54 protein-coding genes and 1 pseudogene (1 of these 55 only partly in view) are annotated in these 57,090 nt (G+C 64.4%); 25 read left to right on the top strand and 30 right to left on the bottom strand.

Translation table 11 applies throughout. The features are described 5' to 3' along the window. The 4 genes from L610_RS19755 to L610_RS19740 all read left to right on the top strand — a co-directional run. Window positions 1-464: the 3' portion of an ABC transporter ATP-binding protein gene (locus L610_RS19755; protein ID WP_024846478.1), read on the top strand. Its footprint begins 283 nt before the window's first position; only the last 464 of its 747 coding nucleotides appear in the window; its start codon lies off the left edge, out of view; the stop codon is at window positions 462-464. A gap of 44 nt (window positions 465-508) precedes the next feature. Next, window positions 509-1,708: an ABC transporter substrate-binding protein gene (locus tag L610_RS19750; RefSeq protein ID WP_144707042.1), complete on the top strand. Its 1,200-nt coding sequence runs from the start codon at window positions 509-511 to the stop codon at window positions 1,706-1,708. A gap of 71 nt (window positions 1,709-1,779) precedes the next feature. Continuing rightward, window positions 1,780-2,667 (top strand): branched-chain amino acid ABC transporter permease, encoded by an 888-nt coding sequence (locus L610_RS19745; protein ID WP_024846480.1) that lies wholly within the window; start codon window positions 1,780-1,782, stop codon window positions 2,665-2,667. Beyond that, a complete protein-coding gene (locus L610_RS19740; protein WP_144707040.1) occupies window positions 2,667-3,647 on the top strand; it encodes a branched-chain amino acid ABC transporter permease in 981 nt (326 codons plus the stop codon). Before L610_RS19745 ends, L610_RS19740 begins: the two co-directional genes overlap by 1 nt. Before the next feature lie 339 nt (window positions 3,648-3,986). Here the strand turns inward: L610_RS19740 and L610_RS19735 are convergent, their stop codons facing one another. Beyond that, window positions 3,987-5,381 (bottom strand): MATE family efflux transporter, encoded by a 1,395-nt coding sequence (locus tag L610_RS19735; protein WP_051473057.1) that lies wholly within the window; start codon window positions 5,379-5,381, stop codon window positions 3,987-3,989. Between the two features lie 136 nt (window positions 5,382-5,517). On the opposite strand from L610_RS19735, the gene argB reads away from it, so the two are divergent. Further along, window positions 5,518-6,414: an acetylglutamate kinase gene (gene argB / locus L610_RS19730; RefSeq protein WP_144707038.1), complete on the top strand. Its 897-nt coding sequence runs from the start codon at window positions 5,518-5,520 to the stop codon at window positions 6,412-6,414. Between the two features lie 28 nt (window positions 6,415-6,442). After that, a complete protein-coding gene (locus tag L610_RS19725) occupies window positions 6,443-7,330 on the top strand; it encodes an SDR family NAD(P)-dependent oxidoreductase (protein WP_024846484.1) in 888 nt (295 codons plus the stop codon). An 18-nt stretch (window positions 7,331-7,348) separates the two neighbouring features. Here the strand turns inward: L610_RS19725 and L610_RS19720 are convergent, their stop codons facing one another. Together L610_RS19720 and L610_RS19715 are read right to left on the bottom strand one after the other, a co-directional pair. Next, window positions 7,349-8,254 carry a DMT family transporter gene (locus L610_RS19720; RefSeq protein WP_024846485.1) on the bottom strand — a complete coding sequence of 302 codons (906 nt, stop codon included), beginning with the start codon at window positions 8,252-8,254 and terminating at the stop codon, window positions 7,349-7,351. A gap of 61 nt (window positions 8,255-8,315) precedes the next feature. Further along, a complete protein-coding gene (locus L610_RS19715; RefSeq protein WP_024846486.1) occupies window positions 8,316-9,095 on the bottom strand; it encodes a GGDEF domain-containing protein in 780 nt (259 codons plus the stop codon). Between the two features lie 154 nt (window positions 9,096-9,249). Between L610_RS19715 and L610_RS19710 the strand changes: the two genes are divergently transcribed. After that, complete coding sequence (locus tag L610_RS19710) at window positions 9,250-9,954, top strand: pyrimidine 5'-nucleotidase (protein ID WP_024846487.1); 705 nt, start codon at window positions 9,250-9,252, stop codon at window positions 9,952-9,954. Between the two features lie 464 nt (window positions 9,955-10,418). Here L610_RS19710 and rpsP read toward each other — a convergent pair whose 3' ends face one another. The 9 genes from rpsP to ccmA all read right to left on the bottom strand — a co-directional run bounded on the left by rpsP (window position 10,419) and on the right by ccmA (window position 17,581). Beyond that, window positions 10,419-10,916: a 30S ribosomal protein S16 gene (gene rpsP, locus L610_RS19705; RefSeq protein ID WP_144707036.1), complete on the bottom strand. Its 498-nt coding sequence runs from the start codon at window positions 10,914-10,916 to the stop codon at window positions 10,419-10,421. 45 nt (window positions 10,917-10,961) lie between these two features. After that, on the bottom strand, window positions 10,962-11,279 hold the full coding sequence (locus L610_RS19700; protein ID WP_024846488.1) for a chorismate mutase: 318 nt from the start codon (window positions 11,277-11,279) through the stop codon (window positions 10,962-10,964). 7 nt (window positions 11,280-11,286) lie between these two features. Beyond that, entirely contained in the window at window positions 11,287-12,861 is a 1,575-nt protein-coding gene (gene ffh / locus L610_RS19695; protein ID WP_024846489.1) for a signal recognition particle protein, read from the bottom strand. Between the two features lie 293 nt (window positions 12,862-13,154). Then, window positions 13,155-13,670 carry a DUF1236 domain-containing protein gene (locus L610_RS19690; protein WP_144707034.1) on the bottom strand — a complete coding sequence of 172 codons (516 nt, stop codon included), beginning with the start codon at window positions 13,668-13,670 and terminating at the stop codon, window positions 13,155-13,157. A gap of 139 nt (window positions 13,671-13,809) precedes the next feature. Continuing rightward, a complete protein-coding gene (locus tag L610_RS19685) occupies window positions 13,810-14,391 on the bottom strand; it encodes a DsbE family thiol:disulfide interchange protein (RefSeq protein WP_024846491.1) in 582 nt (193 codons plus the stop codon). After that, entirely contained in the window at window positions 14,388-14,552 is a 165-nt protein-coding gene (gene ccmD, locus L610_RS19680) for a heme exporter protein CcmD (protein WP_024846492.1), read from the bottom strand. The genes L610_RS19685 and ccmD overlap by 4 nt, the downstream gene beginning before the upstream one ends. Continuing rightward, window positions 14,549-15,304, bottom strand: a complete 756-nt coding sequence (locus tag L610_RS19675) for a heme ABC transporter permease (protein ID WP_024846493.1) — start codon at window positions 15,302-15,304, stop codon at window positions 14,549-14,551. Before L610_RS19675 ends, ccmD begins: the two co-directional genes overlap by 4 nt. An 80-nt stretch (window positions 15,305-15,384) precedes the next feature. Further along, window positions 15,385-16,050 (bottom strand): heme exporter protein CcmB, encoded by a 666-nt coding sequence (gene ccmB, locus L610_RS19670; RefSeq protein WP_024846494.1) that lies wholly within the window; start codon window positions 16,048-16,050, stop codon window positions 15,385-15,387. A gap of 919 nt (window positions 16,051-16,969) precedes the next feature. After that, window positions 16,970-17,581 carry a heme ABC exporter ATP-binding protein CcmA gene (gene ccmA, locus L610_RS19665; RefSeq protein ID WP_024846495.1) on the bottom strand — a complete coding sequence of 204 codons (612 nt, stop codon included), beginning with the start codon at window positions 17,579-17,581 and terminating at the stop codon, window positions 16,970-16,972. Window positions 17,582-17,851: 270 nt separating this feature from the next. Here ccmA and acnA point away from each other — a divergent pair, with 270 nt between their 5' ends. Then, complete coding sequence (gene acnA, locus L610_RS19660) at window positions 17,852-20,542, top strand: aconitate hydratase AcnA (RefSeq protein WP_024846496.1); 2,691 nt, start codon at window positions 17,852-17,854, stop codon at window positions 20,540-20,542. Between the two features lie 591 nt (window positions 20,543-21,133). On the opposite strand, the gene L610_RS19655 is transcribed toward acnA, so the two are convergent. Both L610_RS19655 and L610_RS19650 read right to left on the bottom strand, forming a co-directional pair. Continuing rightward, window positions 21,134-21,994 (bottom strand): NlpC/P60 family protein, encoded by an 861-nt coding sequence (locus tag L610_RS19655; RefSeq protein WP_024846497.1) that lies wholly within the window; start codon window positions 21,992-21,994, stop codon window positions 21,134-21,136. Further along, a complete protein-coding gene (locus tag L610_RS19650) occupies window positions 21,991-22,341 on the bottom strand; it encodes a MarR family transcriptional regulator (RefSeq protein ID WP_024846498.1) in 351 nt (116 codons plus the stop codon). Before L610_RS19650 ends, L610_RS19655 begins: the two co-directional genes overlap by 4 nt. A 129-nt stretch (window positions 22,342-22,470) precedes the next feature. On the opposite strand from L610_RS19650, the gene L610_RS19645 reads away from it, so the two are divergent. From L610_RS19645 to L610_RS19625, 5 genes are all read left to right on the top strand, one after another. Then, window positions 22,471-22,728: a helix-turn-helix domain-containing protein gene (locus tag L610_RS19645; protein WP_024846499.1), complete on the top strand. Its 258-nt coding sequence runs from the start codon at window positions 22,471-22,473 to the stop codon at window positions 22,726-22,728. After that, window positions 22,725-24,431: a SulP family inorganic anion transporter gene (locus tag L610_RS19640; protein ID WP_024846500.1), complete on the top strand. Its 1,707-nt coding sequence runs from the start codon at window positions 22,725-22,727 to the stop codon at window positions 24,429-24,431. Before L610_RS19645 ends, L610_RS19640 begins: the two co-directional genes overlap by 4 nt. Before the next feature lie 94 nt (window positions 24,432-24,525). Next, window positions 24,526-25,674, top strand: a complete 1,149-nt coding sequence (locus tag L610_RS19635) for a PQQ-dependent sugar dehydrogenase (protein WP_034329085.1) — start codon at window positions 24,526-24,528, stop codon at window positions 25,672-25,674. 214 nt (window positions 25,675-25,888) lie between these two features. Next, on the top strand, window positions 25,889-28,033 hold the full coding sequence (locus tag L610_RS19630) for a transglycosylase domain-containing protein (RefSeq protein WP_024846502.1): 2,145 nt from the start codon (window positions 25,889-25,891) through the stop codon (window positions 28,031-28,033). Window positions 28,034-28,094: 61 nt separating this feature from the next. Continuing rightward, window positions 28,095-28,844: an SDR family NAD(P)-dependent oxidoreductase gene (locus L610_RS19625; protein ID WP_024846503.1), complete on the top strand. Its 750-nt coding sequence runs from the start codon at window positions 28,095-28,097 to the stop codon at window positions 28,842-28,844. Between the two features lie 9 nt (window positions 28,845-28,853). Here the strand turns inward: L610_RS19625 and L610_RS19620 are convergent, their stop codons facing one another. Continuing rightward, the gene (locus tag L610_RS19620) at window positions 28,854-29,306 is read right to left on the bottom strand and encodes a host attachment family protein (protein WP_024846504.1); all 453 of its coding nucleotides are present in this window, start codon (window positions 29,304-29,306) and stop codon (window positions 28,854-28,856) included. A gap of 195 nt (window positions 29,307-29,501) precedes the next feature. Here L610_RS19620 and cysG point away from each other — a divergent pair, with 195 nt between their 5' ends. The 6 genes from cysG to rpsU all read left to right on the top strand — a co-directional run bounded on the left by cysG (window position 29,502) and on the right by rpsU (window position 34,699). Then, window positions 29,502-30,962, top strand: a complete 1,461-nt coding sequence (gene cysG, locus L610_RS19615; protein WP_186441629.1) for a siroheme synthase CysG — start codon at window positions 29,502-29,504, stop codon at window positions 30,960-30,962. Continuing rightward, window positions 30,959-31,267, top strand: coding sequence for a DUF2849 domain-containing protein (locus tag L610_RS19610; RefSeq protein ID WP_024846506.1), 309 nt, complete (start codon window positions 30,959-30,961; stop codon window positions 31,265-31,267). Before cysG ends, L610_RS19610 begins: the two co-directional genes overlap by 4 nt. 29 nt (window positions 31,268-31,296) lie before the next feature. Next, complete coding sequence (locus tag L610_RS19605) at window positions 31,297-32,967, top strand: nitrite/sulfite reductase (RefSeq protein ID WP_144707032.1); 1,671 nt, start codon at window positions 31,297-31,299, stop codon at window positions 32,965-32,967. Then, window positions 32,942-33,697: a phosphoadenylyl-sulfate reductase gene (locus L610_RS19600; RefSeq protein ID WP_024846508.1), complete on the top strand. Its 756-nt coding sequence runs from the start codon at window positions 32,942-32,944 to the stop codon at window positions 33,695-33,697. Before L610_RS19605 ends, L610_RS19600 begins: the two co-directional genes overlap by 26 nt. Then, a complete protein-coding gene (locus tag L610_RS19595; RefSeq protein WP_024846509.1) occupies window positions 33,694-34,227 on the top strand; it encodes a DUF934 domain-containing protein in 534 nt (177 codons plus the stop codon). The genes L610_RS19600 and L610_RS19595 overlap by 4 nt, the downstream gene beginning before the upstream one ends. A gap of 205 nt (window positions 34,228-34,432) precedes the next feature. Beyond that, window positions 34,433-34,699 carry a 30S ribosomal protein S21 gene (gene rpsU / locus L610_RS19590; RefSeq protein WP_024846510.1) on the top strand — a complete coding sequence of 89 codons (267 nt, stop codon included), beginning with the start codon at window positions 34,433-34,435 and terminating at the stop codon, window positions 34,697-34,699. A 61-nt stretch (window positions 34,700-34,760) separates the two neighbouring features. On the opposite strand, the gene L610_RS19585 is transcribed toward rpsU, so the two are convergent. The 5 genes from L610_RS19585 to L610_RS19565 all read right to left on the bottom strand — a co-directional run bounded on the left by L610_RS19585 (window position 34,761) and on the right by L610_RS19565 (window position 39,478). Further along, the gene (locus L610_RS19585; RefSeq protein ID WP_034329087.1) at window positions 34,761-34,961 is read right to left on the bottom strand and encodes a hypothetical protein; all 201 of its coding nucleotides are present in this window, start codon (window positions 34,959-34,961) and stop codon (window positions 34,761-34,763) included. A 212-nt stretch (window positions 34,962-35,173) separates the two neighbouring features. After that, window positions 35,174-35,632 carry a Rieske (2Fe-2S) protein gene (locus L610_RS19580; protein WP_024846512.1) on the bottom strand — a complete coding sequence of 153 codons (459 nt, stop codon included), beginning with the start codon at window positions 35,630-35,632 and terminating at the stop codon, window positions 35,174-35,176. Further along, window positions 35,629-36,732 (bottom strand): amidohydrolase family protein, encoded by a 1,104-nt coding sequence (locus L610_RS19575; RefSeq protein WP_024846513.1) that lies wholly within the window; start codon window positions 36,730-36,732, stop codon window positions 35,629-35,631. The genes L610_RS19580 and L610_RS19575 overlap by 4 nt, the downstream gene beginning before the upstream one ends. A 2-nt stretch (window positions 36,733-36,734) precedes the next feature. Then, a complete protein-coding gene (locus L610_RS19570) occupies window positions 36,735-37,790 on the bottom strand; it encodes an amidohydrolase family protein (protein WP_024846514.1) in 1,056 nt (351 codons plus the stop codon). A gap of 62 nt (window positions 37,791-37,852) precedes the next feature. Continuing rightward, window positions 37,853-39,478, bottom strand: coding sequence for a GMC family oxidoreductase (locus L610_RS19565; RefSeq protein WP_024846515.1), 1,626 nt, complete (start codon window positions 39,476-39,478; stop codon window positions 37,853-37,855). Window positions 39,479-39,732: 254 nt separating this feature from the next. On the opposite strand from L610_RS19565, the gene L610_RS19560 reads away from it, so the two are divergent. Beyond that, window positions 39,733-41,316 carry an ABC transporter substrate-binding protein gene (locus L610_RS19560; RefSeq protein ID WP_144707030.1) on the top strand — a complete coding sequence of 528 codons (1,584 nt, stop codon included), beginning with the start codon at window positions 39,733-39,735 and terminating at the stop codon, window positions 41,314-41,316. Between the two features lie 594 nt (window positions 41,317-41,910). Here L610_RS19560 and L610_RS19555 read toward each other — a convergent pair. From L610_RS19555 to L610_RS19535, 5 genes are all read right to left on the bottom strand, one after another. Beyond that, on the bottom strand, window positions 41,911-42,822 hold the full coding sequence (locus L610_RS19555; protein WP_024846517.1) for an ABC transporter permease: 912 nt from the start codon (window positions 42,820-42,822) through the stop codon (window positions 41,911-41,913). Continuing rightward, a complete protein-coding gene (locus L610_RS19550) occupies window positions 42,819-43,775 on the bottom strand; it encodes an ABC transporter permease (protein ID WP_348601357.1) in 957 nt (318 codons plus the stop codon). Before L610_RS19550 ends, L610_RS19555 begins: the two co-directional genes overlap by 4 nt. A 121-nt stretch (window positions 43,776-43,896) precedes the next feature. After that, window positions 43,897-45,465: an ABC transporter substrate-binding protein gene (locus L610_RS19545; RefSeq protein ID WP_144707028.1), complete on the bottom strand. Its 1,569-nt coding sequence runs from the start codon at window positions 45,463-45,465 to the stop codon at window positions 43,897-43,899. 47 nt (window positions 45,466-45,512) lie between these two features. After that, window positions 45,513-46,574: an ABC transporter ATP-binding protein gene (locus L610_RS19540; RefSeq protein ID WP_024846520.1), complete on the bottom strand. Its 1,062-nt coding sequence runs from the start codon at window positions 46,572-46,574 to the stop codon at window positions 45,513-45,515. Next, the gene (locus L610_RS19535; protein ID WP_024846521.1) at window positions 46,571-47,587 is read right to left on the bottom strand and encodes an ABC transporter ATP-binding protein; all 1,017 of its coding nucleotides are present in this window, start codon (window positions 47,585-47,587) and stop codon (window positions 46,571-46,573) included. Before L610_RS19535 ends, L610_RS19540 begins: the two co-directional genes overlap by 4 nt. Window positions 47,588-47,987: 400 nt before the next feature. Between L610_RS19535 and L610_RS19530 the strand changes: the two genes are divergently transcribed. Next, window positions 47,988-48,974 (top strand): Gfo/Idh/MocA family protein, encoded by a 987-nt coding sequence (locus L610_RS19530; protein WP_144707078.1) that lies wholly within the window; start codon window positions 47,988-47,990, stop codon window positions 48,972-48,974. A 38-nt stretch (window positions 48,975-49,012) separates the two neighbouring features. Here L610_RS19530 and L610_RS19525 read toward each other — a convergent pair whose 3' ends face one another. After that, complete coding sequence (locus L610_RS19525; RefSeq protein ID WP_144707026.1) at window positions 49,013-50,905, bottom strand: bifunctional sugar phosphate isomerase/epimerase/4-hydroxyphenylpyruvate dioxygenase family protein; 1,893 nt, start codon at window positions 50,903-50,905, stop codon at window positions 49,013-49,015. Between the two features lie 125 nt (window positions 50,906-51,030). Between L610_RS19525 and L610_RS19520 the strand changes: the two genes are divergently transcribed. Next, a complete protein-coding gene (locus L610_RS19520) occupies window positions 51,031-51,954 on the top strand; it encodes a LysR family transcriptional regulator (protein WP_144707024.1) in 924 nt (307 codons plus the stop codon). A 46-nt stretch (window positions 51,955-52,000) separates the two neighbouring features. Here the strand turns inward: L610_RS19520 and L610_RS19515 are convergent, their stop codons facing one another. Continuing rightward, window positions 52,001-52,936 (bottom strand): LysR family transcriptional regulator, encoded by a 936-nt coding sequence (locus L610_RS19515; protein ID WP_144707022.1) that lies wholly within the window; start codon window positions 52,934-52,936, stop codon window positions 52,001-52,003. Window positions 52,937-53,044: 108 nt separating this feature from the next. On the opposite strand from L610_RS19515, the gene L610_RS19510 reads away from it, so the two are divergent. Then, on the top strand, window positions 53,045-54,427 hold the full coding sequence (locus L610_RS19510; protein ID WP_210246030.1) for an aminomethyltransferase family protein: 1,383 nt from the start codon (window positions 53,045-53,047) through the stop codon (window positions 54,425-54,427). 55 nt (window positions 54,428-54,482) lie between these two features. Here L610_RS19510 and L610_RS19505 read toward each other — a convergent pair whose 3' ends face one another. The 3 genes from L610_RS19505 to L610_RS19495 form a co-directional block, all read right to left on the bottom strand. Next, window positions 54,483-54,947 (bottom strand): hypothetical protein, encoded by a 465-nt coding sequence (locus tag L610_RS19505; RefSeq protein WP_144707020.1) that lies wholly within the window; start codon window positions 54,945-54,947, stop codon window positions 54,483-54,485. 26 nt (window positions 54,948-54,973) lie between these two features. After that, on the bottom strand, window positions 54,974-55,318 hold the full coding sequence (locus tag L610_RS19500) for a hypothetical protein (RefSeq protein WP_144707018.1): 345 nt from the start codon (window positions 55,316-55,318) through the stop codon (window positions 54,974-54,976). A gap of 64 nt (window positions 55,319-55,382) precedes the next feature. Further along, window positions 55,383-55,919, bottom strand: coding sequence for a hypothetical protein (locus tag L610_RS19495; RefSeq protein ID WP_144707016.1), 537 nt, complete (start codon window positions 55,917-55,919; stop codon window positions 55,383-55,385). Between the two features lie 109 nt (window positions 55,920-56,028). Between L610_RS19495 and L610_RS20940 the strand changes: the two are divergent. Further along, a pseudogene (locus L610_RS20940) lies at window positions 56,029-56,517 on the top strand (porin); the annotation flags it as partial. A gap of 13 nt (window positions 56,518-56,530) precedes the next feature. Then, the coding region (locus L610_RS20935; protein ID WP_371713077.1) for a porin at window positions 56,531-57,090 on the top strand (560 nt) is incomplete at its 3' end.

Genomic DNA, 57,090 nt, shown 5'->3' with positions numbered 1-57,090 from the left:
GTATCGCCTTCTGCCCGGAGGAACGCGGCATCTTCTCCTCGCTCTCGGTCGAGGAGAACCTGATGCTGCCGCCGCAGGTGAAGCCAGGCGGCATGACGGTTGAGCAAATCTTCGAGCTGTTCCCGAACCTCAAGGAACGCCTGTCGAGCCAGGGAACCAAGCTTTCGGGCGGCGAGCAGCAGATGCTGGCGATCGGGCGCATCCTGCGCACCGGCGCCAAGATGCTGCTGCTCGACGAGCCTACCGAAGGGCTCGCGCCCGTCATCATCCAGCAGATCGGCCGCACCATCGCGCGGCTGAAGAACGAGGGCTTCACCATCGTCCTCGTCGAACAGAATTTCCGCTTCGCCTCGACGGTTGCCGACCGTCACTACGTGGTGGAGCAGGGTCGCGTCATCGACGAAATCGCCAATAACGAGCTCGAGGCCAATCTCGAAAAACTGCACGCCTATCTCGGCGTGTAGGGGGAGCAATGGCGCAAAATGCGCCGCAATCGGAGGAGACTGACATGAGGAAGACTGGAATTCTGCTGGCATCCCTCGCTGCCTCGCTTATGGCGTCGAGCGCGCTGGCGCAGGACATCTCCGTCAAGATCGGCGTGCTGAACGACCGCTCGGGCGTCTATGCCGACCTCGCCGGCGAAGGATCCGTGATCGCCGCGCAGATGGCGGTCGACGATTTCGGCGCCGCGGACAAGGGCATCAAGGTTGAGATCGTCTCGGCAGACCACCAGAACAAGCCGGACGTTGCCTCCACCATCTCGCGCCAGTGGGTCGACCAGGAAGGCGTGACGGCGATCGTCGACGTACCGACTTCCTCGGCAGCGCTCGCGGTCAACGAAGTGCTGCGTGAAGCCAACGCCGTCTTCATCAATTCGGGTGCGGCGSCATCCGACCTCACCGGCCCTGCCTGCTCGCCGCACACCGTCCACTGGACCTACGACACCTGGGCTCTCGCCCACGGCACCGGCTCGGCGATGGTGGAGAACGGCGGTGACAGCTGGTTCTTCCTGACGGCCGACTACGCCTTCGGCCATGCGCTCGAACGCGACACCACCGCGGTGGTGGAAGCCTCCGGCGGCTCAGTGGTCGGCTCGGTGCGCCACCCGTTCCCCGGCACGGACTTCTCCTCGTTCCTGCTGCAGGCGCAGTCGTCCGGCGCCAAGGTGATCGGCCTCGCGAACGCCGGCGGCGACACCATCAACTCGATCAAGCAGGCGGCCGAGTTCGGGATCACCCAGGGCGGCCAGGCGCTGGCCGGCCTGCTGATCTTCCTCACCGACGTGCACGCGCTCGGCCTTGAGACGGCGCAGGGCCTGGTGCTGACCGAGAGCTTCTACTGGGATCTCAACGACAGCACCCGCGAATGGTCCGCACGCTTCCAGGAGAAGGACGGCGACAAGCCGACAATGGTGCAGGCCGGCGTCTATGCCGGCGTGCTGCACTACCTGAAGGCGGTCGAGGCGGCAAAGTCGGCTGATGCGGACACCGTCATCGCCAAGATGAAGGAATTGCCGACGGACGATCCGCTGTTCGGCAAGGGCGAGATCCGCGCAGACGGCCGCAAGGTGCACGACATGTACCTGTTCAAGGTCAAGGCGCCGGGCGACTCCAAGGGAGAGTGGGACTATTACGAGAAGCTCGCCACCATCCCGGCCGACAAGGCATTCCGCCCGCTCGCTGACGGCGGCTGCCCGCTCGTCCAGTAAGAGCCTGAGACCGCGCGCGCCGCGCCATCGTGGTGCGCGCCCTCTCCCGCATCAACCGGCAGGACGAATCTATGTTCGAACTACTTGGTATCCCGCCACAGGCGCTCTTCGGGCAGCTGCTGCTCGGTCTGATCAACGGGTCTTTCTATGCGATCCTGTCGCTGGGGCTGGCAGTGATCTTCGGCCTGCTCAACATCATCAACTTCACGCACGGCGCGCAGTATATGCTGGGTGCCTTCGTTGCCTGGATGCTGCTGACCTATCTTGGCATCGGCTACTGGTGGGCGCTCCTCATCGTGCCGGTCGTCGTTGGCATCACCGGCATCATCATCGAGCGGCTGCTGATCTCGCGGCTCTACCACCTCGACCATCTCTACGGGCTGCTGCTCACCTTCGGCCTGGCGCTGATCATCCAGGGCGTGCTGCGCAACCAGTACGGCATCTCCGGCCTGCCCTATGCGATCCCGCCCCAGCTTGCCGGCGGACAGAACCTCGGCTTCATGTTCCTGCCGAACTATCGCGGCTGGGTCGTGGTCGCCTCGCTCGTCGTCTGCCTTGGGACATGGTTCGTGATCGAGAAGACGCGGCTCGGCGCCTATCTGCGCGCCGCCACCGAGAACCCGACGCTGGTTGGCGCCTTCGGCATCAACGTGCCGCGCATGATCACGCTGACCTACGGCTTCGGCGTCGCGCTCGCTGCCTTCGCCGGCGTCCTCGCCGCACCGATCTACTCGGTGAACCCCAATATGGGCGCCGACCTCATCATCGTCGTGTTCGCCGTCGTCGTGATCGGCGGCATGGGCTCCATCCTCGGCGCGATCGTGACGGGCTTCGGCCTCGGTCTGATCGAGGGCCTGACGAAGGTCTTCTATCCGGAGGCATCGTCAGTGGCGATCTTCGTCATCATGGCGGTGGTCCTGCTCGTCAAACCCGCCGGCCTGTTCGGGAGGACTGCCTGATGACCGCGGCTATCGAAACGCAATCCGGCATTGCCGCGCAGCAGGCGCGCGCCGGCATGCCAGCCCACCATGCGGCGATCTTCATCGGTCTGCTCGCAGCCGGCCTCGTCGCGCCGTTCCTGCTCTACCCCGTCTTCGTGATGAAGGTGCTGTGCTTCGCCTTGTTTGCCTGCGCCTTCAACCTGCTGCTCGGCTATGGCGGCCTGCTCTCTTTCGGCCACGCGGCCTATTTCGGCGGCGCGGCCTACGTTTCGGCCCACGCGGCCAAGGTCTGGGGTTTTCCGCCGGAGCTGGCAATCCTCTCCGGCGTCGTGGCGTCGGCGATCCTCGGCACGGTGTTCGGCGCGTTGGCGATCCGCCGGCAGGGCATCTACTTCGCCATGGTGACGCTCGCCTTCGCGCAGATGGTGTTCTTCTTCTCGCTGCAGGCACCATTCACCGGCGGCGAAGACGGCATCCAGGCTGTGCCGCGCGGCAACCTGTTCGGCGTCCTCAGCCTGCGATCCGACTTCAGCCTTTACTTCGTGGTGCTGGCGATCTTCCTCGGCGGGCTGCTGCTCATCTACCGCATCATCCACTCTCCATTCGGACAGGTGCTGAAGGCGATTCGCGAGAACGAGCCGCGCGCGATCTCACTCGGCTACCGCACCAACCGCTACAAGCTCGCCGTCTTCGTGCTGTCGGCGACGCTGGCGGGGCTCGCGGGCGCCACCAAGGCGATCGTGTTCCAGCTGGCGTCGCTCACCGACGTGCACTGGTCGATGTCGGGCGAGGTGGTGCTAATGACGCTCATCGGCGGCATGGGCACCGTGTTCGGGCCGATCGTCGGCGCCGCGGTGATCGTGACGATGCAGAACTACCTCGCCACCATGGGTGCATGGGTGACGGTGATCCAGGGCTGCATCTTCGTCATCTGCGTGCTGCTGTTCCGCGAGGGCGTTGTCGGCGTGCTGGCAAGGTGGCTGAAGAAGCCGCTGTGATGGGCGCCTGTGGGCTTCAGGCGCGAGGGGACGTTGCGTCTGGCGTGTCGCTCGCTGGTGTAACGGAGGAGTTCCGGCATGGATCGTCGGCTCAAGGCCGACGATGACGAAGTTGGAAAGTAAGCGCGAGATTGCCGCCGTTGCGCAGCCGAGGCGTCACCAGGTTTTCCCGGCATTTCCTCCTCGTCATCCGCGGGCCTCACCCGCGGATCCATGCCTGAATGTGTCCCGTGTGCCCGCGGCGCCGAACCGGACGCGCCGGGAATGAACATCAGTCAGTGGCTATCTATTTCTCCCGTACCCCTTCCCCCCCTCAGCGGCGCGCAGGGGAGCATCACATCAAGCCCCGAGCAGCCGCTCCCGCCTCACCCACCGTCCGATCAGCAGGGCGCCGACGACGGCAAGGCCGGTGGCGAGGCCGATCCAGATACCGACACCGGCAAAGCCGCCCCAGAAGGCAAGGCCCGCGCCGAGCGGCAGGCCGACCGCCCAGTAGCCGATGGCGGCGTAGAGCATCGGCACGCGCGTGTCGCGCAGGCCGCGCAGCATGCCGCTGCCGACCGCCTGCGCGCCGTCGGCCAGCTGGAACACCGCCGCAACCGACAGGAAGGTTATCGCCTTGGCGACCACGGGGGCATTGGCCGGATCGGAAATGTCGATGAAGCCCATGATGAGGAGCCGCGGCACGGTGATCATGGCAATCGCCGTCATCGCCATGAAGGCAAGGCCCATGGCAAGAGCGGTCCAGCCGGCGCGGCCAAGGCTTTCGCGGTCGCCGGCGCCATGGAAACGGCCGACACGCACGGTTGCCGCCTGCCCAAGCCCCATCGGCACCATGAAGGTGATGGCGCCGATCTGCAGCGCGATGGCATGGGCGGCTAGCGAGGTTGTGTCGATCAGGCCCATCAACAGGCCGGAAGCACCGAACACCGCGACCTCGAAAACGAGGATACCGGCGATTGGCAGGCCGATCCTGAGCATTTCCCAGAAACGCGGCCAGTCGGGGCGCCAGAAGCGGCCGAACAGGCGGTAGCGGCGAAAGACGCGATGGCGCGTGACCACGATTGCCATGCCGGCAAACATCAGCGTGGCGGACAGCGTCGTGCTGATGCCGGCGCCGAACAGGCCGAGCGCCGGGAAGCCGAACTTGCCGAACATCAGGCAGTAGTTGGACAGCGCATTGAAGCCCACGGCGGCAAAGACGATGACGAGCGCCCAGCCGGGCCGCTCGAGCGCCGAGATGAAGGAGCGCAGCACGATGAAGCCGTAGAAGGGCAGGATCGACCACTGCATCGAACGCATGTAGACGCCGGCGCCTGCCGCAAGCTCCGGCTCCTGCCCCATCGCGAGCAGGATTTCCTCCGTGTGCCAGAGGAACAGCCACAGCGGCACGACGACCATGCAGGCGATCCAGAACCCCTGACGCACCGTGCGGCGCACGTCGCGCACGGAATGGCGGTTGCGGCCGATCTCGAAGGCGACCATCGGCGAGACCGCGAGGATCAGGCCAAGCCCGAACATCATCGGCGCGAAATAGAGGTTCGAGCCGAGCGTGCCGGAGGCAAGCGCTTCGGGCCCGAGGCGGCCCATCATCATCACGTCGGTGGTGTTCATCGCCGTCTGGCCGAGATTGGTCAGCACCATCGGCCAGGCGAGCGCGAGCATCGCCCTTGCCTCGGCGAGCCATGAGGAGCCGGTGCGCACCGGCGCGGAATCAGCGGGAAGACTGGTCATCCGTGGTCATTACCGTTTTGCCACGGCGAATCCAGCACCACGGCGGCATGCTTCCTTGGCGCAAGCAATTGCGGGGGGATTTATTTGGGGCTAAGACCCCAGTCCAGCAATTGCCCGCCAAACGCCCGAGGTTCTGATGACGACCGATCAGCTTGCCACCGCCGAAGAGCAGGCCCGCCTTCTTTCGGCGGCGCTGCCCTACATGCAGCGTTACGAGAACAAGACTGTCGTGGTGAAATATGGCGGTCATGCGATGGGCAATGTTGAGCTCGGCCGCGCCTTTGCGCGCGACATCGCCTTACTAAAGCAGTCCGGCGTCAACCCGATCGTCGTGCATGGCGGCGGCCCGCAGATCGGCGCCATGCTGAACAAGATGGGCATCGAATCGAAGTTCGAGGGCGGGCTGCGCGTCACCGACCAGAAGACGGTCGAGATCGTCGAGATGGTGCTGGCCGGCTCGATCAACAAGGAGATCGTCGCGCTCATCAACGCCGAGGGCGAATGGGCGATCGGCCTGTGCGGCAAGGACGGCAACATGGTCTTCGCCGAGAAGGCGCAGAAGACCGTGAAGGATCCCGACAGCAACATCGAGCGGGTGCTTGATCTCGGCTTCGTCGGCGAGCCGGKCGAGGKCGACCGCMCGCTGCTCGACCTGCTGGCCCGCTCCGAGATGATCCCGGTGATCGCGCCGGTGGCACCGGGCCGCGACGGCCACACCTACAACATCAATGCCGACACCTTTGCCGGCGCCATCGCAGGCGCGCTCAACGCCTCGCGTCTCCTCTTCCTCACCGACGTTCCGGGCGTCCTCGACAAGGACAAGAAGCTGATCGACGAGCTGACGGTGGCGGAAGCGCGCGCGCTGATCGCCGACGGCACGATTTCGGGCGGCATGATCCCGAAGGTCGAGACCTGCATCGAGGCCATCGAGCGCGGGGTCGAAGGCGTCGTCATCCTCAACGGCAAGACGCCGCACTCCGTCCTGCTCGAGCTGTTCACGGAGCACGGCGCCGGAACGCTGATCGTTCCGTAAGCAAGGACAACATTCCAAGGAGCATGGCATGATCGATCTGACTGGGCGGGTGGCAATCGTCACGGGCGCTGGCTCGGGCCTCGGACGCGAACATGCCCTGCTCCTGGGACGACGCGGCGCGAAGGTCGTCGTCAACGACATGAACGCCGAACCGGCGCAGAAGGTGGTCGACGAGATCATTGCGGCAGGGGGCGAGGCGTTTCCCTTCGCCGCATCAGTGACCGACTTCGACGCCGTGCAGGCGATGGTCGCCGAGACGCTGCAGCGCTGGTGCCAGATCGACATCCTCGTCAACAATGCCGGAATCATCCGCGACAAGAGCTTCGCCAAGATGGATCTCGCCGACTTCCGGCTGGTCCTCGACGTGCACGTGATGGGCGCCGCCAACTGCTGCAAGGCGGTGTGGGACCACATGCGCGAGCGCAAGTATGGCCGCATCGTCATGACGACGTCGTCCTCAGGCCTCTACGGTAATTTCGGCCAGGCGAACTACGCCGCCGCCAAGATGGGGCTGGTGGGCCTGATGCTTACGCTGGCGCTCGAAGGCGCCAAGTACAACATCCGCGTCAACTGCCTTGCGCCCACCGCCGCGACGCGGATGGTCGGCGACCTGTTCCCGCCGGAGCAGCTGGCAATGCTCGAGCCGCACCGGGTGAGCCCCGCGGTACTGGCGCTGGTGCGCGAGGACGCGCCGACGCGCGTGGTGCTTGCTGCCGGCGGCGGCAGCTTCGAGACCGCCCATGTGACGCTCACCGAAGGCGTTTTCCTCGAGGACGGCCCGGACGTCGCCGAACGGCTGGTCGAGCGCTGGGAAGAGGTCATGGACCGCGACAACGAGTTCGAGCCGGACACCGGCTTCCGACAGCTCGAGCACGAACTCGCCAAGGCCGAGGCGGCAAGGCTGGCGAAGAATTGATCCTCGCCAAGCGCCGCCCTAGCGGGTGAGCACCAGCACGACGATTCCGAGCACGATCAGGATGCAGCCGACCGTCTCGTAGCGGTTGATCTTCTCCTTGAAGAAAAACACCGAGGCCGCGAAGGTGAACAGCATCTCGATCTGCGCCAGCGCCTTGACGATCGAGGACTGCTGCAGCGTCATCGCCATGAACCAGCCGAACGAGGCCGTCGAGCCGACAAAGCCGGTGAACAGCGACACCTTCCAGGCGCGCGCGATGCGGCCGATCTCGGCACGGTCCTTCCACATCATCCAGCCGGCCATGACGATCGTCTGCAGGCAGATCGTCCACACCAGCGTGACGGCCGCCTGCATCGCGAAGTTCGGGCCGCCAAGTGCCAGAGAGGCGGCGCGGTAGGCAACGGCCGAAATGCCGAACAGGGTGCCGGAAGCAAGGCCGATCAGCGAATTGCGAGCGAACACCGAGGCGACGAGATTGCGCCAGCTCATTTCCATGTGCGCGACCGAGATCAGCATCACGCCGAAGACGCTGATGGCGATGGCGGACAAAACGCCCGCCGTGATCGTCTCGCCGAAGAAGATCAGCCCGAACAGCGCTGCCTGCGCGGGCTCGGTGCGCGAATAGGCAGTGCCGACCGCAAAGTTGCGGTAGGAGAACAGGTGAATGAGCAGGAAGGTCGCCGCGATCTGGCCGAATGCGCCGACGCCCACCCAGAACAGGAAGGTGCCGTTGGCCGATGGAACATCATAGCCGCCGACCGTCGCGAGCAGCCAGAGATAGAGGCAGGCAAACGGAACACCGAAGCCGAAGCGCACAAAGGTCGCCCCGGTCGTGCCCATGACGGCCTTGAGGTGCTTCTGCGCGGCCGAACGCAGGTTCTGCAGGAAGGCCGCGGCGATGGTGATGGGTATCCAGAGTTCCATGTCGCCCCCAGTCGGTGAAGCGACTTAGGCGCTTTAAGGCTCTCCTGACAAGCCTCGTCGCTCAGGCAGCCTCGCGGACGATATCGAAGACGACACGATTGCGGCCCCGACGCTTGGCCTCGTAGAGGCGAATGTCCGCCTCGCGCATCATCTCTGCCAGCGCCACGTTCGGGCGGAACCGCGTCGCGCCGATGCTGACCGACAGCGGCAGGTATTTGCCCTCGCCCGGATGGAACCGCAGTTCCTCGACGGCAATGCGCATGCGCTCGGCAACCAGCATCGCATCCTCGACGCTCGCGCCCGGCAGGAAGGCGGCGAACTCCTCGCCGCCAATGCGGCCGACAATATCGTTTTCGCGCACCGAGCGGCGGATCGCGTCGGCGATCAGGAGGAGTGCGACGTCGCCCTGCTGATGGCCGTGGGTGTCGTTGATGTACTTGAAATTGTCGGCGTCGACGATGAGCAGCGCGCCGGTATCGCTGCGGCGGCGGGTGTTGCCGAATGCCTTGAAGAAGGTCTCGCGGTTGAGGAGGCCCGTCATTTCGTCGTGGCGCGCCTTTTCCGCCAGCTGCGCGTAGGCGGCGGCGAGCTCCGCATGCGTCTCGGCAAGCTGCGCATGCACAAAGGTGAGGTCCGAGATCGCCTGGCGAAGCTTGCGCTTCTGCAGCAGGAAATAGACGCTGCCGGCGAAGATCACCACGAACGGGCAAAAGATCTTGACTGGAACCGCGCTGAAATCGACCTCGCCGCCCGCGAGCGGAATCAGCCGCACGATCATGAACAGAGCGAGCATCGTCGCGATGATCGAAAAGATGGCTGCGCGGGCGAGCAGGGAAAACATCGGCGGCACTCTCGGGAACTTCCCCAGCGGAATGCCAGATTCTTGTTGCGCGCCGATTTCGCTAACAGATCAAATTTGAACGATCGGCCGCATTTCCTTGTCGCCGCCCGGCAGCGGCCTTCATTCCGGGCCACAGATGGGCTAGGCAGTGGCCATGACAAACGCACCCGATCCCGCCCGCTTCGCCCATGTCACCGACTGGGTGTTCGACCTCGACAACACGCTCTACCCGCATCACACGAACCTGTTCGCGCAGATCGACGTGAAGATGACGGCCTATGTGGCCGAGCTGTTGCAGCTGCCGCGGGACGAGGCGCGCAAGGTGCAGAAAGAGCTTTACCGCGAATACGGCACGACGATGAACGGGCTGATCACGCGCCACGGCATCGATCCGGACGATTTTCTCAACAAGGTGCACGACATCGACTATTCCTGGGTGCAGCCGGACCCGGCGCTGGGCGCGGCGATCCGCCAGCTGCCCGGGCGAAAGTTCATCTTCACCAATGGCGACCGGCGGCACGCGGAAAACACCGCGCGCCAGCTCGGCATCCTCGACGATTTCGACGACATTTTCGACATCGTCGCGGCCGGCCTCGTGCCGAAACCCGCGCGCGAGCCCTACGACAAGTTCCTCGGCATCCACCGGGTGGACGCGCCGAACGCGGTCATGTTCGAGGATCTCGCGCGCAACCTCTCGGTCCCCAAGGCGCTCGGCATGACGACGGTGCTGATCGTGCCGAACAATTTCGAGCCGACCTTCTCGGAGATCTGGGAGCAGGATCCCGAGCACGAGGACGATGTCGACTACGTGACCGACAACCTCTCCGGCTTCCTCAACACGATCCTTGCGGGGCTGTAGCGGCGGCCGGTGGCGGATCCGGCGCATGGTACTGTTATGGGGGCGCACGAGCACGCCCCCTCCTCCATGCTTCGCATGGTCCCCCTCCCCCATAAATGGGGGAGGATCCGCGGGGCAATGTCATCACGTCGTTCCGTAACGCCGGTGCGGCTTCAGCGTTCAGGCACGGATGGCCGGGTCAAGCCCGGCCATGACGAAGTGGAAATGCATCATCCATAACTTCGCCCCGCCGTTGGCATCGAGAGTCGTGTGTTCCGCAATGGGAGACGATGAGGAGGGCTCTCCTCTTCCTGTCGCCTCTCCCGTTCGTCATGGCCAGGCTTGACCCGGCCATCCATGCCGGAGACGTTGCAGGGCAGGAGCAGAGGGTTCCGCTTGCGGTCGCGCGGAACCTTTCCAGACGCGGGAGGCGCACCCAGAAGCGGAGGAGGCTGGAGCGGGCGAAGGGGCGCAGCCCCAAATCCTTACGACGGTTGGCTCTGCAGAGGAAGTGCACGTTCCGGCAAGAAATCTAAGGCCGACCCGCCGGGAAGACAAAAGGCGCGTTCGAGTCCACAGACGGGGCGTGATCGGGCGCCAGAAGGAAACCCCGCCCGAAAACAAAAANCGGCAGCCTTGGCGGCAGCCTCTTCCTCGGCCTGCTTTGCAGCAGCGATGCGCTCCTGGGCCTTCTTGCCCGGGATAGCCTTGGTCGGGTTGTTACGGGCTTCGCGAGCAACGAGGCCGGCGTCAGCCAGGAAGCGGGCGACGCGGTCGGTCGGCTGGGCGCCGGTCGACAGCCAGTGCTTGATGCGGTCTTCGTTCAGCACGACGCGCTGGCCGTCCTTCGGCAGCATCGGGTTCCACGAGCCGAGCTGCTCGAGGAAGCGGCCGTCGCGCGGGGCGCGCTGGTCGGCAACGACGATGTGGTAGTAGGGGCGCTTCTTGGAGCCAGCGCGGGCAAGACGGATTTTCAGTGCCATGTTCGTTTCTCCTAGATGTTCTGGCCTAAAGGCATTCCGTTGAATTCAGGAAAGGGATTCCTTCTCCGAGGCAATTGCCTCGTGATGGCGGATGACTTCGCGAATGATGAAGTTCAGGAACTTCTCAGCGAAATCCGGGTCGAGACGCGCGTCCTGAGCCAGCTGGCGCAGGCGCGCGATCTGCTGCGTTTCACGGGCCGGATCTGCGGGCGGCAGATCGTACTTGGCCTTGAGCACGCCCACTGCCTTGGTGCAGCGGAAACGCTCGGCGAGCATGTGGACGAGCGCCGCATCGATGTTGTCGATCGAGATGCGGTACTCGGCGAGCTGCTCGTAAGGCGACCTGGCCGTGTCTTCTGTCATTGCCCCCTCACTTCTTTTTCACGCCGCCCGGCAGGCCGGGAAGCTTCAATCCACCAGGCAGACCCGGAAGGCCGCCGCCGGGAAGTCCACCCGGAAGACCGCCGGGCAGGCTCTTCGGCAGACCTGCGCCAAGGCCAGCTGCCTCGGCCTGCTTCTGCAGGGCCTCGAGCTGCTTGGGGTCCATCTTCGAAAGGTCGGGCATGCCGCCGCCCATCAGGCCGCCAAGGCCCATCTTGGAGGCAAGGCCACCCATGGCGGCGCGCATCATGCCACCGCCCTTGCCCTTGCCGCCCATCGCCTTCATCATGTCCGCCATCTGGCGGTGCATCTTCAGAAGCTTGTTGATCTGCGCGGCATCGGTGCCGGAACCGGCGGCGATGCGCTTCTTGCGCGAGTGCTTCAGAAGGTCCGGATTGGCGCGCTCTTCCTTCGTCATCGACTGAATGATGGCGATCTGGCGCGCAAACATCTTGTCGTCGAGGCCAGCGGCGGCAATCTGGTCCTTCATCTTAGCCATGCCGGGCATCAGGCCCATGATGCCGCCCATGCCGCCCATTTTCTGCATCTGGCGCAGCTGATCGAGAAGATCGTCGAGGTCGAACTTGCCCGACTGCATCTTCTTGGCCATCGCCGCGGCCTTTTCCGCGTCGAGGGTGGCGGCCGCCTTCTCGACCAGCGAGACGATGTCGCCCATGCCGAGGATGCGGTCGGCGATACGCCGGGGATGGAATTCCTCCAGCGCGTCCATCTTCTCGCCGACGCCGATGAGCTTGACCGGCTTGCCGGTGACGGCGCGCATCGACAGGGCCGCACCGCCGCGGCCATCGCCGTCCATGCGGGTGAGCACCAGGCCGGTGACGCCGACGCGTTCGTCGAAATTGCGGGCGAGGTTGACGGCGTCCTGACCGGTCAGCGAGTCGGCGACCAGCAGGATCTCGTGCGGGTTCGAGGCGGCCTTGATCTCCGCCATCTCGATCATCAGTGGCTCGTCAATGTGGGTACGGCCGGCGGTGTCGAGGATGACGACGTCGTAGCCGCCGAGCTTCGCGGCCTGCACCGAGCGGTGCGCGATCTCGACCGGCGATTGGCCGGCGACGATCGGCAGCGTCGAAACGCCGGTCTGCTCGCCGAGCTGGCGCAGCTGCTCCTGGGCGGCCGGACGGCGGGTGTCGAGCGAGGCCATCAGGACCTTCTTGCCCTGGCGCTCGGTCAGCCGCTTGGCGATCTTGGCGGAGGTGGTGGTCTTACCCGAACCCTGCAGGCCGACCATCATGATAACGACGGGAGCCGGCGCATTAAGGTCGATCGTCTCGCCCTCGGAGCCCAGCATCTCGACCAGCTCGTCATGGACGATCTTGACGACCATCTGGCCGGGCTTGATCGACTTCAGGACCTCGGCACCGACCGCCTTGGCGCGGACGCGATCGGTGAAGGAACGCACGACCTCGAGCGCGACGTCAGCCTCGATCAGCGCGCGGCGAACCTCGCGCAGCGCCGCCGAGACGTCGGCTTCCGAGAGCGCACCACGGCCGGTAAGGCCGTTCAGAATGGATCCGAGGCGTTCCTGAAGTGATTCAAACATCCGCTTTTCCCGTTCCCTGCCGAATGATCTCGCCAGAGAGGTAATACCTCAGCGGCAGGATGCCAAACTCCAAAGCCAGTGGGCACCCGGGGGCGCATCGCGCTGCCGGGTGTTGACCTCCGGGATCACTGTCTTCTCACTGCGAAGACCGTCCTGGTCGGTGGCTCGGAGTTGTCACTCGTCGCTGAATTTCGAGGCTGTAGACAGGAAAAGCTGACCGGAGTCAAGAAAAATGGAAAACCGCCGGCTGCAAACAGCCGACGGCTCCAACATCGCCCGTCAGTTTGAGGGGCCTACCGGACGATGTAGACGATGCGCCTCGTGTCCGGCTCGACCAGCACCGGCCGGTCGTTCACGTACACGTAGCGATACTCGTAGTCGGGGATCGCGTGCAGCTCGACGTCGCCCGGAAGAACTTCGCCGACGCGGATCTCGGTTTCGACCTGCACCGGATCGTAGCGGTTGGACTCGATGTAGCTGATGACCGGCGCGCCAGGCTCGATGTTCTGGATGCTGCCGACCGGACCTTCGTTGATGTAGATGTCCGGACCAAGGTCATCGAGATATTCGGAGTTGACCCAGCCGGCGACCTGGCCGGATTCGACCTCGCACCAGCCGCTCACGCGGTCGCAGCCGAGGACGGTTGCTTCGGATTCCGCCGCAATGATGCCGACGACCTGATGCTCTGATCCGGGCCCTGCCCTGACGTCGAGGTCCGAGGCAGCGACGACGGCCTGCTGCGCAAACGCGGAACCCGCCATCGCAAACAGAGCAACTGCCGCAGCCGAGGTGAAAAGCTTGGCTTTCATCTTCTTCTCCTTTGGGCCTCCCTCGGCGCACCAAACGGACAGGAAGAGATGATGTTCCAAGCCTTTGCAGGGGCCGCGATCACATTTTCACGCCAGCCGGCAGGACAAATTCATTGAGGCGGAAGGGGGGCGCTGCGACCTAGCTCGAGGCGCCGGCGGCAAGCGCCTTCTCGATCTGCGGCATCAGCTCGCGCGTCACGACCTCGGGGGAAAACGGGCCGACATGCTTGTAGGCGATGCGCCCATCCTTGCCGACGAGGAAGGTCTCCGGCACGCCGTAGACGCCCCATTCGATCGCGGCGCGGCCGGAATCGTCGGTGCCGATCAGCGTGTAGGGATTGCCCAGCTCATTGAGGAACCGGCGGGCGTTCTCCGGCTGGTCCTTGTAGTTGAGGCCGGCAATATCAAAGCGGCCGTCGGCGGCGAGCTGCATCAGCAGCGGATGCTCCTGACGGCAGGGCGCGCACCATGAGGCCCAGACATTGACCAGCGTCACCTTGCCGGCGAACTGCGCCGGGTCGAAGCCCGGCAGGTTGATGCCGTCGAGCGCGGGCAGCGACGTCACCGGCGCCTCGCGGCCGATCAGCGCGGACGGAATGACCGAGCTGTCGCGGCCGGACAGCAGCTGGACGAGGAACACGCCGGAAAGCGCCAGGAACAGCGCCAGCGGCAGAAGGAGCAGCCAGCGGCGGCGGCCCGGATTTTCGACCTGCTCGCTCATGATGCTGCCTTCGTTGAGCGGCGGCGCACGCCCGCGGCCTCGAGCTCGGCGAGCTCACGTTTGCGAGCCCTCTGGTCAATCAGGATCCAGGCGGCGAGGAAGGCAAGGCCGATCGCCGAAACACCATAGGCCGACAGAACATAAAGAGCGTGCGCGCTCATCGGCCGGCCTCCCGAGCAGCGATCTTGCGCATCGACGAGACGCGGCGGCGCCAGATCTCGGTGCGCATGGCCATCAGATGCAGAGTGAAGAACAGCAGCGTGAAGCCGAGCGCGCAGATCAACAGCGGCCACAGCATCGACGGATGGATGGTCGGGCCGTCGAGGCGGATGACCGACGCCGGCTGGTGCAGCGTGTTCCACCACTCGACGGAAAACTTGATGATCGGAATGTTGACGAAGCCGACCAGCGTGACGATCGCGGCGGCACGGGCGCTGCGGCCCGGATCATCCAGCGCGCGGGTGAGCGCGATGATGCCGAGATACATAAGAAAGAGCACGAAGACGGAGGTCAGGCGGGCGTCCCACACCCACCAGGTGCCCCACATCGGCTTGCCCCAGATCGAGCCGGTAGCAAGCGCAAGCAGCGTGAAGACGGCGCCGATCGGCGCTGCTGACTTCACCGAAACGTCGGCGAGCGGATGGCGCCACACCAGCGTGCCCAGCGACGACAGCGCCATGATCGAGTAGCACATCATCGACAGCCACGCGAACGGCACGTGGATGTACATGATGCGCACGGTGATGCCCTGCTGGTAGTCCTCGGGCGCGGCAAAGGCGAGCCAGATGCCGACGGCCAGCACCACGGCAGACAGCACCGCCAGCCACGGCACGAGCCGGTCGGCCAGCGTGACGAACCGCGTCGGGTTGGCCAGATCCATCCACCGGCCGGAACTTGCTGCTGTCTCGGTCATGCGCGCTAGATAAACCGCGGCCGACGCTGGCGCAATTGGCGCAGATCAAACCCGCGTGAGACGTTTTCGCGCGTCAAGGCTCAGTCGACGTTGGACTTGAGCGCAAAAGCGGCGGCGACCGGCCCCAGAACGGCAAAGAACATCGTCAATGCCGAGAGGATCAGGAAGGGCGGCAGGAACGGCTCGGGGTCGTTCACCGCGCCATAGGCGGCCGAGACGCCGAAGATGAGAACCGGGATAGCGAGCGGCAGCACCAGCACGGATACGAGCAGGCCGCCGCGCGGCAGCGCCACCGCGACCGCCGCACCCACCGCGCCGATAAAGGCGATGGCGGGCGTTCCGGCAAGGAGCGTCACGGTTGTCGCACCGATGCCGAGCGGCTCCATGTTCATGAAGAGGCCGAGAAGCGGCGAGGCGACTACCAGCGGCAGCACGGCCGAGACCCAGTGGGCGAGGCATTTGACCAGCACGGTCAGCGCCAGCATGTGCCGGCTTTCGCCAAGGATCAGAAGGTCGAGCGAGCCGTCCTCGCGGTCGGCCTGGAACAGCCGGTCGAGGCCGAGCAGCGAGGCGAGCAGCGCCCCGATCCACAGGATCGCCGGGCCGATGCGCGCCAGCAGGTTAAGGTCAGGGCCGACGCCGAACGGCACCACCGCCACAACGGCAAGGAAGAACAGGACGCCGACCAGCGCCCCGCCACCGGCGCGAACGCCAAGGCGAAGATCGCGAATGAAAAGCGCTAGCATGGTCGGGCCGCAGTGACGTGAATGGAGTGACGGGCGTGCGGCAGGGCTTCTAGCACGGAACGCGGGGCGGGTGTCACGTGGGATCGGGACCCGAGTTGGGAAGCCACACCAACACCGACTGTTTCGGGTTCATGGGAGATGTGGAGCGAGCCCCCACGCGGCGAGTACTTGTTACGGAAGGGCGCGGAAGTCGCGAGAGAGGTTACCCCCACCCCTAACCCCTCCCCACAAGGGGGAGGGGGATTTTGGAGTTTGTCGTGAGACGTCAGGCGTGTCCGTGAGGAAATTTGTCCCTGCGAGATAACAGCACGCGTCGGGGAGCGACTGTCGCGCGACGCTGAAACCACGCCATACGCCGGCGATTGCCAACATTCCCCTCCCCCTTGTGGGGAGGGGTTAGGGGTGGGGGTGGAATTCGACGGTCCCAATTCGGCAGAAGTCGGCTTGCCCTTCGGTTTCAGCTCAGTGAGGGACAGGGGCGGACAATCCCTATTTCTACCCCTTCGGCCGAAGCGGGGAAGCGGGTCGGCAATGGAAGGGAAACGTACCCCCACCCCTAACCCCTCCCCACAAGGGGGACGGGGATTTTGGAGCTTATCCTGAGACGTCAGGCGTGTCCGCGAGGAAATTTGTCCCTGCGAAGGAACCGTGCGCGTCGGGGAGCGACTAACGCACGACCCTGAAACCAAGCCAGACGCCGGCGATTGCCAACGTTCCCCTCCCCCTTGTGGGGAGGGGTTAGGGGTGGGGGTCAGCCTCGCATCCCTCACTTCGGCGCGTTGGAGGATGTGGCTCGTCCCTCTCGCCTCGCCGCGCAGGTTGGCGTCACCATTGAACTCCCCAACCACCGCTCGAAGACGGACTTCCGAACCCGCACCGCCCCTGTCAGCCAGAACATTCTGTCCGGCCCGCGCCGCCATCAGTGGCGCTCCGTCATCGGCAGGGTCATCACCCCTTCGAGGCCAAGAGGAATGTGGGTGGCGGCGACGATGATGCCGCCGTCCTCGAGATGGGCCCGCATCAGCGCCGCAAACTGGTGTTCGGACGCCTTGTCGAGGCCGGCGGTCGGCTCGTCGAGCAGCCAGACCGGCCGGTAGCTGACCAGAAGCTTGGCAATCGAGATGCGGCGCTTCTGCCCAGTCGAAAGATAGCCGTAAGGAAGGCTCGCCACCTGGGGCAGGCCGACCATGTCGAGCGCTTCGTCGATGGCAAGGTGCGGCGAACCGTTGAACTCGCGCCAGAAGCGCAAATTCTCCTCGACCGTGAGCGCCGTCTTCATCGCGTTGCCATGGCCGAGATAGTGGGTGGCGGAAGCGACGGAGGGAAACTCTTCCGGATCGCAGCCGTCGAGGCGAATCGACCCTGTCGCGGCAGGCAGCAGACCAGCGACGATTCGCAGCAAAGTCGACTTGCCGGAGCCGTTCGCGCCGGTGACGATGAGGGCCTCGCCGCTGCCCAGCTGGAAGTCGATCCCTGAAAAAACCGGCTCGCCGCCGCGCTCCCCGCAAAGGTTTTCGGCGATCAGCCGCATTGTCACCCGCTTTCGTTCCGGCACGCAGCAAAACCGCTGCGGATCAGCAAATCCACTAGAATCATTTTAAGAACTTCTCTATATGCGGGGCAACCGTGCCAGCGGTCGGCACGGAAACTAATTTGCGCCGAACCAGCGCGCGCGCCGCCTTGAACGGCCGGGTCGCATGGGAGCGGACAGCGGAAATGACCGTACCCGCACCTTTGCGCGTGTTAGCATGCCACAGGCGTCCGTTACCCGATCGGCAAACGACGTTTTTGAGGATCGCACGTGTCCAACTCACTCGACAGCTTCAATTGCCGCCGCACCCTTTCCGTGGGCGACAAGGAGTACACCTATTTCAGCCTGATCGAAGCCGAGAAGAACGGCCTGGAAGGCGTCAGCCGCCTGCCCTTCTCGATGAAGGTTCTGCTGGAGAACCTGCTTCGCAACGAAGACGGCCGCTCCGTCACCAAGGAATCGATCTCGGCCGTTGCCGCCTGGCTGGTGGACAAGGGTACCGCCGGGGTCGAGATTGCCTACCGTCCGGCTCGCGTCCTGATGCAGGACTTCACCGGCGTTCCGGCAGTGGTGGACCTGGCCGCCATGCGCGACGGCATCGCCGCTCTCGGTGGCGATCCGCAGAAGATCAACCCGCTGGTTCCGGTCGACCTCGTCATCGACCACTCGGTCATCGTCGATGACTTCGGCAACCCGCTGTCGTTCGCCCGCAACGTGGAACTCGAGTACCAGCGCAACGAAGAGCGCTACAAGTTCCTCAAGTGGGGCCAGCAGGCGTTCCGCAACTTCCGCGTCGTGCCGCCCGGCACCGGCATCTGCCACCAGGTCAACCTCGAATACCTCGCCCAGACCGTCTGGACGAAGGAAGAGGACGGCGTCACCGTCGCCTATCCGGACACCTGCGTCGGCACCGACTCGCACACCACCATGGTCAACGGCCTTGGCGTCCTTGGCTGGGGCGTCGGCGGCATCGAGGCCGAGGCTGCCATGCTCGGCCAGCCGGTCTCCATGCTCCTGCCTGAGGTCATCGGCTTCCGCCTGACCGGCAGCCTGAAGGAAGGCGTCACCGCGACCGACCTCGTACTCACCGTCACCCAGATGCTGCGCAAGAAGGGCGTCGTCGGCAAGTTCGTCGAGTTCTTCGGCCCGGGCCTGTCCAACATGACGCTCGCCGACCGCGCGACCATCGCCAACATGGGTCCGGAATACGGCGCGACCTGCGGCTTCTTCCCGGTCGACAAGGAAACCATCCGCTACCTGACCACTTCGAGCCGCGCCGCCGACCGCATCGCGCTCGTCGAAGCTTACTCGAAGGCTCAGGGCATGTGGCGCGATGCCGACACGCCGGATCCGGTCTTCACCGACACGCTCGAGCTCGACATGGGCACCGTCGTTCCGTCGATGGCCGGCCCGAAGCGTCCGGAAGGCCGCGCTCCGCTGCAGGACATTGCCAAGAACTTCGCGGTCGCGCTCGAGAACGAGTACAAGAAGACGGTCGACACGGCCAAGCGCTATGCCGTTGAGGGCGAGAACTTCGATCTCGGCCATGGCGACGTCGTGATCGCCGCGATCACCTCGTGCACCAACACCTCGAACCCGTCGGTGCTGATCGCCGCTGGCCTCCTCGCCCGCAACGCGAACCGCGTGGGCCTGAAGCAGAAGCCGTGGGTCAAGACCTCGCTTGCTCCTGGCTCGCAGGTCGTTGCCGAGTACCTGGAGAAGGCTGGCCTGCAGAAGGAGCTCGACCAGATCGGCTTCAACCTCGTCGGCTTCGGCTGCACCACCTGCATCGGCAACTCCGGTCCGCTCCCAGCCCCGATCTCGAAGACCATCAACGAGAAGGGCCTGATCGCCGGCGCCGTGCTCTCGGGCAACCGCAACTTCGAGGGTCGCGTCTCTCCGGACGTCCAGGCGAACTACCTCGCTTCGCCGCCGCTCGTCGTCGCCTACGCGCTCGCAGGCACCGTCACCAAGGACCTGACCACCGAGCCGCTCGGCGAGGGTGCTGACGGCCAGCCGGTGTACCTGAAGGACATCTGGCCGACCTCGCAGGAGATCAACGAGTTCATCGAGCAGTACGTGACCCGCGACATCTTCGCGAAGAAGTACGCCGACGTCTTCAAGGGCGACGAGAACTGGCAGAAGGTCCAGGCTCCGTCGGGCGAGACCTATGCGTGGGATCCAAAGTCGACCTACGTGCAGAACCCGCCGTACTTCGTCGGCATGCCGAAGCAGGCCGGCGCGGTTGCCCCGATCAATGGCGCACGCATCCTCGGCCTGTTCGGCGACAAGATCACGACCGACCACATTTCGCCGGCCGGTTCGATCAAGGCTGCTTCGCCGGCTGGCAAGTACCTCACCGATAACGGCGTTGCCGTTGCCGACTTCAACCAGTACGGCACGCGTCGCGGCAATCATGAGGTGATGATGCGCGGCACCTTCGCCAACATCCGCATCCGCAACCACATGCTCGGCGAAAACGGCAAGGAAGGTGGCTACACGATCCACTATCCGTCGAAGGAAGAGCTGTCGATCTACGACGCCGCCATGCGCTACAAGGCCGAGGGCGTGCCGCTCGTCATCTTCGCCGGCGTCGAGTACGGCAACGGCTCGTCGCGTGACTGGGCTGCGAAGGGCACCAACCTGCTCGGCGTCCGCGCCGTGATCGCGCAGTCCTTCGAGCGCATCCACCGCTCGAACCTCGTCGGCATGGGCGTTATCCCGTTCACCCTCGAAGAGGGCACGAGCTGGGCTTCGCTTGGCCTGAAGGGCGACGAGACTGTCGACATCGAAGGCATCGAGGACATCAAGCCGCGCCAGAAGATGGTGGCCAAGGTGACCTATGCCGACGGTACCGTCCGCGAGGTTCCGGTGCTCTGCCGCATCGATACACTCGACGAGCTCGACTACTACAAGAACGGCGGCATCCTGCAGTACGTTCTGCGCGACCTGGCTGCCTAAGCCACTCGCGGATAGCGAAAATGAAGATCCCTCCCCGGCAACGGGGAGGGATCAGTTTGTTGACAAACCCTCGACGCACCTTTCCGGAGCCCGAGATTCACGGAACGTCTCAGATTCAAAGTGAGAACGGATCGGAATCAACAAGCCTGATTTGAAGGCTCGCGGAACTTTGTCAGCAGTCTGATCCCTCCCCGGCAACGGGGAGGGATTTTTCGTTTGGGGGATGGTTGTGGTCTCAGCGGCGGTCAGCGCTCAGAGACGGCCCAGCAGCTATGTTTGCACCGCCCCGCGCGGCCGATGCGTTCAGGCCTGGATCCCCGGCTCAAGGCCGGGGATGACGAGGAGGAGGTGTCCGAAAAACCTTTGCGGCGGCGCGGCTCTGCGGCAGTCGTGTTTGAACGAGTACGTACCAGGTTCATCATCGTCGGCCTTGAGCAGAGGATGACGAGGAGGAAATGTCCGGGCGGCGCCGCCGGCGGCGCGGCTCGGCGACGGTCGTGTTTGCCCGAATACGTACCAGCTTCGTCATCGTCGGCCTCGAGCCGACGATCCATGCCGGAACTTCCCCGGCAAACCAGCGGAGCAAACAGATTACGGCCGGCGAAAGCCCGTCGGCTTGCCATAAATGTAGGCGATGCGGTCGACTGCCTGGCGGAGCGGTTCGCGGGCGACCGACATGGTGTGGCCGTTGGCGTGGATGATGTTTTCCTCGTCGACCAAGATGGCGACGTGGCCCTTCCAGAAGACGAGGTCGCCGCGGCGAAGGCCGCTGAGGTCGTCGCAGATCTCGATGGGCTCGCCGATCGAGCTAGCCTGCATGTCGGTGTCGCGCAGGACGGTGCGGCCCACCATGCGCATCGACAGCTGGACGAGGCCGGAGCAGTCAATGCCGAAGGCGCTGGTGCCGCCCCAGAGATAGGGTGTGCGTTCGAGCATCGCGGCGACCGCGACGAAGTCGCTGGATACGTGGTCGATCGGGCGCAGATGCGAGGCAACCAGGGCCTCGCCGGAGGCAAGCACGCAGTATCCGAGGCCGCGGGTCTCGGCGGTGCCGGCGACGTGAAAGCGGCTGCCGAGCGAATAGCAACCGGTCGCGGGCTTCTTCATGTCCGGCTCGCGGTAGGAGAAGGTTCGCGGGACGGCGACGACATGGGTCGGCTCGGCGGAAATCTCGGCAAGGCCGGCGCTGGAGGCATAGCCGACATAACCGTCGCGCTCCGACTGCAGCCAGGCGAAGCCTTCGGTCTCCTCGAAGACGCGGACGCGATCGCCGAGGAGGAGCTGGGTGTCCTGGCCGGCATCCGGCCGCGGCGCGTTGCGGATGTCGAGGACGGGTATCGCCACCTGCATCGGGCGGCCCTCCACGAAGCGGCTGGCCTCGACCTGCCCCTTCAGGCGCGCGTCGGCAAGGTCGGGCCGGAAAGCGTTCAGTCGTCGGTCGAGAGAGGTCAAAGTGGAAGCTCCGCAGCCTTGTCGATGATGACATCGCCGATGCGCTCGACATAGAGCGCACCTTCCACCGTACGTCGAATCAGCACGTTGCGCCTGTCCTTTTCATCGCGATGACGCGAGACAAGCTTCATTGCACCCATCGTGTCCAGAGCCCGGGTGATGACCGGCTTCGATACGTTGAGCTTTTCGGCGAGCGAGCGCACCGTGTGCGGCGGCGGATCGAGATAGATGGTGAGCAGGATCGCCATCTGGCGCATCGTCAGGTCGTGAAAATCTCCCCTCACCTCCGCCAGCATCACCTGCTGCCAGAGCCGCAGCGACTGGCTGGGGCGCATCACGATAGCCATGACCATTACGTAGCGGCAATTCGTTTCGCTTCCGTTTCCGAGGGAGCAGCTATGGGGACATGTCCCTTTACATGTGAAGCGCGCATACTTATGTATGAAACATCATAAATGAGTTGCAGGACATTTGTTTTGATCACTTCCACCCAGATGCGCGCCGCGAGGGCCCTTGCCCAGATCGACCAGAAGACCCTGGCCGAGATGGCAGGCGTGTCCCTGCCGACGATCCAGCGGATGGAAGCGAGCGACGGGGTGGTCCGGGCAAATGTCGACACGCTGATGAAGGTGATCGAGGCGCTCGACCGCGCCGGCATCCAGCTCATCGGCGAGAACCAGACGAGCGACGCCGGAGGACGCGGCGTCCGGTTGAAGGAGCCTTCGATAAAATGACGCAAGACAGTCGCGCAGGACAAATGACGCCAGCCGCGAGTTTCCGCGATTTGTTTACTCCCAAGCTGGTCACGGTGCTGCGCGAGGGCTACGGCCTTTCCGCCCTCCGCGACGACGCGCTGGCGGGTCTGACCGTCGCCATCGTCGCCCTGCCCCTGTCGATGGCGATCGCCATCGCCTCCGGCGTCTCGCCCGACCGGGGCCTTTACACCGCCATCGTCGGCGGCTTCCTCGTCTCGCTGCTGGGCGGCAGCCGCTTCCAGATTGGCGGCCCTGCCGGCGCCTTCATCGTGCTGGTGGCCTCGTGCGTGCATCGCCAGGGTCTCGACGGCATGCTGCTCGCGACTTTCATGGCCGGCTTCTTCCTGCTGGCGATCGGGTATCTCAGGCTCGGCACCTACATCAAGTTCATCCCCTATCCGGTGACGATCGGCTTTACCGCCGGCATTGGCATCATCATTCTGTCGAGCCAGCTGCGCGACCTGTTCGGCCTGACGCTGGACGGCCCGGAGCCCGCGGAATTCCTGCCGAAGCTCGAAGCGCTGGTGGGCGCGGCCAATACGGTGACGCCCGCCGCGGTCGGCATCGCGATCGCGACGATCGGCATCATCCTTGGCCTGAAGAAGTGGAAGCCGACCTGGCCGGGCCTGCTGATCGCCGTTGCGGTCACGGCGGCGGCAGTGCCGCTCCTCGGCCTTGGCGTCGAGACGATCGGCACGCGCTTCGGCGGCATTCCTCGCACCCTGCCGGCGCCGCATATCCCGGCGATCTCGCTCGAAAAGATCCAGGCCGTGCTGCCCGACGCGATCGCCTTTGCCCTGCTCGGCGCGATCGAATCGCTGCTGTCGGCGGTCGTGGCCGACGGCATGAGCGGGCGGCGCCATCGCTCGAACTGCGAACTGGTGGCGCAGGGCGTCGCCAATATCGGCTCGGCGCTGTTCGGCGGCGTGCCGGTCACCGGCACCATCGCCCGCACGGCAACCAATGTGCGTGCCGGCGCGCGCGGCCCTATCTCGGGCATGCTGCACTCGGCGTTCCTGCTCTGCTTCATGCTGGTGGCGGCACCGCTTGCCGCGCACATTCCGCTGGCGGCCCTTGCCGGCGTGCTGGTCGTCGTCTCGCTCAACATGATCGAGCGCGAGGCGATCAAGGCGCTGGTGCAGTCCTCCTGGGGCGATGCGGTGGTGCTCGCCGTGACCTTCCTGCTGGTGGTCTTCCGCGACCTCACCGAAGGCATCGTCGTCGGCTTCGTGCTCGGCGCGCTGCTCTTCATCCACCGCATGTCGACCGCCGTCTCGGTCGAGGAGGACAAGCCGGACAGCACCAACGGCCGCAGGAAGCCTTACGACCCGCATGAAGCGGACGACCCGAACACGGTCATCTACCGCATCTCGGGCGCGTTCTTCTTCGGCACCGCGTCGATGGTGAGCTCCGTGCTCGACCGCATCGCCGACCAGCGCAGGAACTTCATCCTCGACTTCAGCGGCGCGCCGCTGATCGACTCGACGGCGGCGAACGTGGTCGAGGGCGCGGTGCGCAAGGCGCATAAGAAGGACGTGCGCGTCATCATCACCGGCGCGTCGGCGAACGTCCGCCGGCTGCTGATCGCCAATGGCGTGCGCCAGCCGCTGGTCGAGTTCTACCCGTCGATCGACGAGGCGCTCGAGGAGATCGGGGGCAAGGCTGAAGTCGAGGCCGCCTGAGGGACGAACGTCCTGGCGGACACAAATTTGTGAGCGCCGGATCGATAGCACGCTTCCTTCCTTTCGCTACTATCCAACAAGGGAAGGAAGCGGAATGGTTCGATCAATCCTCAAGGCAAGCGTGGCCGCAGTCGCGGCGCTGGTTGGAGCCGGCGGCGCGGCATTCGCACAGGAAAACCAGTTTGACACGGAAAAGGGCGCGATCCTCGTCACGGTGGTGACGGAAGGGCTCGACCATCCGTGGGCGATCGCGTTCCTCCCCGATGGCGACATGCTGGTCACCGAGCGGCCGGGTAATCTGCGGGTCGTGAAGGCGGACGGGTCGAAGTCCGAGCCGATCAGCGGCACGCCGCAAGTTGACGCGCGCGGCCAGGGCGGCCTGCTGGACGTTGCGCTCGATCCCGATTTCGGCAGCAACCGGCTGGTCTATCTGAGCTTTGCGGAAGCAGGCGAAGGCGGCAACAGCACCGCGGTCGCGCGCGGGCGGCTCAGCGAAGACCGCACCGCGCTCGAGAACGTCGAGGTCATTTTCTCGCAGCAGCCGAAGGTGGAGAGCACCGCGCATTTCGGCTCGCGGCTGGTGTTCGACAATGAAGGACACCTGTACGTGACGATGGGCGAGCGCAGCGACCGGCAGTTTCGCGACCACGCGCAAGACCTGACGACGCACCTAGGCACCATCGCGCGCATCAATCCCGACGGCAGCGTGCCTGACGACAACCCGTTCGTCGGACGCAGCGACGCGCTGCCGGAGATCTACGCCTACGGCATCCGCAATTCGCAGGCGGCAGCGCTGCATCCGGAAACCGGCGTGCTGTGGGAGATCGAGCACGGGCCGCGCGGCGGCGACGAGCTCAACATCATCCGACCGGGCGCGAACTATGGCTGGCCGGTCGTCACCTTCGGCCGCGAATATTACGGGCCGCGGATTGGCGAGGGCACCTCGGCGCCCGGCATGGAAGATCCAATCTACCAATGGACGCCGGTGATCGCGCCATCGGGCATGATCTTCTACGGCGGCGACGCCTTCCCGAAATGGCAGGGCAATCTGTTCGTCGGCGGCCTCGCCTCGACAGCGCTGGTGCGGCTCGAACTCGACGGCGAGAAGGTCACGCACGAGGAGCGGCTGCTGGAGGATCTCGATTTCCGCATCCGCGACGTGGCGGAGGGACCGGATGGAGCGATCTACGTGGCGACGGACGAGGACAACGGGATGATCCTGCGGATTGCCCCGGCGGAATGACAGCCGCCCAAACGCAATGAACCCCGCCTTACCCAAGGGATCGGCGAGGTTCGTTGCCTGAGAACTACCTTCTACATCATCTTCATTTTTTCAGTCAACAGTCTGTCAACAAATATCGAACAATGTATGCAAGGACAGGCTTAACTGCCCATTAAAATGCCCGGATTAGGTTCCAGTGCGACCGACTCTAGGGTCGTTTTGGATACCGGGGCGGATGGCCAACCGTAAGAAACCTGCACGAATCGAACCGAGCTTCGACGCTTTCGGGGCGGATGAACCGAAAAGCGGCTTCTTCGTGAGCGAGGAAGACCGGGTCGTGCCGACGCAGCCCAGGTCAAAATCCGGCAGTTCAAAGGCTTCTTCCCGCCGCGAACCGGCGGGAACGGCGCGCAAGGGCGGACGCGGCCGCAAGAAACGGCGCGGCTTCTTCGGTTTCCTGAAGACCGCCGCCTACTGGTCGATGGTGCTGTGCCTTTGGGCCGGCATCGCGGGCGTCGGCCTCGTCGCCTATATCGGCGCGAAGATGCCGGCCGCGACCACCTGGTCGATCCCGGACCGACCGCCGAACGTACGAATCATCGATATGAACGGCCAGCTGGTCGCCAATCGCGGCATGACCGGCGGCGAGGAAATCGGCCTGCACGAAATGTCGCCGTTCATCCCGCAAGCGGTGATCGCCATCGAGGATCGCCGGTTCTACTCGCATTTCGGCGTCGACCCCATCGGCCTTGCCCGCGCGTTCGTGTCCAACATCGTTGACCGCAGGCTTGGCCAGGGCGGATCGACGCTGACCCAACAGCTGGCGAAGAACCTGTTCCTGAAACCTGAGCGCACCATCGAGCGCAAGGTGCAGGAAGTGCTGATGGCCTTCTGGCTGGAGCGCACCTACACCAAGGACCAGATCCTCGAAATGTATCTCAACCGGGTCTATTTCGGCTCGGGTTCCTATGGCGTCGAGGCTGCCTCGCGGCGCTATTTCAGCAAATCCGCGCGTGACGTCTCGCTCTCCGAAGCCGCTCTCCTTGCTGGCCTGCTCAAGGCGCCGTCGCGCCTGTCGCCCGCGCGCGACCCGCAAGCGGCGGAAAAGCGCGCCAAGCTGGTGCTCGCCGCAATGCGCGAGGAAAACATGATCGGCGATGCCGAGCTGCAGCTGGCGATGAACGCGCCAGCCGTGCGCGCGCCCGCCTTCTGGACAGGTTCCGAAAACTACGTCGCCGACCGGATCATGGAGGAGCTGCCGGAGCTGATCGGCGAAGTGCGCACCGACATCGTCGTCGAGACAACGGTTGACCTGGTGCTGCAGACCTTTGCCGAAGGCGCGATCCGCAACGTGATCGATGCGGAGGGCAAGAAGCACAATGTAAGCCAGGGCGCGCTGGTCTCGATCGACGCGAGCGGTGCCGTGCGCGCCATGGTCGGCGGCTACGACTACGCGACCAGCCAATTCGACCGCGCCTCGGAAGCCAAGCGCCAGCCGGGCTCGGCCTTCAAGCCGTTCGTCTACATGGCGGCGCTCGAAAATGGTTACTTCCCGGACACGATCGTCAACGACGCGCCGATCAAGATCGGCAAATGGGCACCGAAGAACTTCAACGACAAGTACTACGGCCAGATCCCGCTCTCGACAGCGCTGGCGCGGTCGGTGAACTCGGTTGCGGCGCAGCTCGCGCAGCAGGTCGGCCCGGCGGCGATCGTTGAGACGGCCTGGCGCATGGGCATCCAGTCCAACCTCGAGCCGAATCTTTCCATCGCGCTCGGCACCTCGGAAGTGACGCCGCTCGAACTTACGTCCGCCTATGTGCCGTTTTCGAATGGCGGCTTCCGCCCTGAAATCCACTTCGTGCGCCGCATCAAGACGGCGAAGGGCGAGGTGCTCTACGAGCACAAGGCGTCGATGGGCCCGCGCGTTGCCCGCGCCGAGATCATTGGCATGATGAACTCAATGATGGCCGGCGCCGTGAAGGAAGGCACGGCCAAGCGCGCCGCCTTCGGCTGGCCGGCGGCTGGCAAGACTGGCACGTCGCAGAATTCGCGTGACGCATGGTTCGTCGGCTTCACGGCGAACCTGACGACCGGCGTGTGGCTCGGCAATGACGACGGCAGCCCGACCAAGGGACTGACCGGCGGCCAGCTGCCGGCGCAAGCCTGGCACGACTTCATGACCGCCGCGCATGAGGGCGTGCCGGTGGCACAGCTGCCGGGCGGCTGGAACGGCCGGGTGCTGTCCGACATCGAGAGTGTGCTGAGCCAGTCGTCGGATGGCGGAAACGTTGCCACCGCACCCACCGGTTCGGTCCAGCCAGCGGCGCAGGGCGGCGGGCGGATCGGCTCGATCATGGACATCATCCTCGGAAACTGACGTTTTGCCGCTCTCGCCTAAATGGTCCGCCTCGGCTACATAGCTCGCGGGAGATCCGAACATGGCTGAAGAGACTCGCAGGAAAACGATCGTACTGACCGGCGCGAGCCGGGGCATCGGACACGCAACCGTCAAGCGCTTCTCGCGCGAGGGCTGGCGCGTCATCACCTGCTCGCGCCAGCCGTTTGCCGAAAACTGCCCTTGGCCGTCCGGTCCCGAGGACCACATCAAGGTGGACCTCTCGGACCCGGAGGACGTCGGCGCGGCGGTTGCGGAAATCCGCCACCGGCTGATGAAGGACGGCAGCGCGCTCGACGCGCTCGTCAACAATGCGGCGATCTCGCCAAAGCTCGAGGGCGGCAAGCGCATGAACTCGATCGAGACGCCGATGCATGTCTGGCGCGACGTCTTCCAGGTCAATTTCTTCGCGCCGATCATGCTGGCGCGCGGCCTGTTCAAGGAACTGGCCAACGCCAAGGGCTCCGTGGTGAACGTCTCGTCCATTGCCGGCGGGCGCGTGCACCCCTTCGCCGGCACGGCCTATGCGACGTCGAAGGCGGCGCTGTCGTCGCTGACGCGCGAGATGGCCGCCGACTTCGGCCCGCACGGCATCCGCGTCAACGCGATCGCGCCAGGCGAGATCGACACTTCGATCCTGTCGCCCGGCACGGAAAAGATTGTTGAGACGATTCCGATGCGGCGGCTGGGTTCGACCAGCGAAGTCGCCGACATCATCTACTTCCTCTGCTCGCAGCAGGCGTCCTACGTGACCGGCGCCGAGATCCACATCAACGGCGGCCAGCACGTCTGACGGCGAAGATCACCAGTCTTCCGACAAGAGCTTCTCGATACCCTCGATGGTGTGGTTGGTAAGGGTCTTCGGCACCTCGCCGATGAGCCTTTCCGCCACCACCTTGTGCATCTCCTTGCGAATTTCGCCGAGAACGAGCGGAGGCGCGACGATCACCAGCTTGTCATAGTCGCCGCGATGCGCGGACTTGTAGAGGCGCTCGGAAATCTGCTTGGCAAAACGCTCCTTGCCGATGCGCTGCCAGTCGGTTTCCTCCAGCGCGCTGCGGTGGGCGCTCGCGCCGCCGCTGAAGCGGCCGGGCTGAGCCGCACCCTGCTCGCGGGTCGGCGGATTGACCTCGACCAGCTCGCGGAACACCTGAAGGTCGGGCTTCCTGACATCACCTTCGTTGCGCAGGAAAAGTGCCTTCTCCCCATCGGCCACCACCACCCAGGCGTCGCGTTCAAGACGAATAGCAGGCATGTTCCGCTCCTCTCGTTGCTGAAGGTCTTTCGAAGTTGAACTCCGGCCTCCACCGGATGTTCCGGCTTAACTTAGGCGAAGTCGTGCACTCATTTTTCGGCATTTAGCGGAATCTAAGAAAAGCGATTTCCCCTTTCATGAAGTGGCGCGAGAAGGTTCCTTCAGATTTTCTTCCGCAACGGCGAGTATTCGGGCATGTCCCTTCGTGCCCTCAATTCCTTGCCGCAAGTTCAACGGCTCAACACCTTCCCGATCTTCATGCGGGTTGAAGGTGAAGCCGTGGTCATCGTCGGCGAAGGCGACGAGGCGCTGGCGAAGGCACGCCTGATCGCCCAGAGCTCAGCGGAGCTCAAGATCGTTGCTAAAAATCCGGAACCGGCGCTGGAAGCATGGGCGGGCGAGAACGGTGTCGAGATTATCCGCGAAAGCTACCGCACCTCGCACCTGTTCGGCGTCGCGCTGGTGTTTGCTGCCAGCGGCGGGGCGCAACTCGACGCGCGCGTGGCCGCCGACGCCCGCGCAGCGAACATTCCGGTCAATGCTGTCGACCGGCCGGAACTTTGCGACTTCTTCACCCCGGCCCTCATCAACCGCGCGCCGGTGGCAATCGCCATCGGCACCGAGGGTGCGGGTCCCGTGCTTGCCCAGATCATCCGCTCGCGCATCGATCGCATTCTCCCACCGGCACTCGGCAGGCTGGCTCAGCTTGCCGCGTCCTGGCGCGATGCCGTCGAGCGGATCGTGCCGCGCGGGGCCGCGCGCCGCGACTTCTGGAAGTCGTTCTTCGAAGGTGAGCCGGCACGTGCCGTCACCGCCGGGGACGACGAGGCAGCCAGTCGCGCCGCCGAGCGGCTGCTTTCTGGCGCGCCGGAAAAGGGCCATGTTGTGCTGGTTGGCGCCGGTCCGGGCTCCGAAGACCTGATTACCCTGCGTGCGCACCGCCTGCTGATGGAAGCGGACGTCATCGTGCATGACGCGCTGGTGCCGGAAGCGGTCGTTGCACTCGGGCGCCGGGATGCCGAGCGCATTTATGCCGGCAAGCGCAAGGGCTGCCACTCGAAGAGCCAGAACGAGATCAACGAGCTGCTGGTCGAGCTCGGCCGCAAGGGCAAGCGCGTGGTGCGGCTGAAGTCCGGCGATCCGCTGGTGTTCGGCCGTGCGGGCGAAGAAATGGCGGCGCTGCGCGAGGCAGGCATCTCCTACGAGGTGGTGCCGGGCGTGACCGCTGCCTTTGCCGCCGCCGCCGATTTCGACCTGCCGCTGACGCTGCGCGGCGTTGCCTCGTCGATGGTGTTCACCACCGGTCATGACCTCAAGGGCGGCGCGCTGCCGGACTGGGCAAAACTTGCGATCGATGGCGCGACTGTCGTCGTCTATATGGGGCGCTCCAACGCGGCCGAAGTGGCCCAGTACCTTGCCGACGCAGGGCTTTCGCCTGACACGGCGGTTGCCGTCGTCGAGAATGCGAGCCTGCCCCACCGCCGCCTGTTCCACGGCACGCTTGCCGACCTTCCCGGCCTCGAGAGCCGCGAGGACCTGACCGGCCCGGTGATGACGATCATCGGCGATGCCGTCGCCGGCGCCAACTTCCGCAACTCGGAACCGATTGCCCGGCGCGACAGCGCCCACAGCAACCTTGAAAGGACGATGCGATGAAAGTTCTGACTGCGAACCGCCTTACCAATGGCGAAGCCGTCTGGCTTGCCGCAGACCATTCATGGACCCCGACGATCCAGGGCGCGGAGATCGCGCTCGACGAGGCAACCGAGGAAAAGCTGATCCGCGCGGGCAAGGCTGCGCTCTGTAAGAACGAGGTCGTCGACGTCAACCTGATCGATGTCGAACTCGTCGACGGCGTGGTGCGCCCGGTGCGCCTGCGCGAGCGCATCCGCGCCGCCGGTCCGACCAACCGCCGCGACCTAGGCAAGCAGGCCGAGCGCTTCATCGCCGTCGCAGCCTGAGTGCAAGCTGAGTTCAGGGAACCGCCCGCATGTACCGGTATGATGAGTTCGACCACGATTTCGTAAGGGCGCGCGTCGCCGAGTTCCGCGACCAGGTCGAGCGCCGGCTGGCGGGCGAGATTACGGAAGACCAGTTCAAGCCGCTGCGGCTGATGAACGGCGTCTATCTCCAGCTCCACGCCTATATGCTGCGCGTCGCGATCCCCTACGGGACGCTGAACAGCCGGCAGCTGCGGATGCTGGCGCACATTGCGCGCVCCYACGACAAGGGCTACGGCCATTTTACCACGCGCCAGAACATCCAGTTCAACTGGCCGGCGCTGTCGGACATACCAGCGATCCTGGATGAGCTGGCGACGGTCGAGATGCACGCGCTGCAGACGTCCGGCAACTGCATCCGCAACGTGACGGCCGATCACTTCGCCGGCGCGGCGGCCGATGAGGTCGCCGACCCGCGCCCCTATGCCGAGATCCTGCGGCAGTGGTCTTCGGTGCATCCCGAATTTTCCTACCTGCCGCGCAAGTTCAAGATCGCGGTGACGGGCGCTGCGCGCGACCGCGCAGCGATCCAGACGCACGACATCGGCCTGCACCTGAAGCGCAACGACGCGGGTGAACTCGGCTTTGCGGTCTATGTCGGCGGCGGTCAGGGCCGCACACCGATGATCGCCAAGAAGATCCGCGACTTCCTGCCGGAGAAGGACCTGCTTGCCTATGTGACGGCGATCCTGCGCGTCTACAACCTGCACGGCCGCCGCGACAACAAGTACAAGGCGCGCATCAAGATCCTCGTCCACGAGACCGGCACAGAGCAGCTGACCGGCTGGATCGAACAGGAGTTCGAGGCGCTGAAGGATGGCGAACTGACACTGCCGGAAGACGACATCCGCGCCATCCAGGCCTACTTTGCTCCCCCTGCCCTGCCAGCGCGGCCGGAAGGCGATGCGGCGCTGCGCGAGGCGCAGGCCGACAGCCGCAGCTTGGCGGCCTGGCTGAAGCGCAACGTCACCACCCATCGCAACCCGGATTATGCCGCCGTCACCATCTCGCTCAAGGGCACCGGGGAGGCGCCGGGCGACGCCACCGCCGAGCAGATGGACGCGGTTGCGGAACTGGCGGAGCGCTACGCCTTCGACGAGATCCGCGTCAGTCACGAGCAGAACCTGATCCTGCCCCATGTGGCGCGCGCTGACCTCAAGGCCGTATATGACCGGCTGGTCGAGTTCGGGCTGGAGACGCCGAATGCCGGTCTCATCACCGACATCATTTCCTGCCCCGGCCTCGACTACTGCGCGCTTGCCACCGCGCGTTCGATTTCGGTCGCGCAGGATCTTTCCCAACGCTTCGCCTCGCTGGAGCGGCAGGAGAACATTGGTGAGCTGAGGGTGAAGATCTCGGGCTGCATCAACGCCTGCGGCCATCACCATGTCGGCCACATCGGCATCCTTGGCGTCGAGAAGAAGGGCTCCGAGCTCTATCAGGTGACGCTCGGGGGCTCGGCGGACGAAAACACCTCGATCGGCGAGATCGTCGGCCGCGGCTTCAGCGCCGAGGAGATCGGGCCGGCGATCGAAACGATCGTCGAGACCTATCTTGCCTGGCGGCAGGACCCGTCCGAGACCTTCCTGCAGGCCTATCGCCGGCTCGGGCCCCAGCCGTTCAAGGAGGCCCTCTATGGCGCCGAAGCCAGGGCAGCCTGACGCGGCGACCCGCGCTGCTGCCCTGAACGAACGGTTTGGCACTGCCGAACCGCAGACAATCATTGCGGCGACGCTCGAAGAATTCGGCGCGGACGAGGTGGCGGTTGTGTCCTCGTTCGGCGCGGATTCGGCCGTCCTGCTGCACATGATTTCCGCAATTGACCGCAACCTGCCGGTCGTCTTTCTCGATACCGGAAAGCATTTCGAGGAAACGCTGCGCTACCGCGACGATCTGATCGCCGATCTCGGGCTTACCAACCTCGTAATCGTCTCTCCGGAAGAAGCGGCGCTCGCCAGCGCTGACCGAACGGGCGACCTGCATAAAAACGACGTCGAGGGCTGCTGCGCGATCCGCAAGGTCGAGCCGATGGCGCGGGGCGTCGCGCCCTATCGTGCCTGGTTCACAGGCCGCAAGCGCTTCCAGGCGGGAACGCGCGCGGCGATGCCCGTGTTCGAGACGGTCGAGCCGCGGGTGCGCGTCAACCCGCTGGCCGGGTGGAACGCAGACATGCTGGTCGCCTACATGGAACAGCATGAACTGCGCCCGAATCCGCTGGTTGCATTCGGCTATTTCTCGATCGGCTGCTTTCCCTGCACCCAGCCGACCAGAGCGGGGGAAGACCCGCGCTCAGGCCGCTGGGCCGGGCAGGCCAAAACCGAATGCGGCATCCATCTTGGCGGGCTGAACCGCTCGCTCGCCACAAAAGACCTTCAGGAAACGACCCGATGAGCGAAACAGACGCGCCCGCAATCCGCCTCTGGACCGAGGAAGGATTTCGCGACGACCAGTGGATCCGCGCGGAGGATGCGCAGGCGCTTGCCGGCAATCTCGGCGTGATCCTGCCGCTCGCAGCGTTCCTTGCGCTCGACGAGACGACACGGACGGAAAATGCAGCGCGGCTCGGCGTTCATCTCGAGCCTGGCGAGCAGATCGCGGCGATTGTGCCGTTCCTTGCCACCCTGCCGCTCGTTTCGCTCGGCTTCCCGGCCTTCAACGACGGGCGCAGCTATTCGAAGGCACAGCTCCTGCGCACGCGGCACGGCTACAAGGGCGCGATCCGCGCCTCAGGCGAGGTCCTCATCGACCAGATCCCGCTGATGCTGCGCACCGGCTTTTCCGAGTTCGAGGTCAGCAACGAGACGGCGTTGAAGCGGCTGGAGGAAGGCCGGGTTGGCGGGATTGCCCAGCGTTACCAACCGGCAGCGCGCGCCGAGGCTGCCGCAACGGGATTTTCCTGGCGACGGAAGGCGCTTGCCTGAGGCTTTTCGCCGTCCAAGGGTTGCATCCGCGGCCAGCGGGTTTATATCCATCTCATCCAAGACGCTGTCGGGTCCGGACCACTTTCCGATCCCTTCCCTGAATTCGTGACGAGCGTCATACCGCCGGATCGCCGATTGCGATCCAATCCATGTCCTCCATGTCAGATGTACATGCCGGGCGAACCCGTAACTGTAGGATTTGATTTTGCAGGTCATCGTACGTGACAACAATGTCGACCAGGCGCTGCGCGCTCTGAAGAAGAAGCTGCAGCGCGAAGGCGTCTTCCGCGAGATGAAGGCGCGCCGCTCCTATGAAAAGCCGTCGGAAAAGCGCGTTCGCGAAAAGGCGGAAGCCGTGCGCCGTGCGCGTAAGCTCGCCCGCAAGCAGGCACAGCGCGAAGGCCTCCTGCCGGCTCCCAAGCGCAAGGGCCCTGCCCGTCCGGCTCGCCCGTCGGCTGCCAGCGCGGCATAATGTTTCAAACGTGGCGACCGGACGCGTTCACCCGCACCCGGTCAGCCATCGCCTGTCGATGTCAATCGCGGGATTTGCGCGTAGCGGTCTCGGCGAGATCAAGCCGCTTGAGAAGATTGCAGAACTTCTCTGACGTCTCGGTGATTGGCCTGAAATCCTGATACTTTGCAAGAAAGCGGCGGTTCGTATCCGCGCCAAGCTCCTTACGGATCATCTCAGGCAACCCCCCTTTGCCGCTGGTCATTGCCTTCGTATGGTTCATGTTTTCCATTCCGTAGTTGCAATGCGAAAAGTCCCAGCCGGTTGAATTGTTCCGGTTACCTTGCGTTCAGCTTCATGAGACAGCAGATAAGGTAAAATTTTACTTAAGTGCCCGAGACCGGCTTTGGGGCTGCCCTCTGGTGTGTGCATCAGAGGCGTGAAAAAGCCGGGCCCGTTGCCAGACCCGGCTGCATCACCAACGCCGGAACGCGGCTAAAGTTCCAGCACCAGATACTCGTCTTCGACCGAAATCTTGTAGACCTCGGTCTGATACGGCCCCTCAACCAGTGCCGCACCGCGCTCCACCTTCACGTCATAACTTTTCACGCGCGTGCGCGACGGATCGCACCAGGATTTTCCGGTGCGAAGGTCGAACTCCCAGCCGTGCCACGGGCAGCGCACCAGCTCGCCGTGGCGCGATAGGCGCACCACGCCCGGCGTATCGGATTCGATCAGCGGAACGACGCTGCCGCGGCACAGATCCGCGCCCTCATGCGGGCAACGGTTGGCGATCGCCAGATACTCGCCCTTGACGTTGAAGATCGCGATGGCGCGACCCTCGACGTTGACGAGTTTCGACTTGCCCTCGGCAATTTCATCGACGCGGGCGACCACATGGCGCGATGCTTCGCGCTTCGGACGCGCCTTTACTTCTGCCTGTGCGCTCGTCATTGCAGTCGGAACAGCTTCATCGCGTTGTCACGGAAGATCGCGTTCTTCTCGGCCGGCGTCAGCGGGACCTTGAAGGCATAGCGCGGATCGTCAAAGTCCCAGTGCGGGTAGTCGGTCGAGAACATCAGCCGGTCCGGGCCGATCCAGCGCAGGATGTCAAGAAGGTGCGTGTTCTTCTCCGGCTCCTCGATCGGCTGGGTCGTGTACCAGAAGTTCTCGGCCGCATATTCCGACGGCTTGCGCTTCACATGCGGGACTTCGCTGCGCATGCGCTTCCACTCGCGGTCCATGCGCCAGAACAGCGACGGCAGCCACGAGAAGCCGCCCTCGACGAGAACGATCTTCAGCTTCGGGAACTGCTCGAACACCCCTTCCAGAATCATGCTGGACATGACCGTCTGCAGGCTGTTCGAGGCAGCGAAGTGCTCCTCGAGATAAAACGAAGTCCAGCCAGACGGCGTGTTCGGGCGATAGCCGAACGCGCTGGTGTGCAGGCCGATCGGCAGGCCGTAGTGCTCGGCAGCCTCGTAGATCGGCCAGTAGCGCTTGCGCCCGGCCGGCTCGATGGTGCGCGGCGGCATCGCGATCTGCACGAAACGGCGGTCGGTGACGCGCTTGTCGATCTCGGCGACGGCTTCCTTCGCATCCTCCTGCGGGATGCAGATCGATGCACGCAGCCGCGGCTCGGGACCGGCGAACTTGTCGATCTGCCAGTCGTTCAGGGCGCTGCAGAGGGCTGCACCCAGCTCCATGTTGAAGGCGACACTGCCCGCAGCGAGCGGCTGCAGGATGCCGATCTCGATATTGCACTGCTCGAGCAGCTGCTCGCGCAGGAAATCGAGGTCGGAAGCCGGAGGACCGCCCGCCGGCGGCCAGGAGTCACGGCGCATGCCGTTGCCCGGCGTCAGGCGCGGATAGGGCAGCGTGCCCAGCAGCGGATTGGCGCTGCGGATCGCGTAGTCTCGCACATGCTGCTTCCAGCGCTCCGGCAGGTAGTCGCTGAGCTGGTCGGGACGGCTGAAGGCCGGGTGGACGTCACAGTCCACGACGCCCAGCGTTTCCGCCTTGTCTTCGGTGCGCTCAAGTACGGACGATTCCATGGTCAGCCTCCAAGTCTCGGATAGGCGGCGAGGATGTTGTCGCGCAGCAGCTTTGCCAGCGTCGCATCCGGAATGCCTTCCGGCAATACATCCAGGCCCTCGAAGTTCCAGTGCGGGTAGTCCGACGAGAACAGCAGCATCTCGTCGCTCAGCAGGTGATCGAGCGCCTTCGGCACCTCGGCCGGGTCATCCGGCAGGTCGAACGGCTGCGTGGTCATGCGCACATGGCGGCGGATGATGTCGGCCGGGGCGTCCTTGACCCATGGCACCTCGATGCGCGCGCCGCGCCAGTCCTTGGACATGCGCCACATTAGCGGCGGCACCCAGGTCACGCCGGACTCGATCGCAACCGCCTTGAGCTGCGGATATTTGGTGAAGACACCTTCCGAGATCAGGCTGGCGATCTGCGTCGCAAAGCCCTGCGTGTGCGCGAGGTGGTCCTCGATCAGGAAAGAGTGGAAGCCGCTGTGGCTCGGCGCGTTGCGGTAGTTGGATCCGGCGTGGATGCCGAGCTGCAGCCCGTGCTTCTCCGCCGCCTCATAGATCGGCCAGTAGATGCGCCGGCCTAGCGGCAGTTCGGTCGCCGACAGGGTCAGGATCTGCACGAAGCGCTTGTCGTCGGCGAGGCGCTCGATTTCCTCGACCGCAGCCTCGACGTTCTGGAACGGAACCAGCATCGAAGCGCGCAGGCGCGAGTCGCGGTTCAGCCACTTGTCGATCAGCCAGTCATTGGTCGCGCGGCAGATGGCGGCGGAAAGATACGGATCGAACAGCGCATGCGCGCCCGACACCACGTTGAGGATAGCAAGATCCAGCTTGAGCGGATCGAGCAGGTTCTTCTGCATCGCCTCGAGCGGGTCGCCGCCGTTCACCTTCCAGTCCGGGCGCATGTAGGGCAGCGTGCGCTCGGGGAACGAGTTCATCTCGAGGACGTCCACCTCACGGGTCGTGACGATCTCCTTCCAGTAATCGTCCAGGTACGGCAGCAGGTCGGCCCGGCGCGGTGACGGAGGATGGACGTCGCAGTCGATCGCCCCGGTGGTGTCAAACTTGGCCATCTTTGTATGCATCTCACCTATGCTTAACAACTAAAACACTTGCGCAGGCTGGGGGCTTCGCGTCACGCGGCCTGCACCTCAATCGCATCCTCACGGACGAATTCGGACGCCTTCTCGGCGATCATGACGGTTGCCGCCTGGGTGTTGCCGGAGACGATCGTCGGCATCACCGATGCGTCGGCAATGCGCAGGCCCGAGAGCCCGTGGACCCGCAGGCGGTCATCAACGACGGCCATGCGGTCGCGGCCCATCTTGCAGGTGCCGACCGGGTGGAAGGTCGTGTAGACGCTCTCGCGGGCATAGGCGATTAGCTCGTCACGCGACTGCACGGCTGCCGTCGGCTGGATTTCCTGCGGCTCGAAGCGCGCCATCGCCGCGCCGTTTGCGATCTTGCGCACCAGCTCGACCGAGCGGACCGCGATGTCGAGCTCAGACTCCTCGCGCAGATAATTGTGCAGGATGCGCGGCTGCTCCGCCGGGTTGGTGCTGCCGATGTGGCAGTAGCCGCGGCTCTCTGGCCGCAGGATGCAGACCGACGAGGTGATGCCCGGGAAATCGTGCGGCGTGCCACCGAAGCTGGGCGAGGTCGCGCCCGAGACGTGGATCTGGATGTCGGGCGCCGGCGCATGCGGATCGGTCTTGGCAAACACGCCGAGCAGGGTGGGCGAGCCGCTGAGCGGGCCGGTGCGGGTCGCAAGGTAGCGCGCGCCGAGCATCATCTTGCCGAAGCGCGAGCTGACGTGGCTGTTGAGCGTCCTGGTGTTCTTCAGCCGGTGCTGGACGCGGATGTGCCAGTGGTCCTGAAGGTTTTCGCCAACGCCCGGCAGCTCGTGCCGGGTCTCGATGCCGGCAGAGGAGAGCACCCTCGGATCGCCAACGCCCGAGCGCTCGAGGATCGCCGGCGTGCCGTAGGCGCCAGCGGCGAGGATAATCTCGACCGAGGCCGAGACTTCCACCTGCCTGTCGCCAAGCCGGAAGACGACGCCCTTTGCTCGGCTGCCGTCGAAGCTGATCCGGTCCACAAGCGCGCCGGTGACCACTTCGAGATTGCGGCGGTTGCGCACCGGATCGAGAAAGGCGCGCGCCGTCGAATGGCGGCGGCCGTTGCGGATGGTGGCCACGAACCAGGCAACACCCTCGTTGTCGCCGTCATTGTAGTCGTCATTGGCCGGGATGCCGAGGTCGATCGCCGCCTGGCGATAGGCCTGCAGCGCCTCCCAACGCACATTGGGGTCGGACACCGCCCATTCGCCATCGCTGCCATGCGCCTCCGCCGGCCGGTGGAAGGCTTCGGAGCGCCGGAAGTATGGCAGCACGCTTTCCCATGACCAGCCGCGGTTCCCCAGCTGCGCCCACTGGTCGTAGTCGTAGGCGTGTCCGCGCACGTAGATCAGCCCATTGATGGCGGAGCTGCCGCCAAGCATCCTGCCGCGCGGGAGAGCGAAGGAGCGGCCGTTGCAGTAGGGCTCCGGTTCGCTCTTGTAGCACCAGTCGTAGCGCGGGCGGCCGATCATGTAGGCCAGGCCCATCGGCATGTCGACGTAGAAGCCGCGGCCCTCGCCGCCGCCTTCGATCAGCAGCACGTCGTTGGATGGATCAGCCGACAGCCGATTGGCCAGTACACAACCAGCCGTGCCACCGCCGACGATGATGTAGGTAAAGGGTCGGGAGCGATCGAACACGCTCATGCAATTTCCTCCTCCGCCAGCCTGACCGCACAGCCTGCTCCTCCAAGCAGGACCGCCGGTTCCGCCTCCCTGGCCAGCGCGAAGATCATCGCACAGCAGGCCCCTCGGCGGAAAGCTCGCGCAAACAACTTAACGTAATAATGTATACATTGGAACGTCCTTGTTATACGTTCAGGGATGGCAGGATGCCGCGCCCGGGGGGAGACTGGGCGAGCGTCCCGCTGAGCCAAAAGCTTATCTGGGAGGTTCAATAGATGAGCGACACACGGGACGCATCGGCGTCCTCTTCTCATTTCACGATTAATCGCCGCGCACTGCTTGGGGCAGGTGCAGCGCTCGGTGCATCGATGATGCTGCCGACAAGCGGCTTCGCGCAGGGCACGCCAACTTCGGGCGGCACCCTGCGCATTGCGATGCCCTACAATCCGGCTGCGCTCGACCCGATTACCGGCCGCAACATTCCCGACTTCAACGCGCTCTACGCGCTGTTCGACGCGCTGATCGGCTATGACCCCGACACGCTCGAACTCGAGCCGATGCTGGCGAAGGACTGGAACTTCACCGACAGCAAGACGCTGGTGCTGAACCTCGTCGAGGGCGTGGAGTTCCACGACGGCACGCCGTTCGACGCGGAGGCCGTGAAGTTCAACCTCGAACGCTCGATGAGCGACCCGCGCTCCAACGTGCAGTCCGACCTTGCCTCGGTCGAGAGCATCGAGGCGACCGGCACGCACCAGGTGACGATCCGCCTGAAGCAGGAGAACTATTCGCTGCCGACGATCCTGACTGGTCGGGCGGGCTGCATCGTTTCGCCCGCGTCGATCAAGGCGGCGGCAGACGGCAATGTCGACCGCAATCCGGTCGGCACCGGTCCGTTCAAGTTCGTCGAGTGGCGCGACAACGACCTGATCCGCGTCGAGAAGAACCCGAAATACTGGCAGGCGGGCCTGCCCTATCTCGACGGCATCGACTTCCGCATCATCAACGAGCTCAACACGGGCGCGCGCACGGTGAGCGCGGGCGAAACCGACCTTGCCCTCAATCTGGCGGCTCAGCAGATCGCGACCGCGCGGCGCAACGAGGAGCTGGTCGCCGAGGCGAAGCCCTCGATGATCTTCTTCACGCTGATGCTCAACTTCTCCAAGCCGCCGCTCGACGACGTGCGCGTGCGCCAGGCGATGAACTATGCGATCAACCGCGAGGAACTGAACACGGTGCTGATGCTCGGCCTCGGCGAGCCCACATCGACCATGTTCCCGTCGGACTTCTGGGCCGTCGACAAGGACACCGCGCACTACTACCAGCACGACCCGGAGAAGGCGAAGGCGCTGCTCGCTGAAGCCGGCCATCCGAACGGCGTCGAGATCGAGGCCTGGAGCTGGCCGGACCAGACGTCGATCCAGCGCATCGAGCTCATCGGCAACCAGCTCGAGCAGGCGGGCATCCGCCTCAAGATCACCCCGTCGCCGCCGCAGGTGGTGAACCAGCACTTCTACATGGAAGGCAAGGGCTCGCTGATCCTCAACCCGCAGGGCGGCTGGCTTGATCCGAGCCAGACCTACGACCGCCTGTTCGGTGCCAAGGGCCAGTTCAACGCGGGCAAGACGGAAGACCCGAAGTTCCGCGAGCTGCTGGACGCGACTGCGAAGTCGGCCGACCCGGATGAACGTGCGGAGGCCTTCGCGGCGCTGCAGAAGTTCGTCGTCGAGCAGGCGCTGCACGTGCCGCTCTACACGTCCTCGGCTATGTCGGTGCGCAACAAGAAGGTGCAGGACTTCCGCTACGACCGCCTGCATTCGCCGCGCTTCCACCGCGTGTGGCTGAAGCAGGACGCGTGAGGGCACTGCCCTGATGAGACGGGCGGACGTGGCAGGTTTCTGAGACGTCCGCCGCGTTCTGCACGAAGCTTGATTGGCAGAAGAGAGGAGCCCGGCGATGAAGCCGGGCTTTTTCGTGTCGGACCGGGGTTTGTTTCGGCGCTGGCGAAGCTCGGGTCGGTCGGTGGGCGGGCGACACAGAGCGGAAGATCGCAGGCGCGCCTCTGGTCCTTGCCCGTGGACGGTTCTTGCCGGAGCGAAGATCGCGAGCGTTGCCGCTCCATGAGCCCCCTCCACCATGCTTCGCATGGTTCCCCTCCCCCGCGTTGCGGGGGAGGATCCGGGGGCAGTGCCCGCGGTTATGCCCATTCACCTTTTCGGTTCAGGCATCGATCCTCGGGTCAGGCCCGAGGATGACGAAGTTGAGATGGACGCGCGACGCTGCGGGCCCCGTAGGCTGAAATGCTGCCAGGCTCGACGTGACGTTTCTGCCGCTGCGGAGCTGAGACGTCATTCAGGTCATTTCGACATTTCCGTCTCGTCATCGTCGGCCTTGAGCCGACGATCCATGCCTGAACGTCTGCGCCCGCGCGGCGATGGTGTCTGCCCGACGCCTCAGTTCTTCTTGACCGTCGGATCAAGCAGCACGCGGATCGACTCGCCGAGCGTGTTGAAGGCAAGCGCCGTGAAGAGGATCGCGAAGCCCGGGGCATACATCTGCTCGGGCGCGACCTCGACATAATGGTAGGCGCGGGCAAGCATGCCGCCCCAGCTCGATTCCGGCGGCTGGACGCCGAGCGAGAGGAAGCTCAGGCCCGCCTCGGCGAGGAGCGCCACCGCCAGCATCAGCGTGATCTCGACGATGACCGGCTGGATCGCGTTCGGGATGATGTGACGGACGATGAGGTGGAGACGGGAGGCGCCAAAGCCGACCGCGGCCTCGACATAGAGTGCGTTCTTCACCACCAAGGTCTGCGCGCGCATGGTGCGGGCAAGCACCGGCGCAAAGGCGAAACCCACCGCGATCATCGCATTCGTCAGGCCGATGCCCAGCGCGCCGGTGACGGCAACGGCCAGCACGATCGGCGGGAAGGCGAGCACGCCGTCGATGATGCGGCTGCCGACCTCGTCGACCCAGCCACCAACGAAACCAATGAAGACACCCATTGGCACGCCAATCAGGACGCCGATGCCGACGGCCAGCCCGGCGGCATAAAGCGCGTTGTAGGAGCCGTGCATCAGGCGGCTCAGCGTATCGCGGCCAAGGTCATCGGTGCCGAGCCAATGCTCGGCGCTCGGCGGCGCCAGCATGTCCATCAGGTTCTGCTGGTTGGGCTCGTAAGGCGCGATGACCGGCGCCAGCACCGCCGCCGCGACCAGCAGGACGATATAGGCGAGGCTGACGAGCGCGCGCTTGTCCGACCAGAGCCAGCGCCACAGGCTGAAGCGCGTGGGCGGCGGGATGCCGGATGCGGCAGCGGTGGCAGGGTTCGGCGTGGTCACGGTGTTCATGGAGATATCGGTCATGTCGAAGCCGCCACTCGGGGGTCAAAGATCGCGTTGAGGACGTCCACGATGAGGTTGGTGAAGATCACGACCAGCACCAGAACCAGCGCGACGCCCTGGACGACAGGGAAATCCTTGTTGAGCGCGGAATAGCTGATCAGGTTGCCGACGCCGGGAATCGCGAACACAGCTTCGACGATGACGGCGCTGGAGAACAGGCGGTTCACCTGCAGGCCGGCGATGGTGAGCATAGTGGCGGCGACGTTGCGCAGGCCGTGCTTCCAGAGGATCGAGCCGGAGCTCAGGCCCTTGGCGCGCAGGGTGCGGATATATTGCGAGCCCAGCACTTCGAGAAGGGCGCTGCGCACCTGGCGGGCAAGCACGGCGACAACGCCGGTGGACAGCGCAATTGCCGGGAGGGTCGCGAAGTAGAGCGCCTTGGCGGGCTCCTCGAAGAAGGAAGTCGCGCCGGTTGCCGGGAACCAGCGGTAGTTCAGCGAGAACAGGGTGACGAGCAGAATGCCGAGCCAGAAGTTCGGAACGGCGACGCCCAGCGAGGCGACGCTGGTGATGATCTTGTCGAGGGTCGTGCCCTGGCGGGTGGCGGCAAGAATGCCAAGCGGAATGCCGATGACGGCACCGACGATGAGCGCGTAGACGACGAGCAGGATCGTGTGCGGCAGGCGCGCGAGGATGAGGGTGAGAACCGACTCGTTGGAGAACAGCGAGCGGCCGAGATCACCGATCACGACATTGCCCAGCCAGGCGAAGTACTGCACCAGCATCGGCCGGTCGAAGCCGTAGATGCGGCGGATTTCCTCTACGCGTTCTTCGGTGGCGTAGTCGCCGGCGATCGTCACCGCCGGGTCGCCGGGCATCAGGTAGACAAGGGAAAAGACCACGAATGTGGCCACGATCATGACGGGCACGAGCTGAACCAGCCTTCGTGCGACCATCCCGGGAATGCCGTACATCATCCTGCTCCGTCGATCGGCAGTTTCGCGCCGGTTCACCCGGCGGCTCTGGCACCGGGATGTCCCCGGTGGAGACGGGACGGGCAGAACTGCCCGCCCCGAATCGTGATGGCTGGTCGGCTTATGCCTCGAGCCAGACCTTGTGGAAGCGTGGACGCTGCAGAAGGCTGAAGTCGAAGTTGTGCACCTTCGGCGAACGCACGATGATGCCGGCCGAGGTGAACTGCGGCAGGTGCAGCGCGTTTTCGAGGACGAAACGCTGCATCTTGTAGAGAACCTGCTGGCGCGCGGCGAAGTCGAACGTGTTCAGCGAGGCATCCGCGAGTTCACGGTAGCCGGGCAGTTCGAGCTTGGCCGCGTTGCGGTAGGCCGTTGCCGCGAAGTGGCGGTCGTAGGCGGTTGCCGGATCCGGGTTGCCACCGGTCGGCGACAGCAGCATGTGCCCCTTCTTCTCGTTGAGGAAGAACTGCATCGCCTGCGCCGGCTGGGACGGCGTCACCTTGAGGCGGATTCCAGCCTCGGCGAGCTGTGCGCTAACCACCTCCTGGCGCTGGACGGCAGCCTGGTCGGCCCAGGTGTGGGTCTCGATCTCGATGCCGTTCGCAAATCCGGCTTCCTTGAGCAGCGACTTCGCACGGTCGACGTCGAGCGTGTAGTAGTTCTCGGTCTCGGGATCGTTGGCCCAGAAGCCCGACGGGAACATCGAGCAGTTGCCGCCGCCGAGGCCGCCCCACAGCACCTGGTTAAGCACCGGCCGGTCGAGCGCCCAGTTCATCGCCTGGCGCACGCGCACGTCTGCCAGCGGGCTGCCTTCGCCGTAGTTGAGGAAGGCCGAGTAGTAGATCATCGAGGGGGTGGCTTCGGCGACGACGTTCGGGTCGCGCTTCGCCACGGCCATCTGCTGCGCGCTCATGTTGAGGGCGATGTCGGCCTCGCCCGCGGTCACGGCACGGACGGCGGTGTTGTGCTCGTTGATGATGCGCGCTTCGATCGCATCGAGGTACGGCGCATCACCCCAGTAGTTGGTGTTGCGAACGAGCTTGATGAGAGTGTTGTCCTGCCACTCGACGAACTTGAACGGGCCGGTGCCGACCGGGTTGCGGTCGACATTGCCACCCTCAGCAGCCTTGACGGATGCCGGCGAGACGATGCAGCCAGCGCGGTCGGCAAGCGTTGCCGGGAGCGATGCATCCGGGAACTTGAGCTTGAAGGTGACTTCGTACGGGCCGGTTGCCTCGCACTTCTCGACGACGGTCAGGTCCGACTTGACGTTGGACTTTTCATAGTTGCGGCAACGGTCGATGTGGAACACCACAGCGTCCGCGTTGAACGGCTCGCCGTCGTGGAACTCGACACCCTCGCGCAGCTTGACGACGAGCGTGGTCGGGTCGGCAAACTCCCACGACGTCGCCAGCATCGGTTGAAGCTCAAGCGTCTTCGGATCGAAGGAGATCAGCGCGTCGTAGAGCATCAACAGGGCGTTGAAGTCCGGGTTGTTGCGGCCCGCGATCGGATCCAGCGACGCCGGATTGTAGGGCATCACCACGCGGAGCGTGCCGCCGGTGCGCGGCTGCGGCGCCTGTGCGCGGGCCATTGCCGGCACAAGAAGCGTACCGCCGAGAGCGGCGGTGCCAGCCATCAGGCTGCGTCGGGTTAGATTCGGCAGTCTGCCGTAGAAATTGGTCGTCACGTCTTTCTTCTCCTCCATCAGAAATACCGGCCATCTCCCCGTGGCCGTCAGGTCAGCACCCCCGGCGCGGTGGTAGTCGCGACAACCGACCGATCCGTAAGACCAACATGCTCCGCCGCGCTCTCGCGCAGCATCTCCTCTGCAAAGTGGCAGGCCACATGCCGACCAGGCAGCAGTTCGCGCTGTTCGGGTTCCTGCGCGCGGCAGATGTCGCGCATGCGCGGGCAGCGCGTGTGGAAACGGCAGCCGCTCGGCGGATTGATCGCGCTCGGGATTTCGCCCTGCAGGATGATGCGCTTGCGCGCCTCGCCCAGCGCAGTGATCTCCGGCTCGGCGGAACGCAGCGCCTCGGTGTAGGGATGAAGCGGCGTCTCGATCACTTCGCGGGCGGGGCCGAACTCGACGATCTTGCCGAAATACATCACCGCGACGCGGTCGCTGATGTGCGAGACGACGCGCAGGTCGTGGCTGATGAAGACGTAGGTCAGGCCAAGTTCTTTCTGCAGCCTGTCGAACAGGTTGAGCATGTCGGCCTGGATCGACACGTCGAGCGCGGCGACCACCTCGTCGCAGACGATGACGTTCGGCTCGAGCATCAGGGCGCGGGCGATGTTGGCGCGCTGCTTCTGGCCGCCCGACAGCTCGTGCGGGTAGCGGTTGGCAAGCTCCGGCGACAGCGCGACGCGATCGAGCATCGCAAAGGCGCGGGCACGGCGCTCGGCCCGGGTGCCCTCACCCGCGATGTTGAGCGGTTCCATCACGCTCTGCAGGATGGTCATGCGCGGATCAAACGCCGCGTTCGGGTCCTGCGAGACGATTTGGTACTTGCGGCGATGTCGGTTGAGCTCGCGGCGCGTCAGGGTGAACGGGTTGACGTCGTCATGCAGGATGGTGCCGCCGCTCGGGGTGAGCAGGCAGACCATCGCGCGGCCGAGGGTCGACTTGCCCGAACCGGACTCGCCGATGACGCCAAAGATCTCGCCCTTCTCGACATTGAAGCTGACGCCATCGACGGCGCGGACCGCAGTGCCGCGCTTCGCATTTCCGAAGGTGACGCTCACGCCATCGACAGTGACGGCAGGACGGGTGCTGGTCAGGGCAGAAGTCATGCGCCGACCCTCTCAAGTTGCAGTTCTTCCCAACGATGGCACCGCACCTCGCGGTGGCCGGCGAGTTCGATGCGCTGCGGCTGCTCGCAGGCCGGAACTGCATGGCTGCAGCGCGGGCCGAAGCGGCAGCCCTGTGGCATCGCCCGCAGGGACGGCACACGGCCCGGGATCGACGGCAGCGTCCCGCGCGCGCGGCGGCTGTCGGGAATCGAGGACAGAAGGCCCGCCGTATAGGGATGGCGCGGATTGGCGATCACCTCGCGGACATTGCCGCTTTCGACGACCTGGCCCGCATACATCGTGATCATGCGGTGGCAGCTCTGGGCAACGAGGCCAAGATTGTGGGTGATGAACATGATCGCGGTGCCGGTGCGGTCGGCGAGATCGAGCAGCAGGTCCATGATCTGCGCCTGAATGGTGACGTCCAGCGCTGTGGTCGGCTCATCGGCGATGAGAAGCTGCGGCTCGCAAACCAGCGCCATCGCGATCATCACGCGCTGGCGCATGCCGCCCGACAGGCTCATCGGATAGCGGTCAGCGACGTGCCGCGGCGAGGCAATGCCCACCGAATCCAGCGCAGCCACCGCACGCTCGCGCGCCTCCTTCTTGCTGATGCGGAAGTGGCGCATCAGCGTTTCCTCGATCTGGTGGCCGACGGTGAACACCGGATCGAGCGCGCTCATCGGCTCCTGAAAGATCATCGAGATGTGCCGGCCGCGCACGCGGGACATCTGCGACTCGGTGTTGTCGACGAGGTTCTGACCGTTGAACATGATCCGCCCGCCGAGACGCGAATCGCGCGGCGGCAACAGGCGCAGGATCGACAGCGCGGTCATGGACTTGCCGCAGCCACTCTCACCGACGACGCCGAGGATCTCCCTCGGCTTCACCGAAAAACTTACATTGTTAAGAACTTCTACCCAGCCGTTCTGGTCGCGCAGGGACAAAGTGAGATTCTGGATGTCCAGAAGCGATTCCTGGCCATTCGTCGTGGCCCCGGCGAGCTGATTCATCCGGCGTCCGTTCCTCCATGCTGCCTGCAACTCACGCCGTGATGCAGGTGGCTATCCTGTTTCGGGGTACTGAAGCCCGGCTGCAGCATGGCTGCGCCGAGGCATCAGTCTCCGCTCCTCCCGATAACTAGTTCATGTATACAATACCCATGCGTGAGGGGGAAGGGCATTCTTGGCCTTCCAGCAAAAACCTCACGGTTCCGCCCATTGGAATGGCCGCACAGGCTGCCGCGACCGGAGAGAATGCAGCCGGAACCGAATTTCGTATACAGGACGGGCATTTATGCCGTGTTCGCCACCGTCCTTAAAGCGTCGACGAACGGCCATCTGCAAACCTTCCGCGTGATCGGCTAAGGTTCGGGAAGCGAGAAAAAGCTGAGGGGAGGAGAAGATGATGAACATATTTAGATGGGGCATCCTGTCGACGGCCAAGATCGCGCGCGAGTTCGTCATCCCGGCGATCCAGACCTCCGCGAATGGCAACGTGCATGCGATCGCCAGCCGCGATGAAGCGCGGGCGCGGGAGCTCGCCGACAGTGTCGGCGCGCCGCTCTCCTTCGGCAGCTATGAGGAGATGCTGGAGAGCGCGGAGATCGACGGCGTCTACATTCCGCTTCCCACCTCCCACCACGTCGAGTGGGCCGTGAAGGCAGCCAATGCCGGCAAGCATGTGCTGGTGGAAAAGCCGCTGGCATTGAAGGCAGAGGACATCGCCCGCGTGATCGACGCACGCGACCGCAGCGGCGTCATCGTCAGCGAGGCCTACATGGTGGTACACCACCCGCAGTGGCACAAGGTGCGCGAGCTGGTCTCTGCCGGTGAAATCGGGCGGCTACGGCATGTGCAAGGCGCGTTCAGCTATCACAATGTCGACCCGAACAACATGCGCAACCGGCCGGGGCTCGGCGGCGGGGCACTGCCGGACATCGGCGTATATCCGGTCGTCACGACGCGCTTCGTGACGGAGAAGGAGCCGGTGCGGGTGAACGCGAAAGTCGAGCGCGACCCCACCTTCGGCACCGACATCTATTCGACCGTCAGCGCCGAGTTCGACGGCTTCGACCTTTCCTTCTATGTCGCGACGCAGATGGCAGCGCGCCAGTCGATGGTGTTCCACGGCGACAAGGGCTTCATCGAGGTGGAGTCGCCGTTTAACGCCGGGGTCTACGGCGACCAGAAGATCGTGCTCTACAACCAGAACCACAGCGGCGGCACGAGTTTCCGCTTCCCCAACATCAATCAGTATCGGCTTGAGGCAGAGGCGTTCGTCGAGGCGGTGCGCGGACGTAGCGGCAGGATCTTCCCGCTCGAGGAGTCGGTGCGTAACCAGAAGGTCATCGACGCGATCTTCCGCTCAGGCGAGAGCGGCAAGCCGGAGGCCGTCTAGCGCAAGCGGCGGGGCAAACTCCGCCGCCCTTCCCTCTGCTACTTCGTCGGCATGCCTTTCGGGCGCAGGTGCCGCTTTTGCGCGGCAATGCGGAACGGTGCGTTCGGCGCGCCGTAGCCGGCATATCCGCCGCGCCGTTCGATGATCTCGAAGATCAGTCCCTCACCCCAAGTCGGCGCGTAGAGCTGGAAATACTCGCCGTGCTCGTCACGGTCATAGAGGATGTTTTCGGCGCGGATGCGGTCGGCAAGCTCGGGGTCGAGGCCGAAGCGGGCTTCAACGTCGTCATAGTAATTGCGCGACAGGGTCAGCGGGGAAAAGCCTGCCTTACGGAGTGCGGCGGCGGTGGCGAAGATGTCGTCGGTCGCGAAAGCGAGATGCTGAACGCTGGAACCGAAGCTCTCGGAGATGAAGCGGCCGGCGAGCGTGCGGCGGTTCTCGGCGCCGTTGAGGGTGAGACGGAAGGCGCCGTCCTCGCTCTCGATCACCTGGCTGCGCACGACGCCTGCCGGATCGATGACGTCGACCATCGGCGTCTTCCGGGTACGGAAGATCGAGGTGTAGAACAGCAGCCACGACAGCATGTCGCCCTGCTCCATCGTCTGACCGACATGGTCGACGCGGTTGAGGCCGGCGCCGGGATTTGCCGGCGTGCCCTGGACCGGGCGGAAGTCGACGTCCCAGATGCGGGACAGCTGCTCGCTGTCGTCGAGGAAATAGATGACGCTGCCGCCGACGCCGCGGATTGCGGGAATGCGCAGCTCGCCGGGCGGCACTTCCTGCTCGAAGCGCTCTGCACCCAGCGCGCAGGCGCGCTCGGCGGCGGCATGTGCGTCCTCGACCTTGAGGCAAAGGGCATAAACCGAGGTGCCGTGGACGAGGAACGAGGAGTGGGCAAAGCCCTTTTGCTCAATGTTGACGAGGATGTTGATGTCGCCCTGGCGCCAGTGGTCGACCGCCTTGGAGACATGGCGGCCGACATGGGCGAAGCCCAGCGACGTCAGCAGCTGCGCGATCGACTTCGCGCCCGCCTCGTCGGCGGCGAACTCGATGAAGGCAACGCCTTCGACGCCGACCGGCGCCGGCATCGGCGGCAGGTCGACCTTCAGAGCAGGTTCCTCACGGCGCACCTGGTCCATCAGCCAGACCAGCGAGCGATGCCCGTCATCGGCGACCGCGCGCGGCGAGCCGCCGCGGAACTGGTCATTGAAGATTTCGAGCGAGATGTAGCCGTCATAGCCCGTGGCAGTGACGGCGCGCATGAACTCGGCCACCGCCAGATCGCCCTCCCCCGGCATGTTGCGGTAGTGGCGGCTCCAGTAGAGCAGGTCCATGTCGATCGCCGGCGCATCGGCGAGCTGGACGAAGAAGATCTTGTCCTTCGGGATCGAGCGGATCGTGTTCGGGTCGATCTTGCGCGCGAGCGTGTGGAAGGAGTCGAGGATCAGGCCGATGTTGGGATGGTCGGCCCGGCGCACGATCTCCCATGCATCGCGGTGGTCACTGACATGGCGGCCCCAGGCGAGCGCCTCATAGCCGATGCGGATGCCCCGCTTTGCCGCCCGCTCGCCAAGCTCACGAAAATCGCCTGCGGCGCGGTCGATGCCGCCGAGCGAGATCGGCGACACGGACGAGCAGACCAGCATCAGATCGGTACCGAGTTCGCCCATCACGTCGAACTTGCGCTCGGCGCGGTCGAAGGCGCGCGAGCGCTGCGGCTCGGGCAGGCCCTCAAAATCGCGGAACGGCTGGTAGAGCGTAATCGCTAGCCCCTCGTCAGCCGCCATCTGCGCAACCTCGCGCGGCGAGCCGTCAAAGGCCAGAAAATCGTTCTCGAAAATCTCAATACCGTCGAAGCCGGCAGCGGCAATGGCGGCCAGCTTCTCGCGGAAATCTCCGCTGATAGAAACGGTGGCGATCGACGTCTTCATCGCTTCCCCCCGAAAATCCCTTACAGCCGATATTGCCCGGCGCCTCGCGTAACGGCAAATATCGTTCTGACCTTCCGCGTAACATGATGTTAAGGGCGGAGTCGGTTCATCTTTCGGGAACGGCAATGAGCGAGCTTACGCTTCGACAGGTCGAAGTCATCCGCGCAGTCATGCTGGCGGGAACGATCCAGGGGGCGGCACGGTTGCTGAATGTTTCGGCGCCGGGCATCTCGCGCCTCGTGCGGCACACGGAAGACCTCCTCGGCATTCGCCTGTTCGAGCGCAAGGCGGGGCTGTTCGTCCCCTCGCCCGAGGCAACCCCGATCTTCGAAATGGTGCATCAAGTGCACCGGCAGATGGACAACCTCAACACGGCGGTCGCGTCGCTGCGCAAGGGCGGCGACGTGCGGCTGACCTTCGCCTGCGCGCCGTCGATCGCCCAGTTCATCGCCGCGCGAGCGGCGCGCCACATCCGCAAGCGCTTCCCCGACCTCTACATCGACATGAACATCCTCAAGATCGAGGAGACGACCGACTATCTGCTGCTCGAGCGCGGCGAGTTCGTCATCATGAGCTCGGCGCTGGAGAACCCGGCGCTTGAGAACGTCAAGCTGGCCGACGGCCGGCTGGTCGCCATCGTGCCGGACAACCACCCGCTCGCCGAAAAGAAGGTGATCTCGGTGCATGACCTCGCGAAGGAGGATCTGGTCGGCGTCGACGCCGGCGACCCATATGGCGCAACGCTGGCACGGCCTTTCGCGCAGGAGGGGCTGAAGCCGACCTATGCCATGCGCGGCCGCTTCGCGCAAACGGTGGTGAGCTTCGTGCGCCATGGGCTCGGCGTTGCCGTCATCGACGAGTTTTCCGTCGCTGAGGTCTACATGCCGGGCATCACCCGCCGCCCGCTCGCGGAGGCAGCAAACATCTCGGCCTATGTCGTCTCGCGCAAAGGGCGGCAGCTTTCCTCCTTTGCCGAATTCGCGATCGCCCGCTTCCGGCAGGAACTGCTGAAAACCACTGCGCGGCAGGATCTCGAAACGCCGGCCTGACGACTGACCAGAGGGCCCATGCTCCATGATGGCAGCGAGGGCCGCGTCAGGCTCTGAGCCGGCGCTTTTGCAACTTCGGGTTCTTCCGCGCGGAATCCGCGAGAAGATAGTCAAGCAGCGCGGCGTAGCGCGCGGTGCGCGGCGCGCCTGCCGGACGCGCCAGGCCGATAACCGTGCCCGGCACATCGTCCTCGATCTCCAGAATGACGACGCGGTGGCCGTCATAGGTGATTGCACCGGCCGGGCGCTGAAACAAGAGGCCGTAGCCGAGGCCGCGGCCGACGAGGCAACGCGTCAGCTCGAAATTCGTTGTCGTGTGCCCGACGCGCGGCTTCAGCCCGAGCGCAGCAAAGATGTTTTCGGTGTTGCGCCGGGTTGGATTGCGGTCGAACAGGATCAGCGGCTCGYCCACGAGCTCGCTCAGGCTTACGCCGCCCCTTTGCGCAAGCGGATGGTGTTCGGCAACCATCACATAGGGCCGGAACTCGTGCAGCGGATCGAAGGCAAGCTGGGTCGATACGTCGACGCTGTAGAGCAGCGCCACATCAATGCGGCCCTGCAGCAGCATGTCGTCGAGCCGCGGCGCATCCGCCTCCTCGATTTCCAGAACGAGGTCCGGATGCATCTTCTGGAAATCCTCCATGATGCCCGGCAGGAAGAAGGGCGCGAGCGAGGAAAAGCAGCCGATCGCGAAGCGTCCCGACAGGCTCTGTGCGCTCTGACCCGCATCTGCCGCGAGCGCATCCACACCCGACAACACCAGCCGCGCATGGGAGAGCAGCCGCGAGCCGGCCTGCGTCAGGATCACGCCCTTGCCCTTGCGCCGTACGAACAGCTGGACACCCAGATGGTGCTCAAGCTCGTCGAGGGCGAGGGCAAGCGCCGAGGCGCTGACATGGCAGCGCGCTGCCGCGGCAGCCAGCGATCCCTCGCTCGCCACGGCGTCGAAATATTCCAGCTGGCGGATCGTGAACGGGATCATTTGCCTCCCCGGTTTTCCTTGGGTGTGTCGTCTTCAAAACATGTTTTACATAATAACTATCGTGATGGAAACTGCCGGCGTGTTTGGAGACATTCCGGGAGGAAGATCATGGTCAAGAATCTGGAGGAGGCGATTGCCAAGGCCGGCAATCCGGTGAAGCTGCTTTGGGAATCGCAGCAGCCGCCGTCAGTCGTTCCTCGCGTGGCGCAGGAATACCGCAACTGGCGCGACGAGCAGCTGGCCTGGCGCCGCACCGCTGTTCTCTACGATCAGTGCCACCACATGGCCGACCTCAACATCAAGGGGCCGGACGCGATGAAGCTGATCAGCGATCTCGCGGTCAACACCGTCGCCCATTTCCCTGTCGACATGGCCAAGCAGTTTGTGGCCGTGAACCATGACGGCTACGTCATCGGCGACAACATCCTGTTCCACCTCGAGGAGGACGAGTTCCAGGCCGTCGGCATTCCGACGTCGATCAACTGGATGCACTTCCACGCCGAAACCGGCGGCTACAACGTGCGCGTCTGGCGCGACGACAGCTCGGCCGTTCGCCAGGGCGACCCGGTCAACTATCGCTACCAGATCCAGGGTCCGGGCGCGATGGACATCATCCGCGAGGTGACCGGCGAAGAGCCGCCGAAGCTGAAGTTCTTCTACATGACCCGCTTCAACATCGCTGGCAAGGTTGTGCGCGCGCTGCGCCACGGCATGGCGGGCGAGCCGGGCTTCGAGATCTGGGGCCCGTGGGAAGACCGCGAGGCGGTGCACTCTGCCATCCTCGAGGCCGGCGAAAAGCATGGCATGGTGCAGGTCGGCGCGCGCGCCTACCACACCAACGCGCTCGAATCCGGCTGGCTGCCGCGTCCGCTGCCGGCGATCTACACCGGCGAGAAGATGAAGGCCTATCGCGAGTGGCTCGACGAGAAGGCTTACGAGACGACCGCTCCGCTCGGCGGCAGCTTCTACTCGGAAAACATCGAGGACTACTACTTCACCCCGTACGACCTCGACTACGGCCGCATCGTGGCCTTCGACCATGACTTCATCGGCCGCGAGGCGCTGGAGAAGATGGTTGCCGAGGGCCGCGACAAGGCGCGTGAAAAGGTCACCTTCGTTTGGAACGGCGACGACGTCGGCGCAGCCTACGCCTCGATGTTCAAGCCGGGCGTCGGTGCCAAGTTCATCAACCTGCCGATGTCGCTCTACGACACCTTCCACTTCGACCGTATCGAAGTTGACGGCAAGGTCGTCGGCCTGTCGACCTGGACCGGCTACTCGGCCAACGAGCGCGCCATGCTCTCGCTCGGCGTCATCGACAAGGCTTTTGCAACGCCGGGCACGGAAGTCACCCTCGTCTGGGGCGAGGACAAGCCGTCGTCCAAGCTGCAGGTCGAGGACCACGTGCAGGTGAAGATCCGCGCGACCGTCCAGCCGGCTCCGCTGGTTTCCAAGGCCCGCACGGAATACCGCTCGAACGCGGGCATCTGACGTTCCGGGCAAGCCGAACGAAGAAGGGCCACGGAGAAATCCGCGGCCCTTTTTGTTACCTGCTGAAGAATCCGCGCTTCTTTGCGGTCTGCTCGATCATGAGCAGGTTGAGATTTCCGTTGATATAGCTCGTGAGGAGATTTTCGACGCCCTCGTGAACGACCACGCTGCGGGAGATCCGTCCGGTTTGCATCAGCTGTGTCTCGTTCACCTCGCCAATCTGGCGTATGCGCGCGGTGCTGACACCTCCCGACTGGTCAAGATCGGCTTCGTTCATCAGGCCGACCTGGAGGATCGACGCAGAATTTTCTTCGCCACGCTGGCGGGCCTTTGCGATGTTCCGGCGACCGAACTGGTTGAGTTCGAGAATGTTGGTCGACGCCGCCTGCTCGGCGTAGAAGATGTTCAGCAGCCCGCTCTGCGTGCGGCGTATCACATCGACGTCGCCTGCGGCGGCCGGAGAAGCCCCGCCTCCAAGCAGGACGCCGGCAAGCAAGGCCAGCGTGAAATTGCGCTTCATCGATATCCCCTCGGAAGAAGAGGCGGCTATCGCCGCCCCATGCCTGCTAAAGATGCCCAGCCGGCGGGGCTGAACGACTGGTTGATATTGAGCGTCTGCTTCGAGCCCAGAAGTGCCGACACCGTGTTGTTCTGCTGCCCGGCCTGGGTGATCGTATACTTTCCATTCCCTCCGATAGCGACCACGGCAGCGGCATTGGCATAGCCGCCCTGCGTGATCGTCACGTTGCGATTTGCTTCGCCAGGCCGCAGGACGACAGCCTGCACGTTCACGAGCCCGTTCTGCCTGAACGTAGATCCATCGCCGGCGAAAGCAGACGGGACAGCGAACACCAACCCGACCAGCGCGGCTGGGTAGAGTACCTTTTTCATTTCTTAGGCCTCGTTCGATGAGGCCTTGCGACAGATAACGGCCGCAAGGCCATCAGGTTGATGCTTAGCGTTGCCTGTAAGAGTAATCGTTGCCGTAGCCACCCACGATGATGCCTTTCGTATTGAAAAGGCCCTTCTGCTCCAGCTTCACGTTTCCAAACGTACCCCCCTGGAACGCGCCAGCAACGTTTGCAAGGCCACTCTGTGACGAGCTGGCGGAATTCTTAAATCCCTCCTGCCAGACAATGCTCGTGTTGTTGCTAAGAGTTCCGCTCTGGGTCGTACTAGCCTTGTTAAAATTCCCCGTCTGAACGGCAGTGCTGGTGTTGAAACTTTTTGTTCCGCTTTGGGTGGCCGCAGCCTTATTGCGATCGCCACCCTGGTAGACGAATGCGTCATTCCGGGCTCCCGTCTGCTCAATCGACGCCCTGCCGCCAGAGCCAAGCTGGACGAGGTCGGCCGTATTCTTGGAACCCGTCTGGGTTCCGTGCACCTTGTTGTTTGTGCCGTAATCGATAACGATCGCCGTGTTGGACTGAGCCCAGGCTGACGTCCCCATTGCAGCAACGGCGAACGCGGCGATTGCGATTGTTTTCCGCATATTAGTAACCCCCACTGTTTTACTAGCCTCCCCCACCACGGAGCAGACGTCCTAAAATTAATCTCCGCTTAATACTTATCAATACTTATCGCGAACGCCGGCGCTTTACATGTTTTTAACCTTAAAGTGCGCATTTTTATCTAAATTCTATCTGCTCCAAAACGGTAGTGTCGCACGCATTCCGCATGCATCACTTACAAAAACACAGGCGACAATATTAATGAGAAACCGGACTGCTTTCTTTGCCTTATCCTTGTTCATTTCCTCGTCCGGTTATCTCGCGGCATTTCCAGCAATTGCTGCTGATGCGGATCCCGGCCATCATGAGAACCAAGCGGTACTGGCCTGTACTGGTGTCGGCAGCGGTTTCTTCCTAATTCCGGGAACGGATACTTGCCTGCGGATTGGCGGGCAGATCACGGCATGGCATGAAGTGAACCACGCCCGAAAAGATCTCTATGCTGAGACTTCTTATCTCGTGGATGCGCCGATGGTGGTCTACGATACCGTGGAACCAAGACCCCGGCCTGCAAAGCAGACAACCGAGTCGGTTCTCACCTTTACGACAGCGTCCATGACTGATCTCGGGCCGCTGTTGACCTTCAGCGAGCCTGAAAGGCGCCCACTCATCCGACACATCCATCCTTCACCTGGACCAGGCATTCATTGCAGCAGGTGGCTTCACCGTCGGGCGGCGGAAATCGTTCTTCGACTACTCCACCGGCTACAATTTCACGGAAGGCTACGCGTCGGACCGAACCACCAATCTGGCTGCCTATACGCACAGCCTCAGCGAAAAGGCATCCGTCACAGTCTCCCTTGAAGACAACAATGAGCGGCGGGTGGATGACGGCGTCTGGGCGCTGCGCGGGACCCAAAACCTGCCGGACCTCGTTGTTGCGGCGCGGGTGGACGACAACAGATGGGGCAACGCGCAGGTGAGCGTTGCCGTCCAGCAGCTCAGCGACGACCGCGTCACCGAATGCTGCGGGCCGCTGAGGTCGACGATCGCCTGGGCGGCATCGGCCGGCGTCGAGTTCAATCCGGTCATCCTGCGCCATGAGGGGCGCCTGCTACGATGGCGCCATGTCCTATCTCGGGGATTCGCCTTTCGTCACCGACTACATGGTCGATGGCGACGGCAAGATCGTGCGCACCAGCGGCTTCTCGC

This window comes from Aminobacter sp. J44, assembly GCF_007829415.1.
GTDB lineage: Bacteria > Pseudomonadota > Alphaproteobacteria > Rhizobiales > Rhizobiaceae > Aerobium.
This window is presented reverse-complemented; position numbering and strand designations above follow the sequence as displayed.

Coding starts and splice junctions, on each gene's coding strand:
- L610_RS19510 (WP_210246030.1), top strand. CDS start 53,045: ATGGTCAAGAATCTGGAGGAGGCGATTGCCAAGGCCGGCAATCCGGTG.
- L610_RS19675 (WP_024846493.1), bottom strand. CDS start 15,304: ATGACCGAGACAGCAGCAAGTTCCGGCCGGTGGATGGATCTGGCCAAC.
- ccmD (WP_024846492.1), bottom strand. CDS start 14,552: ATGAGCGCGCACGCTCTTTATGTTCTGTCGGCCTATGGTGTTTCGGCG.
- L610_RS19565 (WP_024846515.1), bottom strand. CDS start 39,478: ATGAGCGTGTTCGATCGCTCCCGACCCTTTACCTACATCATCGTCGGC.
- L610_RS19635 (WP_034329085.1), top strand. CDS start 24,526: ATGGTTCGATCAATCCTCAAGGCAAGCGTGGCCGCAGTCGCGGCGCTG.
- L610_RS19570 (WP_024846514.1), bottom strand. CDS start 37,790: ATGGCCAAGTTTGACACCACCGGGGCGATCGACTGCGACGTCCATCCT.
- L610_RS19735 (WP_051473057.1), bottom strand. CDS start 5,381: ATGACCAGTCTTCCCGCTGATTCCGCGCCGGTGCGCACCGGCTCCTCA.
- L610_RS19555 (WP_024846517.1), bottom strand. CDS start 42,822: ATGACCGATATCTCCATGAACACCGTGACCACGCCGAACCCTGCCACC.
- L610_RS19560 (WP_144707030.1), top strand. CDS start 39,733: ATGAGCGACACACGGGACGCATCGGCGTCCTCTTCTCATTTCACGATT.
- L610_RS19620 (WP_024846504.1), bottom strand. CDS start 29,306: ATGCCTGCTATTCGTCTTGAACGCGACGCCTGGGTGGTGGTGGCCGAT.
- ccmB (WP_024846494.1), bottom strand. CDS start 16,050: ATGCTAGCGCTTTTCATTCGCGATCTTCGCCTTGGCGTTCGCGCCGGT.
- ffh (WP_024846489.1), bottom strand. CDS start 12,861: ATGTTTGAATCACTTCAGGAACGCCTCGGATCCATTCTGAACGGCCTT.
- L610_RS19710 (WP_024846487.1), top strand. CDS start 9,250: ATGACAAACGCACCCGATCCCGCCCGCTTCGCCCATGTCACCGACTGG.
- L610_RS19725 (WP_024846484.1), top strand. CDS start 6,443: ATGATCGATCTGACTGGGCGGGTGGCAATCGTCACGGGCGCTGGCTCG.
- L610_RS19540 (WP_024846520.1), bottom strand. CDS start 46,574: ATGACTTCTGCCCTGACCAGCACCCGTCCTGCCGTCACTGTCGATGGC.
- ccmA (WP_024846495.1), bottom strand. CDS start 17,581: ATGCGGCTGATCGCCGAAAACCTTTGCGGGGAGCGCGGCGGCGAGCCG.
- L610_RS19630 (WP_024846502.1), top strand. CDS start 25,889: ATGGCCAACCGTAAGAAACCTGCACGAATCGAACCGAGCTTCGACGCT.
- L610_RS19550 (WP_348601357.1), bottom strand. CDS start 43,775: ATGTACGGCATTCCCGGGATGGTCGCACGAAGGCTGGTTCAGCTCGTG.
- cysG (WP_186441629.1), top strand. CDS start 29,502: ATGTCCCTTCGTGCCCTCAATTCCTTGCCGCAAGTTCAACGGCTCAAC.
- L610_RS19610 (WP_024846506.1), top strand. CDS start 30,959: ATGAAAGTTCTGACTGCGAACCGCCTTACCAATGGCGAAGCCGTCTGG.
- L610_RS19740 (WP_144707040.1), top strand. CDS start 2,667: ATGACCGCGGCTATCGAAACGCAATCCGGCATTGCCGCGCAGCAGGCG.
- L610_RS19625 (WP_024846503.1), top strand. CDS start 28,095: ATGGCTGAAGAGACTCGCAGGAAAACGATCGTACTGACCGGCGCGAGC.
- L610_RS19685 (WP_024846491.1), bottom strand. CDS start 14,391: ATGAGCGAGCAGGTCGAAAATCCGGGCCGCCGCCGCTGGCTGCTCCTT.
- L610_RS19580 (WP_024846512.1), bottom strand. CDS start 35,632: ATGACGAGCGCACAGGCAGAAGTAAAGGCGCGTCCGAAGCGCGAAGCA.
- L610_RS19505 (WP_144707020.1), bottom strand. CDS start 54,947: ATGAAGCGCAATTTCACGCTGGCCTTGCTTGCCGGCGTCCTGCTTGGA.
- L610_RS19585 (WP_034329087.1), bottom strand. CDS start 34,961: ATGAACCATACGAAGGCAATGACCAGCGGCAAAGGGGGGTTGCCTGAG.
- L610_RS19745 (WP_024846480.1), top strand. CDS start 1,780: ATGTTCGAACTACTTGGTATCCCGCCACAGGCGCTCTTCGGGCAGCTG.
- L610_RS19650 (WP_024846498.1), bottom strand. CDS start 22,341: ATGGCTATCGTGATGCGCCCCAGCCAGTCGCTGCGGCTCTGGCAGCAG.
- L610_RS19700 (WP_024846488.1), bottom strand. CDS start 11,279: ATGACAGAAGACACGGCCAGGTCGCCTTACGAGCAGCTCGCCGAGTAC.
- L610_RS19595 (WP_024846509.1), top strand. CDS start 33,694: ATGAGCGAAACAGACGCGCCCGCAATCCGCCTCTGGACCGAGGAAGGA.
- L610_RS19720 (WP_024846485.1), bottom strand. CDS start 8,254: ATGGAACTCTGGATACCCATCACCATCGCCGCGGCCTTCCTGCAGAAC.
- L610_RS19520 (WP_144707024.1), top strand. CDS start 51,031: ATGAGCGAGCTTACGCTTCGACAGGTCGAAGTCATCCGCGCAGTCATG.
- L610_RS19500 (WP_144707018.1), bottom strand. CDS start 55,318: ATGAAAAAGGTACTCTACCCAGCCGCGCTGGTCGGGTTGGTGTTCGCT.
- L610_RS19715 (WP_024846486.1), bottom strand. CDS start 9,095: ATGTTTTCCCTGCTCGCCCGCGCAGCCATCTTTTCGATCATCGCGACG.
- L610_RS19640 (WP_024846500.1), top strand. CDS start 22,725: ATGACGCAAGACAGTCGCGCAGGACAAATGACGCCAGCCGCGAGTTTC.
- L610_RS19495 (WP_144707016.1), bottom strand. CDS start 55,919: ATGCGGAAAACAATCGCAATCGCCGCGTTCGCCGTTGCTGCAATGGGG.
- L610_RS19525 (WP_144707026.1), bottom strand. CDS start 50,905: ATGAAGACGTCGATCGCCACCGTTTCTATCAGCGGAGATTTCCGCGAG.
- L610_RS19690 (WP_144707034.1), bottom strand. CDS start 13,670: ATGAAAGCCAAGCTTTTCACCTCGGCTGCGGCAGTTGCTCTGTTTGCG.
- L610_RS19535 (WP_024846521.1), bottom strand. CDS start 47,587: ATGAATCAGCTCGCCGGGGCCACGACGAATGGCCAGGAATCGCTTCTG.
- L610_RS19600 (WP_024846508.1), top strand. CDS start 32,942: ATGGCGCCGAAGCCAGGGCAGCCTGACGCGGCGACCCGCGCTGCTGCC.
- L610_RS19575 (WP_024846513.1), bottom strand. CDS start 36,732: ATGGAATCGTCCGTACTTGAGCGCACCGAAGACAAGGCGGAAACGCTG.